Genomic DNA, 41,502 nt, shown 5'->3' with positions numbered 1-41,502 from the left:
TCAGCGACGGCACCACCCCAACCCAGCGCAGCGTCCGCACCACGCTGGCCGACCTGCCGGCCACCCTCGCCGAGCACGCCGTCCGGCCACCCGCCGTCTGGGTCGTCGGCGAGGTCGTCGACCTGGCGACGTGATGGAACGGCCCCCTTCCAGGGACCCGGACCGAGCGGAGCGAGGGCTGGGGAGGAAGGGGTTCTTCTGCTTCAGCGGCTGCGGTACAGCCGGGTGGTCAGCGGCAGGAACACCGCGGCCAGGCCGGCGGCCACCGCGAGCGACACGACGATCGCGACGCCGTCGGGGGTGCCGTCCATCAGCGAGCGGCACGCGGTCGCCAGCACCGAGACCGGGTTGACGTCGACGAACGCCTGCAGCGGGGCGGGCAGGGTCGCCGGGTCGACGAAGACGTTGGACAGGAACGTGAGCGGGAAGATGCCGGTGAAGCCCGCGTTCATGACCGCGTTCGGGCTGCGCAGCAGCAGCCCGAGCACGCAGAACACCCACGACAGGCCGAAGGAGAAGACCACCACCAGAGCCAGCGCCGCGATCGCGCCGGCCACCCCGGCGTCGGGGCGGTACCCCAGCAGCACGCCGACGACGATGATCACCGTGCCGGCGATGACGTACCGGACGCTGTCACCGAGCAGCGAGCCCAGCAACGGCGCCGGCCGCCAGATCGGCAGCGACCGGAACCGGTCGACCACGCCCTTGGTCAGGTCGGTGTTGAGGGAGATCCCGGCGTGCACGGTGGTGAACAGCACCGACATGACCAGCAGCCCGGGCAGCGTGTAGTCCAGGTAGGCGCTGGTCGAGCCGGCGATGGCACCGCCGAAGAGGTACGTGAACATCAGCAGGAACATGACCGGCGTGAGCGTGACGTCCATGAGCTGCTCCGGCACGTGCTTGACCTTGAGCATCCCGCGCCAGCCGAACGCCAGCGCCGTCGCTAGCCGCCCGGGCCGGGGCGGCCGGGCCGTCGAGGCGATCGCCCGGCGGACGGCCGCGGTGTCGGCGGCGTCCGGGGCCGTGGTGGCTGCGCTCATGACGACTGCTCCTCGAGGGTCGCTGCGGGCGGCACCTCGGCGGCATGGCCGGTCAGCGCCAGGAAGACCTCGTCCAGGCTCGGCTGGTCGAGGGAGAACTCCGCGATGCCGATGCCCGTCCGGGCCAGCCCCGCCACCCCGTTCGCCGCTCGTGCCGAGTCCGGGCACTGCGCCGCCAGGCCGGCCGGGTCGGCACCCAGGGTCACCGGTCCCACGGCCCGCTCCAAGACGGTGGCCGCCTCCGGGCGGCGACCCGGATCGAGCAGCCGCACCCGCAGGCCGCCGGTGCCCACCGACGCCTTGAGCTGGGCCGGCGTGCCCTCGGCGATCACCCGCCCACGGTCGATGACGGCGATGCCGTCGGCCAGCTGGTCGGCCTCCTCAAGGTACTGGGTGCAGAGCAGGATCGTCGTCCCCTCCGCCACCAGCGCCCGGGCGATCTCCCACACGTGGTTGCGCGACCGCGGGTCCAGGCCGGTGGTGGGCTCGTCGAGGAACATCAGCCGCGGGGTGACGACGATGCTGGCGGCGATGTCCAGCCGGCGCCGCATGCCGCCGGAGTAGTGCTTGACCAGCTTCCCGGCGGCGGCGGCGATGCCGAACGCGTCGAGCAGCTCGTCGGCCCGCTCGCGGCCGGGCCCCGCCGCAGGCCCAGCAGCCGGCCGAGCAGCACGAGGTTCTCCCGGCCGGTGAGCTCCTCGTCGACCGAGGCGAGCTGCCCGGTCAGGCTGACCTGCGCGCGGACCGCGTCGGCCCCGGTGACCACGTCGTGCCCGAGCACCCGGGCGGTGCCCGCGTTCGGCCGGACGAGCGTCGCCAGCATCCGGATCGTCGTGGTCTTCCCCGCCCCGTTGGGACCCAGGACGCCGTAGACGACGCCGGCCGGGACGGCGAGGTCGATGCCGGCCACCGCCGTCGTGTCCCCGAAGGTCTTCCGCAGGCCCGTCGCTTCGATGGCCAGTGGTGCGTGCAGCGTCATGAGGTCCTCGCCCAGGTCCGGTCGCCGGCGTCTTCTCCCAGTCCGACGGACTCTCCTCGCGGAACTGAGCGGTCGCGAACGACTTTTCCGTCGGCACCCGCGACGGTCGCCGCAGCCGTGCGCCGCGATAGGTTCGGCGCGGCCCGACTCCCGACCCGCCGGAGGCCGCTGGAATGCCCGACGTGCTCCTCGTCCTGCTGATCGTCGTGCTGGTCGCCCTCGCGGTCCTCGCCGCGGTCATCCTGGTCCTGCGCCGCCGCAACCTGGCCCGCGCTGCCCGGCCACAGCCCCGGGTGGACCCGCTCGCCGACGAGCCCGACATCTACGACCCGCACCGGATCGGGGTCGGCGACGTGATCACCTACGCCGGCATCGACCACGTCGTCCGCGGCACGATCGTGCTGGAGGAGGGCGGCATGACGTGGCGTGAGCACCTGCTCGACGGGTCCACCGGCCGCCGCTGGCTCACCGTCGAGGACGACGAGGGCGATCTGGAGATGACCCTCTGGATGCGCCGCGAGGGCACGAACCTGGAACCCGGCGGCGACGTCGTCCTCGACGACCGGGTGCACCGGCAGATCGAGCGCGGCCGGGCCAGCTACACCGCCGAGGGCACCACCGGGACGCCGCCGACGGGCACCGTGGAGTACGCCGACTACGCGACGGCGGACAAGACCGGCCTGATCGCCTTCGAGCGCTGGGCTCCGACCCAGTCGTGGGAGGTCTCCACCGGGCGCGCGGTCAGCCGCGGCGAGCTGACCGTCTACCACCGCACCTCCGAGACGCCGTGAGCCTCCACGTGCTCGACGTGGAACCACGCGACGTCGCCGCGGCCGCCCTGGGCCTGCTGCTCGACCGGCCCGCGCCCGAGCCCCTGGCACGGCTGCGGCTCCCCGACGGGGCCGGCGGCGAGATCGTGCTCGGGGTGCTCGGGGCGTCCCACGTGGTGACCGCGCGCTCGGGGGGCTCCCGGCTCACCGAGGAGATCTCCTGCGACGCCGTCCACGCCGGTGGGCAACCGCTCCCCCGCTCCCACCGGACCGCCGGCTACGAGCTCACGTCGGCCGTCGTCCGCGTCGGCTGCGCCGAGCTGGACGCCACGGCCGACCGGCTGCGCGGCCGCGCCGCCACCGAGCCCGGCTGGCTGCTCGGTGCCTTCCCCGGCTCGGCGGGCGCGCTGACGGCGCTGACCGCGCAGCCCCTCGCCGGTGGCGGCTGGGCCTGGGACACCTGGCACCTCTACCCCGACGGCGACACCGGGGAGATCGTCACGACGAGCAGCAGGTGGATCCCATGAGCGCTTCCCGCCGGCCGGCCGCCCTCGCGCTGGCCGCCGTCGTCCTGCTGACCGGCTGCGGAAGCGGCACGCAGGTCCGCGGCTTCCTCGAGGACACCTACCGGCAGACCAGCTCCGACGGGGACACCGCGACCTACTCCTCCGCCGATCCCGTCGGCACGACGACCGCGGCCATCGCCGACGCCGTGCCGCCCGCCGAGCGGCAGGCCGACGGCGGCAACGAGTACCTCCGCTACAGCGACGACATCGTGATCGTCAGCCCCGCCACCGACGGTGCGACGGTGCGGGTGGAGGACCTCGACGGCCGCTACCGCGGCGGCTTCTTCGCCTTCCTCGGCCCGGGGTTCCGGCCCGGCTCCCCCGCGGGCGCGGGCGGCGACGGCGGCCCCGGCGACGGCAAGTGACCTCCCTCCGGACCTCCCACCCCCACCACCCGAATCCAGGAGAGATCCCGACGTGACGACCACATGGCAGGCGCTCGAGTTCGGCAGCGTCGACGGCGGTGCGCTCGGCGACGGCGTCCTCGCCACCCTGCTCTACTTCGCCATCGGTGCGGCGGTGCTGGCGCTGGGTTTCCTGGCGCTGGACCTGCTCACCCCGGGCAACCTGCGCACCCAGGTCTACACCGACCGCAATCCCAACGCGGCGATCCTGCTGGGTGCCAACCACCTGGCGCTGGCCGTCATCGTGGTCACCGCCATTCTGACCAGCGACGACAACCTGGGCCAGGGGCTGGTCGACTCGGCCGTCTACGGGCTGCTCGGTGTCGTGCTGCAGGCCGTCGCGCTCCGGCTGCTCGACGCCTTCGTGCCCGGCCACCTGCGCGACGTCGTCAACACCCCGCAGATGACCGGCACGGCCTGGGCCATCGGCGCCAGCCTCGTCGCGATCGCCGCGGTGAACGCCGCCGCGCTGTCCTGAGCGGCGTGACTCCCGCTGCGCCGGCGGCGGCGGTCGGGCCGCGTGCCCGGCCGCTGCTGCTCGCCGCCGTGGCGGTGTGCGCGGCCTGCGGGCTGATCTACGAGCTGGTCCTGCTCACCCTCTCGGCCGGCCTGGTCGGCGGCGGGATCACCCAGACCTCGCTGATCGTGGCCGGCTTCGTCGCCGCGCTCGGCGCCGGTGCGCTGCTGGTCAAGCCGTTCCTGCACCGCCCCGCCGCCACCTTCGTCGCGGTGGAGATCCTGCTCGGCGTCGTGGGTGGGCTCAGCGCCGTCACCCTCTACGTGTCGTTCTCCTTCTACGGGACCAGCTCCGCCGTGCTGCTGGTGGCCACCGCGGTCATCGGGGTGCTCGTCGGCGCCGAGGTGCCGCTGCTCATGACCCTGCTGCAGACCGGCCGGCCCGGCATCGACGCCGAGGGGTCGGGCAAGCTGCTGGCCGACCTGAACGCCGCCGACTACGCCGGTGCACTGATCGGCGGGCTGGCCTGGCCGTTCCTGCTGCTGCCGACGGCCGGGCAGATCCGCGGCGCGGCGCTGACCGGCGTGGTCAACCTGCTCGCCGCCGCGGTCGTGGCCGCCCTGCTCCTGCGGCCGCAGCTGGGCACCCGGGCCCTCCGCGCGGCGACCGCCGCCCTGCTCGTCGCGGCGGCCGTCCTGGGCGTCCTGCTGTTCCGGGCCCGCGACATCGAGACCACGACCCGCCAGCGCCTCTACGACGACCCGGTGGTCGCCGCGGAGCGGTCCCGCTACCAGGAGATCGTGCTCACCGACCGGGCCGGCGACGTGCGGCTCTACCTCGACGGCGACCTGCAGTTCTCCAGCCGCGACGAGTACCGCTACACCGAATCGCTGGTGCACCCGGTCCTGGCCCGCGATCCCGCGCGGGTGCTCATCCTCGGTGGCGGCGACGGCCTGGCCGCCCGAGAGGTGCTGCGGCACCCGTCGGTGCGCGAGGTGGTGCAGGTGGAGCTGGACCCGGCGGTGATCGCGCTGGCCCGCACGCGGCTTGCCGCGCTCAACGGCGGCGCGCTGGACGATCCGCGGGTGCAGGTCGTGACCGACGACGCCTTCCGCTGGCTGCGTACGCCGGCGGCCGAGGGCTTCGACGCCGTCGTCGTCGACATGCCCGATCCGGACACCCCGGTGCTGGGGCGCCTGTACTCCGAGGAGTTCTACGGCCTGGTGGCCGCCGCGCTGGCGCCCGGGGGGCTGGTCACCGTCCAGGCCGGCAGCGCCTACTCCACGCCGACCGCCTTCTGGCGCACCGTCTCGACCCTGGACGCGGCCGGTCTGGCGACGACGCCCTACCACGTGCACGTGCCGAGCTTCGGCGACTGGGGCTTCGCCCTGGCCCAGGCGGGCAGCGTGCCACCCGAGCCCGCGCTCTCGCCGTCGGCCCCGGCTCCGCGGTTCCTCGACGACGCCGTGCTCGACGCCTCCGCCGTCTTCCCGGCCGACCGGCCGAGGCAGCGGCTGACCCCCTCGACGCTGGACCGGCCACTGATCGTCGAGGACATGCGTGCCGGGTACTCCGGCTGACGCCTAGTAGCGTTTCCTCCGTGACCGCCGCTCCTTCCCCGACCCGTGAATCCGCCGGGACGGCGGTCGAGGAGGCCGCCCGGCGGCGCACCTTCGCCGTCATCAGCCACCCGGACGCCGGCAAGTCGACCCTCACCGAGGCGCTCGCCCTGCACGCCCGCGTCATCGGCCAGGCCGGTGCCGTGCACGGCAAGGCCGGTCGGCGCGGCACGGTCAGCGACTGGATGGAGATGGAGCGCGACCGCGGCATCTCGATCACCTCGGCCGCCCTGCAGTTCGGCTACCGCGACGCCGTCGTGAACCTGCTCGACACCCCCGGGCACGCCGACTTCTCCGAGGACACCTACCGGGTGCTGACCGCGGTGGACGCCGCGGTGATGCTCGTCGACGCCGCCAAGGGCCTCGAGGCGCAGACCATGAAGCTCTTCGCCGTCTGCAAGCACCGGGGCATCCCGATCCTCACGGTCATCAACAAGTGGGACCGCCCGGGCAAGGACGCCCTCGAGCTGATGGACGAGATCGCCGAGCGCACCGGGCTCACCCCGACCCCGCTGACCTGGCCGGTGGGCATCGCCGGGGACTTCCGCGGCGTGCTCGACCGCCGTACCGGCGACTTCCGCCGCTTCACCCGCACCGCCGGTGGCGCGACCATCGCCCCGGAGGAGCTGCTCACCGCCGAGGAGGCCGCGGCGCAGGAGGGCGACGTCTGGCTGCAGGCCCAGGAGGAGGCCGAGCTCCTGACCGAGTCCGGCCAGAACCACGACCAGGAGTCCTTCCTCGGCGGGGTGAGCACACCGGTCCTGTTCGCCTCGGCGGTGTCGAACTTCGGCGTCGGCGCGCTGCTGGACACCCTGGTCGACCTGGCGCCGGCCCCGACCGGCCGCCCCGACGCCGAGGGCGCGGTCCGCGATCTCGCCGCCCCGTTCAGCGCCTTCGTCTTCAAGGTGCAGTCCGGGATGGACGCCGCGCACCGCGACCGGCTGGCCTACATCCGGATCTGCTCCGGCGTCTTCGAGCGCGGCATGGTGGTCACCCACGGGCGCACCAAGCGCCCGTTCGCCACCAAGTACGCCCAGCAGGTGTTCGGCCGGGAGCGCGAGGTGGTCGACCTCGCCTACCCCGGTGACGTCGTCGGCCTGGTGAACGCCTCCGCGCTCGGTGTGGGCGACAGCCTGTACAGCGAGAAGCCGGTCACCTTCCCGCCGCTGACCACGTTCGCCCCGGAGCACTTCGCCGTCGTGCGGAGCAAGGACACCGCCAAGCACAAGCAGTTCCGCAAGGGTATCGAGCAGCTGGACTCCGAGGGCGTGGTCCAGGTGCTGCGCTCCGAGCGCCGCGGCGACGGCTCCCCCGTCCTCGCCGTCGTCGGGCCCATGCAGTTCGAGGTGGCCACGCACCGCATGGAGCACGAGTTCAACGCCGCGGTGCATCTCGACCGGCTGCCCTACAGCATCGCGATGCGCACCGACGAGGCGTCCGTGCCGCTGGTCACCGCCTCCGGCGGGACCGAGGTCGTGCAGCGCCCCAACGGCGAGCTGCTGGCGCTGTTCACCGACAAGTGGGCGCTGCGGATGCTGCAGCAGCGGCACTCCACCATCACCCTTGAGCCGCTGGTGGCCGCGCAGCTGGGCTGAGGCGTCACTCCAGCAGCGTCCGGTAGATGTCCCGTGCGTGGTCGAAGACGAGGAAGTGCCCCTCACCGGCCATCCAGTGCGCCGCGCAGTCCGGCAGCATCGTGCTGAGCACCTGTCCGAGCACGACGGGGACCTGCCAGTCCTGCGTCCCGTGCCAGACGTGCACCCGCTGCCCCACCGTCGACAGCGGGAACCCCCACGGCCGGAAGAGCAGCGCCCGGTCCTCCGCCAGCGCGGCGGTGCCGTTGCGCAGCCCCTCGGCGAAGGTCGTGGCCAGGACCCGCCGCACCGCCGGGCGGCCGATCACCTTCCGGTCGGCGGCGTTGAGGCGGAACTGCAGGTAGCGCGGGATCAGCTCGGGGCGCAGCCCCAGTGGCGCGAAGATCGGCCGCAGCACCGTGGCCAGCTGCGCGGGCCGGTGCAGGCCGGCCCGCACCCGCGAGGGCACCCAGCGCGGCCACGGCCACGGGACGTCGGGCGGTGGCGCCCCCCCGAGGATGCCGACGGTCCGCACCCGGTCGCCGAAGGTGTGCGCGCAGGCCAGCGCGTAGGCCGCGCCCCCGGAGAGGCTGAGTGTGGCGAAGCGGTCGACGCCCAGGGAGTCGAGCAGCTGCTCGACGTCCCCCGGCCAGTCCATGACCCGGCGGCCGGGATGCGGGTCCGACCGCCCGAACCCCGGCCGATCGGGTACGACGAGCCGCACGCCCCAGCGCCGGTAGTCCTCGGCGTCCTCGACGTGCCGCTCCAGCCGGGAGCTCGGTGAGCCGTGGCAGCCGAGGACCACCGTTCCGTCGGGGTCCCCGTACTCCGCATACGCCAGCGTCCGGCCGTCGGCCAGCCGGATGCTGCCTTCCCGGGGGCCCGGTGCACTCGTCATGCCGGCACCCCTACCCGTCACGGTCGCAACCGGACCCTTCCGGCGGTCCGGACGTGCGCCGCACCGGGGAGGTGGCCCAGACTCCATTCCGGAAGAAGGTCCGCGCATCGTCGGTCCCCGGCCGGTGCGCGACCCCGCCGACCGGCACGTCCGCAGCCACGGGAGCCCAGATGTCGCACGCACCGCAGGACGGTTCGCGGGCTCCTGGCCCCGCCGGCGCCGGACCGGCTGCCGGGAAGATGTCGGCGAGCACGCGGTCGACGTTGCTGGGCGCCATGTTCCTCATGGCGACCTCTGCCATCGGTCCCGGCTTCATCACGCAGACGACGGCCTTCACCGTGCAGCTCGGCGCCGCCTTCGCCTTCGCCATCGCCGCCTCGATCGTCGTCGACATCGCTCTGCAGCTGAACGTGTGGCGCGTCATCGGCGTCTCCGGCCGGCGCGCCCAGGAGCTGGGCAACCTGGTGCTCCCGGGGCTCGGCTGGGTGATGGCCGCGCTGCTGCTGGCCGGCGGGCTGGTCTTCAACGTGGGCAACGTCAGCGGCGCCGGCCTGGGTACCGACGCCATGCTCGGGCTCGATCCGCGCGTCGGCGGGGCCGTCTCCGCCCTCATCGCGATCGGGATCTTCCTGAGCCGGCGGGCCGGCGTGGCGGTGGACCGGATCGTCGTCGCGCTCGGTCTGGTGATGATCGGGCTGACCGCCTACATCGCGATCACCTCCGATCCGCCGGTCGGCCGCGCGCTGCGCAACGTCGTCCTGCCCGAGGAGGTCAGCTTCCTGGCGATCACCACCCTCATCGGCGGGACGATCGGCGGGTACATCGTCTACGCCGGTGCCCACCGCCTGCTCGACTCGGGCATCACCGGACCGGAGCACGTCCGGGACATCACCCGCGGCTCGGTCACCGGCATCGTCCTCACCGGCGTCATGCGCGTCGTGCTGTTCCTGGCCATCCTCGGCGTCGTCACCGGTGGCGCGGCGCTGGATCCGGGGAGCCAGGCGGCGTCGGCCTTCCAGCAGGCGGCCGGCCAGGTGGGCCTGCGGGTCTTCGGCATCGTCCTGTGGGCGGCGGCGATCACGAGCATCATCGGCGCCTCGTACACGACGGTCTCCTTCCTCACCAGCCGGACCGCCACCAGCGACCGGACCGGCACCCTGCTGGTCTGCGGGTTCATCGCCGTCACCGCGCTGGCGTTCGTGCTGGTCGGCACGCCGCCCACGACCCTGCTGGTCTTCGCCGGTGCGTTCAACGGCCTGCTGCTGCCCTTCGGCATCGCGGTGCTGCTCTGGGTGGCCACCCGCCGCACCGACCTCCTGAACGGGTACCGCTATCCCCGGTGGCTGCTGGTCGTCGGATGGCTGGCCTGGTTGCTGACGCTGTACCTGGCCGCCAACTCGGTCCGGCCCGTGATCGAGCTCTTCTCCTGACCCGAGGACTCCGATGACCGACAGCGGCACCACCATCGATCTGAACTCCGACCTCGGCGAGGGGTTCGGCCAGTGGACGCTCGGGGACGACGACGCGCTGCTGGGGATCGTCACGAGCGCCAACGTCGCCTGCGGCTTCCACGCCGGCGACGCCTCGACCATGCGCCGCGTCTGCGCGCGGGCCGCCGCCGCCGGGGTCGCCATCGGGGCACAGGTGGGATACCGCGACCTGCCGGGCTTCGGACGCCGCTTCATCGACATCGAGCCCGACGCCTTGACCCAGGAGGTCATCTACCAGATCGGCGCCCTGGAGGCCTTCGCCCGCGTCGCCGGATCGCGGGTGCGGTACGTGAAGCCGCACGGAGCCCTGTACAACGCCATCGTCTCCCACGAGGAGCAGGCGGCCGCCGTGGTCCGCGCCGTCGTCGACTACGACCGGACGCTGCCGGTGATGGGGCTGCCCGGCTCGGCGTGGCTGCGCCTGGCGCAGGCCGCCGGCCTGACGGTCGTGCACGAGGCGTTCGCCGACCGCGCGTACACGCCCGAGGGCACCCTCGTGTCCCGCCGCCTGCCCGGCGCGGTGCTCCACGACGCGGACGAGATCGCCCGGCGCTGCGTCGCCATGGCCGCCGGGGAACCGATCGCCGACGTGGCGGGCGGCTCGCTGACGCTGCGGCCCGACTCGATCTGCGTCCACGGGGACACGCCCGGAGCGGTGCGGATCGCGCAGGAGGTCCGGGAGGCGCTCACCCGGGCGGGAGCCTCCCTGGCCCCCTTCACGGCGTGATGCGAATCCTGCCGAGCGGCACCACGGCATTGCTGGTGGAGGTCGATTCGCTCGACGAGGTCCTGGCCCTCTACGCCGCGCTCGACGAGGAGACTCCGCAGGGAGTGGTGGACGTCGTCCCGGCCGCCCGGACGGTCCTCGTGGTGACCGACCCGGCCATCTCGTCGCTGTCGGAGGTCGAGGTCGCGGTCCGGCGGGCGAAGCCCCGGCGGGACCGCCGCGCAGCCGGGAACCTGGTGGAGATCCCGGTCCGCTACGACGGCGAGGACCTCGCGGACGTCGCCGCGCTGCTGGAACTCGATCCGGCCGACGTCGTTCGTCGCCACACCGGTGCGGAGTGGACGGTGGCGTTCAGCGGCTTCGCTCCCGGCTTCGGCTACCTCACGTCGGCTTCCGGTGGTTGGGACGTGCCCCGCCGCGCGTCTCCGCGCACCAAGGTGCCGGCCGGGTCGGTCGCCCTGGCCGGGGAGTTCAGCGGCGTCTATCCGCGTGAGTCACCCGGCGGATGGCAGCTCATCGGCCGCACCGACCTCGCCGTGTTCGACCTGGCACGGGAGCCGGCGGCACTGCTGCAACCCGGCGTCCGGGTCCGCTTCGTCGATGTAGGCCGGCCGTGACGCGCGCGGTCACCGTCCTCGCTCCCGGGCCGTCGACGACGGTGCAGGACGAGGGAAGGCCCGGCCAGGCGTCGCTGGGGATCGGACGGTCCGGCGCCTGCGATCGGGCCTCCTACCGCCTCGCCAACCGGCTGGTGGGCAACGCCCCGGGCGCCGCGGCCCTCGAGGTGACGTTCGGCGGCCTGGCGCTGCGCGCGGAGCACGATCTGGTCGTCGTGACCACCGGCGCCCCGTGCCCCGGCTCGCCCGCGCACAACGCCCCGGAGTTGCTGCCGGCCGGGAGCGAGCTCCGCCTGGGCGCGCCGACCAGCGGGCTGCGGACCTACGTCGCGATCCGTGGGGGGTTCCTCGTGCCGCCGGTGCTGGGCTCGCGCTCGACCGACGTGCTCTCCGGGCTCGGACCGCCTCCGCTCTCCTCCGGCGACGTCCTCCCGGTCGGCGCACCGGACGCGTCGCTGCCCGGCGTGGACGTCGCTCCGGTGGCCGATCCCCCGGCCGGCGAACTGGCTGTCCGGGTGCTTCCCGGGCCGCGCCTCGACTGGTTCGCCGACGAAGCCTGGACCACCCTCACCGGGCAGCCCTACACGGTGACCAGCGAGAGCAACCGGGTCGGGGTCCGGTTGGACGGGCTTCCGCTCGACCGGCGACGCACCGACGAGCTGCCGAGCGAGGGCATGGTCCGCGGAGCGCTGCAGATACCGCCCTCCGGCCGCCCCGTGCTCTTCCTCGCCGACCATCCGGTCACCGGCGGCTACCCCGTCGTCGGCTACGTCGCCGACGACGACGTCGACCGCTGCGCGCAGCTACGCCCGGGCCAGGCGCTGCGGTTCAGGACCGGGCAGCCGGGCTGACCGCCCCGCCGCCGGTCATCGCCCGGTTTCCCGGACCGGCGCCGCGCCGACCCGGAGCTCCCCGGGCGAGCTCCCGGCCGCGGGGTCCTTCCGCGACCAGTAGCTGGCCAGCAGCGATCCGGACACGTTGTGCCAGACGGAGAAGATCGCCGCGGGAAGAGCCGCCACGGGGTTGAAGTGCGCGGTGGCCAGCGCCGCGGCCAGGCCCGAGTTCTGCATGCCGACCTCGATGCTGACGGCTCGCCTGCCCGACACGTCCAGGCGGAAGACCCGCGCGATCGCGTACCCGAGGCCGTACCCCAGGCCGTTGTGCAGCACGACCGCCACGACGACCAGCAGCCCGACCGAGAGGATGGTCGCCGAGCTCGCCGCGACGACGACGACCACGACGGCGGCGATACCGACCACGGACACCAGCGGGAGCACCGGCAGCACGCGCTCGACGAGCCGGGGGGCCGACAGACGGAGGACCAGTCCCAGCAGCACGGGCAGGAGGACGATCTGGACGATGGAGAGGAAGAGTCCTCCGGCGTCGACCGGCAGGTACTCCCCCGCGAGCGCCAGGACGAGGACGGGGGTGAGCAGCGGCGCGAGGAGCGTCGACACCGACGTCATGGCCACGGAGAGGGCCGTGTCCCCCTTCGAGAGGTACACCATGACGTTCGACGCCGTGCCGCCCGGCGCGGCGCCGACGAGCACCACGCCGGCCGCCAGCGCCGCGGGAAGGTCCAGTGCCTGAGCCAGGAGCCAGGCCAGCCCGGGCATGACCAGGTACTGGGCGGCGACGCCGAGCAGCAGGGCCCACGGCCGTCGGGCGACGACGGCGAAGTCGCTCAGCCTCAGGGTCATGCCCATGCCGAGCATGATCACCATCAGGAGGTACGGAACGGCGACCGTTCCACCGGCGAAGGCGTCCGGGAACGCCAGGGCGACGCCTCCCGCCACCAGCACGATCAGGGCGAACCAGCGCCCGACGACGTCGCTGATCGCTGTGATGCTCACGCCGCTGCCTTCCCTTCCCGGTGATACCGGTCGTCCACCGTTCCCCAGCGGCACGAACCGGACGGTCGCTCCCAGGATGTGCGACGGGATCGTCCATGCCCCGGGTCGGGCACAGTCTCCCCTCCCCGCGTCCCGGCGTCGCGCTCGATCCGTCGACTCGCGGTTCCGTCGACATGTCACCGCGTCGACATGCCGGGCTGCGCCCCCGCCGGCGGGCACTGTTGCTAGCTTGCGGCCATGGCGATCGATCCCCGCGGCGCGGACCTGAAGCGGTACCTGCAGGAGGACCCGGGCGGTCCCGTGGTCATGCTCAACCTGCTGCGCTACGCCGAGGGCGGGCGGGAGCTGTACGCGCAGTACGCCGAGGCGCTGAGTGCCACCTTCCTGCCGCGGTACGGCGGCGAGGTGCTCTACGCCGGCGACGGCTCGACGTCGCTCGTGGCCGAGCAGGGCCAGGACTGGGACGCCGTCCTGCTGGTCCGCTACCCGTCGCGCGAGGCGTTCAGCCGGATGGTCGCCGATCCGGAGTACCAGCAGGTGACCGAGCTGCGCACCCGCGCCCTGTCCGAGGCGGTGCTGCAGGCCACCACCGCCTGGTGACGCGCGTCCCGGGGTCAGTGGCCCCGGAACGCCTCCTCGAGCCACCACGAGGGTTCGCCCCGGGTGACCTTGGCGTCGACCAGCAGCGGCGCCGTCCGCGGGCCGGCGAGCCACGCGCCGACGCCGGCGAGGTCGGCCGGACCGCGGACGGTCACCGCCTCGAACCCGTAACCGCGGCCGATCGCGGCGAAGTCGGTCTCCGGGAAGCGCACCGTGTCCAGCGCGTGGCCGTCGGGTCCGAAGTGGTGCACCTCGGCGCCGTAGGCGGCGTCGTCGTGGACGACCACCACCATCGGCAGCCCGAGCCGCACCACCGTCTCCAGCTCGGCGGCGCCCATCAGCGCGCCGCCGTCGCCCAGGGCGGCGACCGGCAGCCGGTCGGGCCGGGCCAGCGCGGCACCGATCGCGGTGGCCAGCCCCAGGCCCACGGACTGGAACGCCTGGGTGAAGCAGAACCCGTGCTCGTCGGGGACGTCGAGGTACATGCTCGGGTAGCCCATGAAGTTGCCGGAGTCGACGGCGACGATCCGCTCCGCCGGGAGGAGGTCGTCCAGGCCGATGCCGAGGGTGCGCGGATCGATCAGCCCCGCACCCCCGGCGTCGTCGTAGGGCTCGTCCCGCCAGCGCCCGCGGGCGGCGATCGCGTCGCGGACCTCCGCCGTCCGGTAGCCCTCGACGGTGTCGTCCAGCAGTCCCGTCGCGGCGGCGGCGACGGCCCGCACGTCGCCCACGACCCCGAGCGAGACCTCGCGCTGCGCGCCGATGGCGTCGGCCTCGTCGTCCACCTGCACGACGACGGCGTCAGCCGCGATCAGCCGGCCGTGCCGCATGGTCCACATGTTCAGCTGGCAGCCCCAGCCCACGATCAGGTCCGCGCCCGAGATCAGCTCCGCGGCCAACGGGGTCGCGAACCCGCCGGAGACGTCCAGGTCGCACGGGCTGCCGCGGAACAGCCCCTTCGCCACCGCCGAGGTGGCCAGCAGCGCTCCACAGCGGTCCGCGAGCTGCTCCAGCTCGGCGCGGGCCGCGCGGGCGCCCCGGCCGGCCACGAACACCGGACGCCGAGCCCGGCGCAACGCCTCGGCCAACTCGCCGGCCGGCTCCTCGGCCTCGACGGTGCCGGGCTCGGGCACCGGCGGCAGCGGCTCGGCCGGGAGCCCCTCGGCCGGCTGGGACTGCACGTCCAGGGGCAGGTTCAGCACGACGACCCGCCGCTGCTCGCGGGCGGTGTCGACGGCGACGGCCGTGTAGCGCTCAGCGGTGGCGGCCGACGTCACCCGTACCGACAGGGCGCCCACGGCCTCGGCGAGCGCCGGCTGGTCCACGTGGAAGTTCGACCGCCGGTTCGTCGTCTCCGCGGTGAGCACCACCAGCGGCGTGCGGCTCTTGGCCGCCTCGGTGATGCCGGTGAGCGCGTTGGTGAGCCCGCATCCCTGGTGCAGGCTCACCACCGCCGGCCGGCCGCTGGTGCGGGCGAAGGCGTCGGCCATCGTGGCGGCGCCGCCCTCGTGCCGGGCCGCCACGTACCGGGCACCGGCGGCCACCATCGCGTTGGTGGCCACGAAGTTGCCCGACCCGACGACGCCGAACACCGTGTCGATGCCGCAGCGGACCAGCGCCTCGCCGACCGCCTCGGCGACCGTCCGCGTCGGGCTCATTCCCGCTCGACCAGCGCCAGCACCCGGGACGGCGAGCCCGACCCGCCCACGATGGGCAGCGGCGCGGCCACGACCAGGGCGCCGGTCGCCGGCAGCTGCGCCAGGTTCTGCAGCTGGGTCAGGCCGTACTTGCCGCTGCCCATCAGCGCGGAGTGGCACGGGAACGGCGGGTCGAAGGAGTGCGCCGCGCCGGCGTCGGTGCCCACCGTCTCCACGCCCAGGCCGATGACCGGCGCCTCCTCGGCCAGCCACCGGGCGCACTCGACCGACAGGCCGGGGGTGTGCGGCCCGGACTCGTCGGCGTTCAGGTAGTCGCGCTGGGACTCCGAGCGGACGTCCCACCCCGTGCGGAACAGCAGCCAGCCGCCCTCGGGGAGGGGGCCGTGGGTCGCCTCCCACTCGCGGACGTCCGCCACCTCGAGCAGGAAGTCGGGGTTCTGCGCCGCCCGCTCCGAGAAGTCGAGCACCGCGGCGGGCGCGACCAGCTTCCGGGCGGCCACCGACGCGACGTCCTCACCGTCCTGGCCGGTGACCCAGTGGTTGGGCGCGTCGAAGTGCGTGCCGGTGTGCTCACCGGTCCGGAAGTTGTTCCAGTACCAGGCCGGCCCGCGGTCGTCGTACCGGCTGAGCTCCTCCAGCTGGAAGGTCGCCGTCTGCGCGAACGGCTCGGGGAGCTGGATGACCGGCGTCCCCGAGTGCAGTGGCGCGGTGAGGTCGACGACCTCGATCCGCCCGGTGGCCAGGGCTTCGGCGAAACTCGACAGGATCGACATGCGCGGTCCCCTTCTCAGGCGCTCGGATCGGCCGACAGCCAATCACAGGCTCCGGCGCCCGTCCCGGCTATCCCGGCGCGCACGGGGGTAGGCACCGCGCATGGATGCAGTGACCTTCGGGAAGGCCGGCCTCACGGGCTGGCGCGCACGCGTGGCCGACGCCGTGGCCGGTCCGGTCGCCCGGCGCACCCCGGCCACCGACGACCAGGTGCGAGCAGCGATCGGGGCCCTCTTCCTCCTCCTGTCGACCATGTACGTGGCCAAGGCTGTGAGGGACCTGGCAACCAGCCGCTGAGCCGGCGGGATCAGCCGGTCAGCACCGCCCAGCCGTGCCCGGGCACCCGCACCCGGTTCCCGGCCCGTTCGGCGGCCCCGGCGAGGACCTCCCCGGCGCCGGGCGCGGGGATCTCGGCGGTCACGTCCGCGACGTTCAGCACCACCACCAGACGCTCCCCGTCGGAGGCCACCTCGTAGGCCAGCTGCTCGTTCGCCAGGTGCAGGGTGCGGCTGCGCGCCGTGTGCAGCCACCGGTGCCGACGGCGCAGGCCGATCAACTCCTGGTGCAGCCGGTAGGTCGGCAGCCCGACCGGCGAGAGGTCCCCGGGGCCGGCCGGGAAGGGCGGCCGGACGGCGTCGTCGCCCCCCGCCCGGTCCTCCTTGACGCCCCGGAAGGCGTGCTCGTCGCCGGCGTACACCGCGGGCGTGCCCCCGAGCGTGAACAGCACGACCAGCGCGTGCGCCAGGTGCCGCTCGTCGGTCACCTTGCTGGCGATGCGCGTGACGTCGTGGTTGCCGAGGAACGTGTACGGCGCGAACCGGTCGAGCAGCGCGGCGTGCCGCCCGAGCGCGGCGTCGAGCTCGAAGAAGTTGGCGTCGTTGAGCGAGCTCCAGACCGCCTTCCACAGCTCGTACTGGGTCACCGAGTCGAGGTGCCCGTCGGTGACCGCCCGGGTGTAGTCGCCGTGGATGACCTCACCCATCAGGTAGGCGTCGGGGTGCCGCTGCCGCACGCGGTCGGCCACCCGGGACCAGAAGGCGGGAGGAACGGCGTAGGCGGCGTCGAGCCGCCACCCGTCGGCGCCCCGGTCGAGCCAGTGCGTCATGACCTCGACGACGTGCTCCTCGACCTCGGGCGACGCGTGGTCGAGGGCCACGAGGTGCCCGTGCCCCTCGAAGTCGTCGTACGCGGGCTCGATCCCCGGCGCCCACGGGCCCTCCGGCCATCGCAGCCGGAACCACGACGCGGTCGGCGCCGCGGGCCCCTGCTCCAGCACCGCCCGGAAGGCCGGGTGCTCCCGGCCGACGTGGTTGAAGACGCCGTCGAGCAGGAGCCGGATGCCGCGTCCCCGGCAGGCGGCCACCAGCGCGTCGAAGTCGGCGTCCCCGCCCAGGCGCGGGTCGATGCGCAGGTGGTCGACGGTGTCGTAGCCGTGGGTCTCCGACGCGAACACCGGCCCCAGCGCCAACCCGGAGGCGCCCAGCTCGAGCGCGTGGTCCAGCCAGGCGGTGAGGTGACCGAGCCGGTGGCGCACCGGCTGGGTCGCCTCGCCGCGGGGCTCGGCCCCGACGAACCCCAGCGGGTAGACGTGCCACCAGATCGCGTCCCGCACCCACGCCGGCCCGTCCGTGCGCCCGTCGCTCATGCCGGGAATGCTGCCCTACGCGCGCCTCCCCACCCGCCAGAGGGACTCGCCGTGGACCTCCTCGTGTTCGCGCAGGTCGCAGGGGGTAGAGTCCGTGCCGGTCGCTGTTGCGCCTCTGCTTTCGTTCTTGGACGTCCGCAGTCGTCTCTGCCTGACGTTCCTCTCGGTCCTGCCGGTCGGTGCGGCGGCCCCTCCGCCGGTAGGTACCGGTGGAGGACACCCCCCAGCACGGAAGAAGGACAACATGGCTCAGGGCACTGTGAAGTGGTTCAACGCGGAGAAGGGCTTCGGCTTCATCGCCCAGGACGGCGGCGGCGCCGACGTGTTCTGCCACTACTCCGCCATCGTCAGCGACGGCTACCGCTCCCTCGACGAGGGCCAGCAGGTCGAGTTCGACGTGACGCAGGGCCAGAAGGGCCCCCAGGCGGAGAACGTCCGCCCCCTCTGAACCACGTGAACGACGGGGTCACGGTGCGCTGCGCCGTGGCCCCGTCGTCGTTCCGGCACCATCGTCATCCCGGCACGAGCCCCGAGGAGCACCCATGGCCGAGCACGTCGGACTCTGCGCGGACGCACCGCTGGGCTGCCCCTGCCGGGGCGACGCGACGATCCACGAGGACCGGAGCCGGGCGCTGAGCGAGGCCCGGGCGACCGACGAGGCCGTCGAGTGCCCCGAGTGCGGAGGCCCCGCCACGTCGGTGTCCATCACCTCCTGGGGCAACTGCCGCGCCTGCCGGACCGCGCACTCGCGGTCCACCCACCCGTTGCGCTGGTGAACCGGCCGGGCCGGCGGCCCGGCCCCGGCACCTCTAGCGGTCGGTCGACCGCAGGTGGAGGTCGAAGAAGCGCAGGATGCGCGCCCAGGCGTCCTCGGCCGACGGCTGGTGGTAGCTGAACCCGGTCACCCGCTCGATGACCCCGAACGGCCCGCTCGAGTGCCGGTTGAGGAACGAGTGCCCCGCGTCGGGGTACTCGACGACGTCGTTGGTGACGTCCAGCGAGTCCAGCGCGTCGCGCAGCCGGCCGGCGGCACCGCGCAGCACCGGGTCGCGACGGCCGAAACTCGCCACCACCGGGCAGGCGCCCTCGAGCACGCGCTCGGCGTCCTTCGGCACGAAGCCGTAGTTCGACGCGGCGGCGTCGAACCCCCGCGTCGCCGCCAGCAGCGCGAAACCCCCTCCCATGCAGAAGCCGACGGCGCCGACCCGGCCGGTACAGTCCTGCTGCGCGGCGGCCCACTGCCGTGTCGCCTCGATGTCGCCGAACACCGGCCCGCTGCGGCGCAGCAGCGACCGGAAGGTGCCCTGCAGGCAGCGCAGCGCCCCTCCGGCGGTGAAGAGGTCCGGCGCGACCGCCAGGTATCCGGCGGCGGCCAGGCGGTCGGCCTGCTGGCGGATGTCGTCGGTCAGCCCGAATGCCTCGTGCAGCACGACCACGCCCGGCCACGGCCCCTCGCCGACCGGCGGCCGGCTCAGGTAGGCGCGCAGCTCCGGAGCGCTCGTGGCGCCGGGGATCGAGGTCATGGGCACGGGAGGTCCTTCCGCCGGTGGTCGCGCCGACGCTAACGGGGGTGGCGTCGCCCCGCCCGGTCGGCGGTCACAGGCTCACGGCGACCGTCGCGGCCAGCTCGCGGACCGCCTCCAAATCCGCGGGCGCCGGCGGGCCGGTGAGGTTCAGCGGGGCGGCCACCCGCTTCCAGCCCAGCGCGCCGGTGATGCGTTCGATGCTGGTCAGGGCGCCGGCGGTGTCGTCGTTGCCGTGCACGTACACGCCGTAGGGCAGCCCGGCGGTCGCGTCGAGGCACGGGTAGTAGACGGTGTCGAAGAAGTGCTTGAGGGCTCCCGACATGTACCCGATGTTCGCCGGCGTCCCGAGCAGCACGCCCTCGGCGGCGAGCAGGTCGGCCGGTCCGGCCGAGAGCGCCGGGCGCACCGTCAGCTCGACGTCGTCGACCATCGCCGCGCCCTCCTTCACCGCCTCCAGGACCGCCTGCAGGGCGGGCGAGGGCGTGTGGTGGACGACCAGCAGACGCGGCATCCCGGCATTCTCCCGGACCGGCTCCCCTCCCGGCGGCGGGTGGCACAGTCCTCGGCATGCACCTGGTCCTGGAGTACACGCTGGCCGACGACTACCTGACCCGGCGGGCCGCGCTGCGCGAGGACCACCTCGCCCTCGCCCGCGCGGCCCACGAGCGGGGTGAGCTGCTCCTGGCCGGTGCCCTTCCCGACCCCTACGACCGGGCGCTGCTGGTCTGGACGGCGCCGCGCGAGGTGGTCGAGCGGTTTGCCGCCGAGGACCCCTACGTGCGCGAGGGGCTGGTGACCTCGTGGACGGTCCGCCCGTGGAACGTGGTCATCGGCTGACCGGCCGGAGCCGGCCGTAGACCCGGGCGAGGTCGGGCAGCTGGGCGTGCGCGTTCAGGCCGCTGGGGTTGGGCACCACCCAGGTCACCGCGCCGCCGAGCCGCTCCTCCTGCGGCCCGGCTGCCGCGCGCGGGCGCCCGAACGCCTGCCGCCACGCGGTGATGCCCAGCACCGCCAGCACGCGGGGGCGGTACGCCTCGACGAGCTCGGCCAAGGCCGCGGCACCGTCGGCGAGCTCGTCGGCCGAGAGCTCCGCGGCCGTCCGGGTGGGCCGGTCCACCAGGTTGGTCACCCCCAGGCCGTAGCGCAGCAGCTCCCGGTCCTCCTCCGGGCGCAGCCGCCGAGGCGTGAGGCCGGCCAGGTGCAGCGCGGGCCAGAACCGGTTCCCCGGCCGCGCGAAGTGGTGCCCCCGCTCGGCCGACATCAGCGAGGGGTTGATGCCGCAGAACAGCACGTCCAGGTCCGGGCCGAGGACGTCGGGCAGCGGTTTCGGGCGACGACCCGGCCCGGTCGGCACCGCGTTCACGGGCGGTCGATCTCGGCGGACACGGGGCACCTCACCTCAGGCCGCCTCCTCGGCGATGACCACCGGCGTGCTACCGGTAGCTGAGCAGGTGGCGGCGCGGGCCGGTGACGTGCGCGTGGTCGTTGAACGCGAGGAGCGTGAGGCCGGTGCTCCCGGCCAGCACCGACGTGACGCCGACGTTCACCGCGGCCCGGTTCAGGGCGACGACCGCGTCGGCCGGTGCCCCGAGCAGCGATGCGACCACCGCGGCGATCACACCGCCGGAGCTGACGACGACGGCGTCGCGCCCCTTGTCGAGGTCGGCGGCCAGGTCCTGCACCGCCGCGACCGCGCCCGAGGAGAACGCCGGCCAGCCGTCGGCGTCCCCCGCGGCGATCCAGGACCGCAGGGCGCCGTCCAGGAGCTGCTGGACCTGGCGCGACCCGGACTCCTCCGCGTCGGCCGCACCGGGATAGCGCTCCAGCAGGCCGACGTGGTCGTACTCGTCGAGCCGGGCGTCGGGTGGTCCGGGGGTGGCGAAGCCCGCCGCGTCGGCCAGCAGCGCCGCGGTGTCGCGCTGCCGCAGCAGTGAGCCGGAGACGACGAGCGGGTTCCGCAGCTCGCGCCGGCGCAGCTCCTCCCCCACGCAGCGGGACTGCTCGCGCCCCAGATCGCTGAGGACGTCGTAGTCGTCGGCGCCGAACGAGGCCTGCCCGTGCCGGACCAGGCAGATCAGCGGCATCCGGCCAGCCGCTCGGCGCGCTGGAGCAGGACCGCGGCGGCGATCCCGAAATGGGCGAACCGCGGGTTCGTGGTGGAGCCGGAGCGGAACCGGGCCCAGATCTGCTGGATGATCACCGCGAGCCGGAACAGGCCGAACACCTCGTAGAAGGTCCAGTTCTCGGGGCGCAGCCCGGTGCGGGCCAGGTAGCGCTCGACGATCTGCTCCCGAGTGGGCATCCCGGCCAGGGTGCTCGGCTGGGTGGAGACCAGCCCGAACTCCTCGTCGTCCTCGGCCGTGACCCAGTACGCCAGGGAGGACCCCAGGTCCATCAGCGGGTCGCCGACCGTGGCCATCTCCCAGTCGAGGACGCCGGTGATCCGCGGGGTGCCGGAGAGGTCGAGGACCAGGTTGTCCAGCTTCCAGTCGCCGTGCAGCAGGCTGGCGCCGACGTCGTGCGGCTGGCGCTCGGCGAGCCAGCTCATCAGCTCCTCGACGGGCGGCACGTCGTCGGTGAGCGCGTCGCGGAAGCGGCGCGACCAGCCCTCCACCTGACGGCGGACGTAGCCGGGCCCCCGGCCGAGGTCGCCGAGGCCGGCAGACTCCACGTCGATCGAGTGCAGGTCGGCGAGGGTGTCGTAGGCGGTCTCCCCCAACGCTCGGGCCTGCTCCGGCGACAACTGCACGCCGTCGGGCAGCGTGCGGCCGAGGACGACGCCGCGCAGCCGCTCCATCACGTAGAAGTCGCTGCCGATGATCGAGGGGTCCTCGCAGAACCCGTGGATCAGGGCGACCACGTCCAGGTGTGGACGCAGCCGTTGCTGGACCCGCACCTCCCGACCCATGTCGTGCGCGGAGGCGGCCTTGTGCCCGTGCGGCGGGCGGCGCAGCACCAGGTCCAGGTCGCCGTAGTCCAGCAGGTAGGTCAGGTTGCTGGCTCCACCGGAGAACTGGCGCACCTGTGGCGCGGGGTGTCCGTCGAGAGCCGGCACGCGCGGCTGCAGCCACGCGTGGACGGCGTCGACGTCGAAGGCGTCCTCGGGGCGGACGTCGCGGAGTCGGGTCGCGTTCTCGCTCATCCCGCCCATCCCACCACGAGGTCGGACAGCGCCGCGGAACGGCGTTCGGCCCGGGTGGCATCGCCACCCCGCACGCCGACCGTCGTCGGGCCGTCGCCGAGCGACTCCGCTGGGTTCCGCAACTCCGGTGGCGGAGTCGGAGGGCGCAGCGGGCCGTCGTCGGGGGTCGCTGCACCGGGCGGCTCCGAGTAGCGTCCTGCCAGGTCGAGAACCCGGCCGACGTCACGTGCGGCGTGACCCGACCGGGGCCTCCGGGGAGCCGGCCGAGGGCGGAGACATGCCATGTCAGTACCCGCGAGTGCACCGCTGGAGTTCGATGCCGGTCTCCAGCCGTTCCCCTTCCACATGTTCGTCGACCTGGTCAGCGCGACCGTCGCCGTCGCCGGTGAGCTGGACCGGCAGAACGCCCCCCACGTGCTGGACGGGTTGACGGCGCTGACGTCCACCGGGCACCGGCGGTGGACCGTCGACACCAGCGCCGTGAGCTTCTGCGACGCGGCGGGCCTGCGTGTGCTGGTCACCGGCCACCACCTCGCCCGCCGGCACGGCTGCGAGCTGGTCATCGACCGGCCGAGCCGGTGCGTGCACCGCCTCATGGGTCTGGTCGGTCTGGACCGGGTGCTCGCGGTCCGGAGCGACGAACCGCGCCCGGCACCGGCCGCCGGCGGACAGCGGCCCCTGCCCTCGGCCGGTCCGCTCCGGTCGGCGCGCCGGATCCGGGCCCTGCCGGTCGTCGGTCCGCCGGAGGCCTGACCCGCGCGGCTACTGGACGGGTGCGTCCGGCGGCGGCAGCTGGACGCCGAGCTGCTCGTCGACCGAGACGACGCCGGCGACCGCGGTGAGCGCCCCGGCGGCCCCGGGCGGTACGGACCCGGTGATGATGCCGAGGCCGTCGAGCACCTGGTCCACCTGCATGCCGTGCGCGCGAAGCCCTTGCACGACGCCGTCCAGGGCGGACAGGTGCCCGTCGTCGACCGTGACGCTGACCTGGGTCATGCGCGGCAGGCTACGCGGGCCCGCCTCACTGCGGGGCGATCGCCAGCCCGCTCCCGGCATCGACCGACGGCTGGAGGATGCGCTCGCTCTCCTGCAGCAGCGTCGCCCAGAGCTCCAGCCCCCGCCGGCCGGTGGCCTCCGCCCACAGCGCGGCCAGTCCGGCGACGTGCGGCGTGGCCATGCTCGTGCCGCTGATGGTGTTGTAGCGGGTGGGCATCGGCCAGGCGGAGTACACCTGCCACCCGGGGGCGGCGATGTCGACCTGGCCACCGCGGGCCGGCAGGCTCCGGGCGGAGAAGTACGCCATCTCCAGCGCCTGGTCCAGCGCGCCGACGGCCATGATCTCGACGCTGTTGGCCGGGGCGCCGACGAAGCCGACGTCGCCCGCGCGCCGATCGGCGTTGTTGCCGGCCGCCGCGATGATCAGCGAGCCCTGCTGCAGGGCCCGGCGCCCGGCGGCGGAGTACGGCGGATGGACCTGCACGACGTCGGCGCCCAGGGACATCGAGATCACCGGGCACCCGCTGGTCACGGCCCAGTTGATGCCGGCGAGGATGCCCGCGTCGGTGCCGCTGCCGTCGGTGCCCAGCACCTTTCCCGCATAGATCTCGGCCTCGTGGGCGACTCCGTAGCGCGGGCCGGTGGACGGGCTGCGCGGACCGCACGCGGTGCCGATGCAGTGCGTGCCGTGCCCGTGCCCGTCGTGCGCGTCCTCGCCCGGCACGAACGACCGCGCCGTGACCGAGCGCCCGGTGAAGTCGGGGTGCGCGGCGTCGAACCCGGTGTCGAGCACCGCCACCCGGATGCCCCGGCCCGACCGCGCGGAGACGTCGGCCCGCACGGCCTGCACTCCCCAGGTCGCCTGGGCGGTGTCCTCGAAGCGGGTGGGCGCCGCCGGACGGGCCGCTCCCGGGGCCGCGTCCTCGGACAGCAGGCGGCCGGCGAGATCGGCCACGCCGTCGCGGTAGCCGGCGGTGTAGGAGCGCGACTCGTCGCCGAGCACGTGGTGGACCAGCTCCGGCGAGACCGACAGCACGGGCCGCCCGGCCGCCTCCGCCGATTGCAGCCGGCTCACCTGACCGGGGTCGGCGGTGACGACGGCGATGCCGAGGGCGCTGAAGACCGTGGCCTCGGCGTCCCGCAGCGCCTCGGGAGGCACGTCGCCGTCGGTGAAGTCCCGGGAGTCGGCGACCTGGTGGACGCCCACCCGCCCCCAGTCGACCCGGGCGTCGTCCCCGGTGCCGGCGAGGACGACGACCTGCCGGCCGGTCGTTCGCGGGAGCGGACCCACCGCGCCGCGCCGGACGTCTCCCGGGACGGCCGGGCGCCTCGGATCGATCAACGTTCCCCCTCGGATCGGTGACACCGGCCCAGCCAGCGTCCTCGGGTGCGGGGGTCACCGCCAGCCGGCCCCGCGTGTCGCAGTGTGTCCCTCGCCTACGACGGGACGCAGAGTTCCCGGCGGTTCAGCCCTGCACCGTAGAGGGATCCATCCACATGACCTCCCAGACGTTGCCGTCGGGGTCGGCGAAGCTGGAGCCGTACATGAACCCGTGGTCCTGGGCCGGCATCCACGGCTTCCCGCCGGCGGCGATCGCGGCCGACACCATCTGGTCCACCTCCTCGCGGCTGCCGGCCGACAGGCAGTTGAGCACCGACGTCGCCTGGGCCGGGTCCCCGACCTGGCCGGGAACGAAGTCGGCGAACCGCTCCCGCGTCAGCAGCATCACGAGGATGTTCTCCTCGACGGCGTAGGAGACGGCCAAGGCGTCCGAGAACCGGTCGTTGCGCCGGAAGCCGAGCGCCGCGTAGAAGGCGTCTGTGCGGGCCAGGTCGGTCACGGGCAGGTTGACGAAGATCATGCGCACGGGAGTGCTCCTGGTGCCTCGGGGCGGGCCGCGGGGTGCGGACGGCGGGACATCAGTGCAGACCGCGGGCGTCTCCCGAACTCATCGGCGTCAGCCCCCGGGGTTCGGCGCCGTCTCCCGCGGACGGGCGCGGACGTCGCGCGGACCGGGCACCTCGTGGCCGTCCCCGCAGACCAGGGCGACGCGCACCGGCGCTCCGCAGCCCGCGTGCTCCAGCGCCAGCGGAACCGGGCCGTCGGCCAGGTAGCGGTCGCCCCACTGCATGAGCGCCACGAGCGTCGGATAGAGGTCGCGGCCCTTCTCGGTGAGCCGGTACTCGTGCCGCTGGCGGGCGCCGTCCACGCGGTAGGGCTCCCGGCTCAGCAGCCCCTCCTGCACGAGCGTGGCCAGCCGGTCGGTGAGCACCGCCTTGGGCGCCCCGAGGGCCTGCTGCAGGTCGGCGAAGCGGCGGACGCCGAGGAAGGCCTCCCGCATGACCAGGAGGCTCCACTTCTCCCCTACGACGGCCAGGGTCCCGGCCACCGAGCAGTGGGACCGGTCGTACGAGGCGTCGCTCACAGTGTGATCGTAACCATGCTGGGTTCGCTTGACGAACCTCGCGCGCGAGAGCATGGTTCATGTAGCGAACCCAGAGACGGACGCCCCGCCCGCCCCGCGGCGCTCGCTCCCATCCGCTGCTCCCCGAAGGACCCACCATGTCCCGCCTGCGCACCACCCTCGCTCGCCGGCACGCCGCCCGCACGCACCTCCGCGAGGAGCGGGCCATCGCCCGCGCCCTCGCCTCCGCGCCGACGCTGGAGTCCGCGCACGAGATCGCCGTCCTCGCCGCCCGGCGCTGAACGCGGAGCGACCGCCCTCAGCGCTCCGCGGGAACGGGCCGGAGCCCGGAGAACGTCGTCGCCACCAGGGCATCGGCCAGCGCGCCCGGGGTGAGGTCTCCGTCGGGCCGGTACCACTCGACCAGCGAGTTGACCGTGCCGAACAGCAGCCGGCTGGTCACGGCCGGATCGACGTCGGGCCGCACGTCGCCCTGCGCCAGCGCCTCCCGCACCAGCCCGGTGACCAGCCGGTCGAAGTCCCGGCGCCGTTGCAGCGCAGCCCGCTCGACCTCTGAGTTGCCGCGCAGCCGCAGCAGCAGCCTCACGAACGGCAGCTCGTCCGCGAGCACCCGCACCGAGCGGCGCACCACGTGCTCCAGCCGGTCGATGGCCGGGCCGGTCGTGGCGCCGGCCTCCTCGGTCACCGCGAACAGCGCGTCGAGCGCGCGGTCGAGGGCCAGCCTGAGCAGCTCCACCTTGCTCCGGACGTGGTGGTAGATCGCCGACTTGGTGACGCCGAGCCGCCCGGCCAGCTCCTCCATGCTGGTCGCCTCGTAGCCCCGTTCGTCGAACAGCGCGACGGCGACGGTCAGCAGCGAGTCCAGGGAGTGACCGGGCCGCCCTCGCCGGGCCGGCTCTCCCAGTCCGCCCGACGCGCTCATCGCAGGAACTGTGCCACCCCACCGGCCCTTGTGGTCGTCCGTGTCCTGCGCCACACTATTTCTGACCGCTCGGTCAGTAAAGGTGGCCTGGAGGTGCCCGTGTCCGCGACCGCGCTGGACTCCCCGGACGTCGACGTCGACCCGGGCCTGCAGGAGCAGTTCGACGCGACCATCGCCGCCGAGCGGCGGATCGAACCGCGCGACTGGATGCCCGAGGGCTACCGCCGCACGCTGGTCCGGCAGATCGCCCAGCACGCCCACTCCGAGATCATCGGCATGCAGCCCGAGGGCGACTGGCTGCTCCGCGCGCCGAGCCTGCGCCGCAAGGCCGTCCTGCTGGCCAAGGTCCAGGACGAGGCCGGGCACGGGATGTACCTGTACTCCGCCGCGGAGACGCTGGGCGCCGACCGGGCCGATCTGACCGACCGGCTCATCGACGGCCGGCAGAAGTACAGCTCGATCTTCAACTACCCGACGCTCACCTTCGCCGACGTCGGGGTCATCGGGTGGCTGGTCGACGGCGCGGCGATCTGCAACCAGGTGCCGCTGTGCCGGTCGAGCTACGGGCCCTACGCCCGGGCGATGGTCCGCGTCTGCAAGGAGGAGTCCTTCCACCAGCGACAGGGCTACGAGCTGCTGCTCACGATGATGCGCGGCACCCCGGAGCAGCGGGCGATGGTGCAGGACGCCGTCGACCGCTGGTGGTGGCCCTCGCTGATGATGTTCGGCCCGCCCGACACCGACAGCCCGAACTCGGCGCAGTCGATGGCCTGGGGCATCAAGCGGCACAGCAACGACGAGCTGCGGCAGAGGTTCGTGGACATGACCGTGCCGCAGGCGGCGTTCCTCGGCGTCACGCTGCCCGACCCCGACCTGGCGCTCGACCCGTCGACGGGCCGCTACCGGTTCGGAGCGATCGACTGGGAGGAGCTGAAGCGGGTCATCAGCGGCGCGGGCCCGTGCAACGCCGAGCGGATCGCCCGCCGCCGCGCCGCGCGGGACGACAACGCGTGGGTGACCGAGGCAGCCATCGCGTACGCCCGGAAGCACGAGGCCCGGTCGTGAGCGCACGGGCGGGGTGGCCGCTCTACGAGGTGTTCGTGCGTGGCAAGCGCGGGCTGAACCACGTGCACGTGGGATCGCTGCACGCGCCGGACGACGAGATGGCGGTGCACGCCGCGCGCGACGTCTACACCCGGCGCAACGAGGGCGTGAGCATCTGGGTGGTGCGGGCCGATGCCATCACCGCGTCCAGCCCGGACGAGAAGGACCCGATGTTCGCCCCGAGCGGCGACAAGGTCTACCGGCACCCCACGTTCTACGAGATCCCCGCCGACGTCCCGCACATCTGAAGAAGGACCCCCTCTCCGCCCACGGAGGTTCCCATGCACGAGGAGACCGTGTACGACGCGCTGGACACCACGCACGGCGGCGGTGGGCAGTGGGCATTCGGCACCGGGTTCGACGACCCGCTCGCCGGCGTCGAGCTCACGGTGCCCGACGGCGTGGACCCGGCGGACCTCGGCGCCTACTGCCTGATGCTCGGCGACGACGCCCTGGTGCTCGCGCAGCGGCTGACCGAGTGGATCACCGCGGCGCCCGAGCTCGAGGAGGAGGTGGCGTTCGGCAACACGGCCCTGGACCTGCTCGGCCAGGCCCGGCTGCTGCTGACCCGCGCCGGCTCCGTCGGGGTGCTCGGCCGGTCCCGCTCGACGGCGACCGACTCGATCCCGGACGAGGACGCGCTGGCCTGCTTCCGCGATCCCGACGAGTTCCGCTGCACCGGCCTGGTGGCGGCGGGCAACGGCGACTTCGCGCAGACGATGGTCCGTCTGCTGGCCGCCTCCACCGTCCGGCTGGCGGTGTTCGCGCGCCTGCGCGCCTCCCGCGACCCGGTGCTCGCCGCCGTCGCCGCCAAGGGCGTGCACGAACTCGCCTACCACCGCGACCACGCGGCCCGCTGGGTGCTGCGGCTGGGCGACGGCACGCCGGAGTCGCACCGCCGGGCACAGGCCGGGGTCGACGCCGTCTGGCCGCACCTGGCCGATCTCTTCACCGCCACCGACGTGGAGGCCCGCCTGGCCGCCGCCGGGGTCGCCGTCGATCCGGCCGGCGTGGGCGACGAGGTGCACGACGTGCTGACCACCGTCCTCACCCGCGCGACGCTGCGGGTCCCCGGACGGCCCGCCGACGTCGTCCCCCGCGGCCGGACCGGCGGGCACGGCCCTGAGCTGAGCGCGCTGCTGACCACCCTCCAGGGCCTGGCGCGACGCCACCCGGCGGCGACCTGGTGACCCCGGCGCCGGACCCGAGGGAGGTGGCCGGGACCGTCGTCGACCCCGAGCTGCCCGTGCTGACCCTGGCCGAGCTCGGCGTGCTCCGCGACGTGCGGTTGCACGACGGCACAGTGGTCGTGGACCTCACCCCGACCTACACCGGCTGCCCTGCGATGGGCGTCATGCGCGCGGACCTGCTGAACGCCCTGCACGCGGCCGGCTTCGACGACGTCGAGGTGCGCACCGTCCTCTCCCCCGCCTGGACCAGCGACTGGATCAGCGCCGAGGGCCGCCGCAAGCTCGCCGAAGCGGGCATCGCCCCGCCGGGGCCGGCCCCGGACCGCGCGCCCGGCCCCGTTCCGCTGCGGCTCGGTCCCTCGCGGCGCACCGCTCCCTGCCCGCTGTGCGGCTCGCCCGACACCGAGGAGGTCAGCGAGTTCGGCGCGACGGCGTGCACCGCGCTGCGCCGCTGCCGCAGCTGCCGGGAGCCGTTCGAGCACGTGAAGGAGATCTGATGACCCCGGCTGCCCGGCGGCACCCACGGTTCCACCGGCTGACCGTCGCCGCCGTCGAGCGGCTCACCGACGACGCGGTCGCGGTCACCTTCGCCGTTCCGCCATCACTGGCAGAGGAGTACCGGTTCCGGCCCGGCCAGGCGCTGACGCTGCGGCGGGTCGACGGAGATCGGGACGAACGCCGCTCGTACTCGATCTGCGCCCCGGCGGGCGCGGCACCGCGGGTGGGGGTCCGCGAGGTCCCCGGCGGGCTCTTCTCCTCGTGGCTGGTGCACCAGGTGCGCCCCGGCGACGAGATCGAGGTGCTGCCGCCGTCGGGGACGTTCACCACCGACCTCGACGCGCCGGCCGACCACGTGTTCGTCGTCGCCGGGTCGGGGATCACCCCGGCGCTGTCGCTGGCGGCCACCGTGCTGGGCGACGGCCGGTCCACCGTCACCGTCCTCTACGGCAACCGGCGCACCGACACCGTGATGTTCGCCGACGAGCTGGCCGACCTCAAGGACCGGTACGGGTCGCGCCTGCAGCTGGTGCACGTGCTCTCCCGGGAGCCGCGCGACGCCGAGCTGACCAGCGGGCGGCTGGACGCCGAGCGGCTGCGGGCGCTGGTCGGCGCCCTGGTGGACCCCGCCGGGGTCGACCACTGGTGGCTCTGCGGCCCGCACGGCCTGGTGACCGGCGCACGCGAGGTGCTCGCGGAGCACGGCGTGCCGGCCGAGCGGGTGCACCAGGAACTGTTCTTCGTCGACGACCTCCCACCGCAGCCCGTGCGCGGCGACGACGCGGCCGTCGAGGGGCCGAGCAGCCGGGTCACCGTCGTCCTCGACGGCCGGACGACGACGCTCGCCCTGCCTCGGGACGTCCCGGTGCTGGACGCCGCGCAGCGGGTGCGCGGCGACCTGCCCTTCGCCTGCAGGGGCGGCGTCTGCGGCACCTGCCGGGCCCGGGTCACCGACGGGCGCGTGGAGATGCGCCGCAACTACGCGCTGGAGCCCGAGGAGGTCGCCGCCGGCTACGTCCTCACCTGCCAGGGCCTGCTCGTCACCGACGAGGTGACCGTCGACTTCGACGCGTGACCGGTCAGCCGGGCGTCGGACGGCCGGCTGACGGCTTCGTGTCGATCTCGCGACCAGCGGCATCCTCCGGGACCGGCCGGGCATGCCTCTGGCGATCGAGGCCCAGGACCGACCAGGGGAGGCCGCATGTCCCGCGCCGGCGTCGCGGCCCCGAGAGAGCCGGAGCTCCGCCGATGAGCTCGGTGCCGCTGGTCCCGGAGACGGTGCAGGACGACGGCGGCCCGGTCACCGCCCGCGAGGCGTGGCGCGGGGTGCGCGGCGAAGGCATCGGGACCGTGGCCGGGGAGCTGGCCACGCGTTTCCGGTACGGCGACGGGTTCTCCTCCGCCCGGGCACTGGCCTTCCAGCTCTCCCTCGCCGCGCTCCCGCTGTGCATCGCGGTCATCGGGCTCGCCGGGGCGTGGGAGGCGCTGACCGTCCGGCTGGTGCTGAGCCGCACGATCCTGCAGCTCACCCCGGGTGCCTCCGACGACCTGCTCCGGCGCACCCTGCCCTCCGACGACACCTCCCTGGGCACCGCCGCCCTCGTGCTGGCCGGCACCTCGGCGCTGGTGGCGCTCACCACGGCCATGGCGCAGGTCGAGCGGGGAGCCAACCGCATCTACGGCATCCACCGGGACCGGCCGTCGGCCGCCAAGTACCGCCGGGCCCTCGTCCTGTCGGTCGCCGCGGGGCTCCCGCTCATGGCCGGCTCGCTGCTGATCCTCACCCGCGGCGCGTTCGCCGAGGCCGTGCAGAGCGTCTACGCCGTCGACGACGACGTCGTCGAGGCCTGGACCGGCCCGGCGGCACTGGTGCTGGTGGTGAGTTCGCTGGTCGCCGTGCTGCACCGGGCCCCGGCGCGCACGCAGCCCCACTGGCCGGTGCTGCTCACGGGCAGCCTGCTCGCCATCGGCGCGTGGACCGGGCTCACCCTGCTGCTCGCCGGCTTCCTCGAGCTGTCCACCGGCTTCGGCTCGGTCTACGGCCCGGTGACCGGGGTGATCGCACTGCTGCTCTGGGCGCAGATGTCGGCCACCGCCCTCTTCCTCGGGGTGGCCGTCTCCGCGGAGCTGGAGATGACCGCCCACCGGGCCCGGCGCCGTGCCCGTGACGTCGGCGCCGATCGGACCCCGACCGTGCGAGAGGAGCTCGACATGACCGGCCCGAATCCCACCGTCCTGGCCCGTGACGGGGACCGGACGACGGGCGCCCGCGCTTCGCCGTCCGCGCCGTCCTGGGCCTGACCGCGGTCCTCGCCGGAGCGCTGCCCTTCCTCGTGCTGTGGCTGCTGGTCGGCGGCCGCTGGGACCCGCTCGCCGACCTCGACGGCGACGTCGCGGCCGACCTGAACGCGGCGGTCGCGGACTCCCCCGACTCGGTGTCGGCGTTGCGGCTGGTCACCGATGCCGGCGGAACCGGGACCGCGGTGTGGGTCCTCACGCTGACCGCCGTCGTCCTCGTTCTCCGGGGCCAGCGCCGGCTGGCGTGGTTCGTCGCCGTCACCGGGGCCGGCCTGGCCGTGCTGGTGCCGCTCACCAAGGCCCTCGCCGACCGCGCCCGGCCACTGGTCGCCTACCCCGTCGTGGACACCCCCGGCAACGCCAGCTTTCCCAGTGGCCACGCGATGACCTCGCTGGTCACCTGGGGGGTCCTCGTGCTCCTGACGCTTCCGGCCGTGCCCCGGCGCCGGCGGCCCTGGCTGGTCGTCGGAGCGGCCCTGCTCGTGCTCGCCGTGGGGTTCAGCCGGATTGCGCTCGGCGTGCACTTCGTGTCCGACGTGCTCGCCGGCTACGCCCTCGGCGCGGCCTGGCTGGCGGTCATGACGGCGGCGTTCCGCGGATGGCAGCACGAGACCGTCCCGGTCCCCACCGCACGTCCCTCCGACCCCCTGGAGCTCGGCGCCGCGGGCGCTCCGCGCCTGGCTCCGGAGCCGGAGCCCCGGAGCCGGTCGGCTGCCGGGCTGCGGCTGCTCGCGCTCGCCGGGATCCTGTGGGCCGCCCTCTCCGCCGCGGGTCTCCTGGTGACCGCCACCTTCGGGAACTCCGCCCTCGTCCGGGGCGACCTCGCCGTCGTCCGCTGGTTCGCCGAGCACCGGACGCCGACGTGGACGACGGTCGCCGACCTCGCCGGTGCGCTCGGCGGCACCCGCACGGTCATCGCCGGAGGCGTCTGCCTCGCCGTGCTCGGCGTCGCGGTGGCGCACCGGCGACGGCCCGCGGTGTTCGTCGTCGGGGCCCTGGCCGGTGAGGTGCTGCTCTACCTCGCGATCGCCCAGGTCGTGGAGCGGGCCAGGCCCGGCGTCGCCGACCTCACCGGGGGGCTGCCGGTCGCCGCCAGCTGGCCGTCCGGGCACGTGGCCGCCGCGACCGTCCTCTACGGAGCGCTGGCCGTCCTCGTCCTGCGGCTCGGCCGGCCTCCCTGGCGGTGGCTCGTACTCGCCGTCCCGCTCCTCGCGGTTCCGGCCGTCGCCCTGTCGCGGATCTACGTCGCCGCCCACCACCCCACCGACGTCCTGGCCGGCGTGGTCCTGGGCGTCGCCTGGCTGCTGGCCTGCCGACGCGTGCTGCTCGAGGACCCCGCGAGGGTGGACGGCGAGGCCGCACCCGGGTGATCGACGCACTCCCGGCGGCCCGAGCGCGGGTCGGGAAGGATGCGGGGGTGGGTGTGGAGACCGTGCTGCTGCTCGTGCTGGCCTCCGTCGCGGTGATCGTCACCGTGCACGCCGTCGCGGAGCGGTCGGGCCTCCCGGCCGCCGCGCTGCTCACCCTCGTGGGACTGGGCTACGCCCTGCTCCCGGCGGCCGAGATCGAGCTGGAACCCGAGCTGATCCTCACGCTGGTGCTGCCACCGCTGCTCTACAGCGCGGCGCTGGAGTCCTCGCTGGTGGCGATCCGGCGCAACCTGCGCACCGTCGTCAGCCTCTCGGTGCTGCTGGTGCTCGTCACGGCCCTGGTCATCGGCACCGGCTTCGCGCTGTTCGTGACCGGCGCGACGCTGGCCGCCGGCATCGCGCTGGGCGCCGCCGTCGCACCGCCGGACCCGGTGGCAGCGCTGGCCGTCGGGCGCAAGGTCGGCCTGCCCCCTCGGCTCATCACGCTCATCCAGGGCGAGGGGCTGCTCAACGACGCGACCGCGCTGACGATCCTCACGGTGGCGGTGGCCGCCGCCCAGGGCGACGGCTTCTCCACCCCGGCGGCCGTCGGCCAGTTCCTGGTGGCCGCGGTCGGCGGCGTCCTGGCCGGCCTGGCCGTCGCCCTCGGCGTGCGGCCGTTGCGCCGACTGCGCCGCGACCCGCTCACCTCGAACGCCATCAGCCTGGCCACGCCCTTTCTCGCCTACCTGCTGGGCGAGTCCGTGCACGTCTCCGGGGTCCTCGCCGTCGTCGTGGCCGGGCTGGTGATCGGGCACCACAACCCCAGCTGGGCGTCGGGGGCCAGCCGGCTGCAGACCAACGCCGTGTGGCGGCTGGTGAACTTCCTGCTCGAGGGATTCGTCTTCCTGCTGATCGGTCAGCAGCTGCCGGCCGTCGTCGCCGGCCTGGACGAGTACGACACCGGCACGGTGGTGACCGCGTCGCTGATCACCGTCGGCGGCATGCTGCTGGTACGACCGCTCTGGCTGCTGCTCACCGAGTCGCTGCCGCAGTCGCTGCACACCCGGCTCGGCAGCTCGGGCGAGGCCGGTGACCCCGCCCGACCGGTCCGCCGGCTGAGCGGCCGCGAGATCGTCGTGCTCAGCTGGGCCGGGACCCGGGGCGTGATCAGCCTGGCGGCGATCTTCACGCTGCCCGAGGTGACCGCCGACGGCGAGCCGTTCCCCGACCGCTCCCTGCTGCTCTTCTGCGCCTTCCTCGCCGTCCTGGTGACCCTGGTGGGTCAGGGCGTCACCTTCGCCCCGCTGGTGCGGGCGCTGGGCCTGCGCGCCGACCAGGCCGACCAGGCGCGGCTGCGCAACCACGCCCGCATCGCCTCGGTCGAGGCGGCACTGGCCCGGCTGGACGACCTCGCCACGGAGGAGACCGACGCCGTCGACGGCGAGGCGCTCGACGTGCTCCGCTCCCAGCTGCGCACCCGGCTGGAGGGCTACCGCAAGCGGATGGACATGCTGGCCGGCGCCGAGCCGGGCGCCGTGCCGCTGTCCCCGCAGTACGAGGCGGCCCTGCGGTTCCGCCGGGCCGCGCTGGACGCCCAGCGCGAGGAGTTGCTCCGCTGGCGGGACGCCGGCCGGCTCCCCGACGAGGGGCTGCGCTCCCTCACCCGCGAGCTCGACCACGAGGAGGGCCGGCTGCCCGCGCGGGCCTTCCGATGAATCAGGCGCGCTCGGCCGGCTCCGCGGCCGCCGCCGCGGGCGAGCTGTCCGGCCGGTCGCGCAGGAACAGGTACCAGTAGGACGTCGCCACGAAGACGACGGCGCCGACGAGGTTGCCCGCACCGGCCAGCAGCCAGTTCATCAACGTCTCGCTCCAGCCGATGTCCGGCACCCCGGCGAAGATCGCGGCCGGCAGGAAGAACATGTTGGCGACGACGTGGTCGAAGCCCATCGCGACGAAGGCCATGATCGGGAAGAAGATCGCCAGCACCTTGCCGGAGACGTCCTTGGCGGCCAGCGACATCCAGACCCCGAGGCAGACCAGCCAGTTGCAGCCGACGCCGCGCAGGAAGGTCTGCCACGGCGACTCCCCCAGCGCCTTGCCCTCGGCGATGCCCGCCAGGCGCTCATGGGTCAGGGCGGCGCTGCCGCTCGCGTCCGCGTCGCCGATGACGCCGGTCTGCACCGCCAGGAAGAACGCCACGAACAGCGCGCCCAGCAGATTGCCGATAAGCACCAACGTGAGGTTGCGGGCGACGTCGCCGACGCTCAGCTTGCCGTGCATGGCGCCCAGCGGGACCAGCATCATGTTGCCGGTGGCGAGGTCCGAGCCCGCGATCAGCACCAGGACGAGGCCGAGGGTGAACGCCGCCCCCATGAACAGCGTGGGCAGGGTGCCCCAGGTCGCGGGGTCCAGCCCCGAGGACACGGTGATCGCGACCAGGCCGCCGAAGGCGATGTAGGCCCCGGCCAGGAAGGCGCTCACCAGCACCCGGTCCCAGGTGCGGTGGACCTTCTTCGCCCCTGTCTCGGCCGCTACCTCGGCCATCTCCTGCGGTTCGCGTGCCGACATCGTGGCCTCCCTTGTGGTGCGGTCTGCTCTGCAGCCTCCCGCCGGGCCGGCCCGGCGGCAAACCGGGTCCGACCGCGTAGCCCCGGCGTGCTCGGGTAGGGCCCACCCGGTGGCATGGGCGCCGGTGAGCGGTGTCTACCCGCCGGACATGACCAGCTATCCGATCGGCGCGGCGATGAACCCTCACCGTGAAGATGGGCAACTGCAACCACCGCCGGTACATCCCGCACCTGGTGGACCTGGTGCGCACCGGCGCGATCGACCCCTCGACGGTCCTGACCCAGGTCGAGGACATGCCCTCGGTGCTCGACGCCTACGAGACCTTCGACCGGCGGGAGAGCGGCTGGACCAAGGCCGTGATCGCGCCGGCGTGAGCCGTTCCTGGCCGACGACGCGGCCGGCGACCGCGTCGTCGGTCTCGCCCGGGTATCAGCCGCGGGAAGGCACCCCGTACCGCGGATCGTCCGTACCGGTCCCGCGTTGGGCGGGGCGGTCGTGGCCCAGCCGGTGGCGGCAGTGGCGGCCTCCCCGCGAACCCGTGGGCCACGGTGATGCGGGCGGCATACCGACCTCCAGGCCCGTCTGCGGTGCCCGGACGCGACCCTGACCGGGGCGGCGACGGATCAGCCGGCGCTGCCGTCCGTGGCCCCGTCCTCCGTCGGTTCGGTCGCCGTGCCGGCGTCCGGGTCCGGCTCCGTCGGCGGCGTGCTCGGCTCGGTGCTCTCGCCGCTCGGCTCGGTGCTCTCGCCGCTCGGCGCGGTCGTGCCGTCGCTCGGCGGCGTCGTCGGGGACGTCGTCGGGGACGTCGTGCCGGCCTCCTCCTCGCCGCCGGTGGCCGGCGGTGTGGTCTCCTCCGGCACCGTGCTCTGCGACGGAGGCGTCGTGCCGGGAGCGCTGGACGGCGGAACGGATGACGCGGATGCGGATCCTCCGGCGGCCCGGGTCGGCCCGGGCCCGTCAGCCGGTTCCCCGGCGGACGTGCGGGTCCCTGTCCGCGACGCGTCCCCGGCTCCGCGCCCGGCCTGCGTCGGCGCCGCCGGGTCGTCGGTGACGGCGCGACCGGAGTGCGACGGTGCGGTAGGCGGCACGGCGACGTCGAGCCGCACCCGGTCGCCCACCGACAACGGCGTCCCCGCCGGGTCGAGCGTGACGACGGTGCCAGCCGGCTGGTCGGCGGTGACCACGTCCCGGCGCTCGACGTCGAGCCCGAGCCCGGTCAGTTCGGCGGCGACGTCGTCGGCCGGCCGCCCGACGTGGTCGTCCGCGGCCAGGACGATCGCCCCTTCCGCGGGTGGCGCCGACGCGACCGGGTCCGCGGACGCATCGTTCCCGCCCGGACGACCGACCGTCGCCGCGACCACGCCCGCGCCGAGGAGCAGGGCCAGCAGCGGCGCCAGGATCAGCCAGCGACGGCGCCGATCACGTCGCCGGTGGGCCCGTCGCCCGGCCGGAGTCCCGGTCGTCCGCGCAGCGCCGGACCGTCCCGCCGCCGTGGTGGGGACCACCGCGGCGACCGGGAAGGTGCTGCTGGGCGAGGGGTCCTGGTCCTCACCCAGCAGGGTGGCGTCGATGGCGGCGAGAAAGGCGTCGGCGTCGGGGAACCGGGCGTCGGGGTCCTTGGTCAGTGCACCGTCGATGAGCGTGCGCACCTCCTCCGGAACCTCCGCCGGCAGCGGCTCCGGCTCCTCCTGCACCTGCTTGAGGGCGAGGGCGACCGGGTTGTCACCCTCGAATGCGGCGTGACCGGTCAGCGATTCGTACCCGACCAACCCGAGGGCGTAGACGTCGCTCGCCGGGCGCGGCGACTCGCCCACCGCCTGCTCCGGCGACATGTACTGGGGGGTGCCGATCACCTGGCCGGTCTGCGTCAGCGGCACGCTGGCCGCGGACCAGGCGATGCCGAAGTCGGTGAGCTTCACCTGCCCCGCGCTGTCGATGAGGATGTTGGCCGGCTTCACGTCCCGGTGGACGACGCCGGCGCGGTGCGCCTCCGCCAGGGCCGCGGCGGACTGCCGCAGCACCGACAGCGCGGTGGTGGTGTCCATCGGCCCGTCGTCGCCGAAGCGGGTGGAGAGCGGGGCCCCGTCGACCAGCTCCATCACCAGGTAGGCAATCCGCTCGCCGGTCGCCTCCACCTCGGTCTCCCCGTAGTCGTGGACCGCGGCGATGTTCGGATGGCTGAGGGCCGCGGCATGCGTGGCCTCGGCGCGGAACCGGGCGACGAAACCGGGGTCGTCCGCGTACTCGCTGCGCAAGACCTTGACGGCGACGGGCCGGTTCAGCCGGACGTCCCGCCCGCGCCAGACCTCACCCATGCCGCCGGTGGCGATCAGCTGATCGAGCGCATAGCGGCCGTCCAGGAGCTCGTGTCCGACGCTGGTCACTCCTGGCTCCGTCCCCCGGCGGCGCCGCACCCGGTGGCGCGGCGTTCGATCCACTCCCGGAAGTGCCCGTCGGTCGCCGCGCCTACACCCGGCCACGGCAGCCGGAGCGGCGGGCCGCGCTGGAGCGGCCGGATCCGCCCCGCGGAGTTAGCGTCGGTGCATGACGACACCCGACCCGCCGCAGCCGCCCGCCCCGGACCCCTCGCCGGCCGACCCGGACACGCCCGGCGCTCCCGATCCCTCAGGTCTCCCCGACCCGATCGGTCCGGTCGCTCCGCCGCCGGACGGTGGCCCGGCGCCGATCGTCTGAGCGGCCCACGGGACGCCCCCGTCCGGGCGTCCCGTGCGCGTCAGTCGGGGGTCGGCTCCCCGGCGGTCCGGCGCGCGCCCGCTTCTCCCGCCGACGCCCGCGGCGGCTCTCCAGGGCGGTGTAGAGCACCGGCACCAGCAGCAGGGTGAGCAGCGTGGAGCTGATCAGCCCGCCGATCACCACCAGCGCCAGGGGCTGGGAGATGAAGACCCCGCCGCCGGCGGCCCGAACGCCGTCGCACACCCACCGTCGGTGCGCCCCCCGCCCCGGAGGTCCGGGGCGGGGGGCGCCGATCAGACCTGCCGCTGGAGCACGAAGTCGTACCGCGACTCCAGCCACGGCACGTCGCTGGAACCGCCGTCCGGCGTCCGCCCCGGCTCGCGCTCCTCGAAGGCGGTGACCAGCTCCTGCTTCGTCCCGAAGACGACGTCGCTGTCCAGGTGGTCCGCCCCCTCCCTGGAACAGATGGGTGATCAGCGGCTCGTAGCCGGGCACGTCGATCAGGAAGTGGACGTGCGCTGGCCGGAAGTGGCTGATCCCGGTGCGGCTGATCAGGTCGCCGACGGGGCCGTCCATCGGGATGGCGTAGCCCAGGGGCGCGATGGTGCGGACGCAGTAGGTGCCGTCCTCGCGTGTCGTGTACTTCGCCCGCAGCCGCGCCTCGTCGATGTCGGGGATCTGGGATTCGTAGGCCCCCTCGGTGTCGGCCTGCCAGACGTCGAGCACCGCGTTGGGCACCGGGTTGCCCTCGAGGTCGCGCAGCGTCCTCGGTGACCGGCTGCACGGAGCGTCCTCCAGGTGGTTGCCGTGTCGCCCCCCGGCGCCGCGCGTCGGTTCAGGGTGCCAGGACCACGCGTGCCCCGGTGCCGCCGGCCGCCTCGCCCGCCCACGCGTCCGCCGCCTCCGCCAGCGGCCGCACCCGGTGCGCCACCGACAGCCGCCCCGCGGCCGCGTGCTCGCCCACGGTGCGGATCGCCTCGTTGCGTTGCGCCTGGGTGAGGGCGTTGTTCGTGTAGCCCAGCACGGCGATCGAGCGGCTGCGCACCAGTGCCGAGGAGAATTCGGCGGCGTCACCGGCCGAACCTCCCAGGTTCACCAGGCGGCCCTGCTCCGACAACGCCCGGACGGCTGCGGTCGCCGGGACGCCGAACACCGGGTCGACGACGACGTCGAGCCGACCGCCGGTCGCCTCGGCGAGACGGGCCGCCAGCTCGTCGACGTTCCCGGTCAGCGGGACGACGGCGTCGGCCCCGGCCGCGCGGGCGCGTTCCTGCGCCGCCGCCGACCGACAGGCGGCGACCACCCGGCCGGCGCCGAGCAGCCGGGCGGCCCCGACCGCCGACTGGCCGACCGCGCCACCGCCACCGAGCACGAGCACGTGCTCACCGGGCTGCAGGCCTGCCCGCCAGGTCAACGCCATCCAGGCGGCGACCGCCGACAGCCCGAGCGCTGCCATGTCGTGGTCCTCCACCCCAACGGGGAGCGGGACGACGTCGGGGTCGGGGACCGCGCACAGCTCGGCCAGGCTCCCGTTCCCCGGCGCCATGCCGGCCGCGGTGGCGAACCAGACCCGGGTGCCTTCGGCGAAGCGGCCCGACCGTTCGACGACCCCGACACCCTGCACGCCCGGCACGTACGGCACGGCCGGCCGCCCGAAGTAGGAGGTGCCGGTCGCGCACAACAGGTCCAGCGGGACGATCGGCGCGGCGGTGACCCGCACCAGGGTCCCTTCCGCGGCGGGGACCGGGTCGGGGTGCGTCGTGTACGCCGGGGACAGCCCCGGCTCCGTCAGGACGGCGGCGTGCACGTCAGGTCGCGATGTCGGGGTACGGGAGTCCGATGCCGGCGTCGGCCATCACCCGGCCGTAGGCCTGCTGGTACTCCAGCGGCCCGTGGTCGCGCTCGAACATCGCGATGAACAACGTGAGCGTGAGGAACGGGTGCGCACCCATCCGGAACAGGGTCACGTGATCGTGCTCGCGCAGCGCCCGCCGCTCCTCCTCGGTGAAGGCCAGCCAGGTGCTGCGCTCCGCATCGGTGCAGTTGAGCAGCTTGTTGGCCATCTCCCGCTCCCACCACTCGACCGTGCCGGCGGGGTCGTCGCGGTAGCGCTCCACCAGGCTCGGGTCGCGGTCGACGGTGAACAGGAACTTGTCGAGCAGGTACTTGCTCATGCCGGTGCTCCGTTCGGGTACCAGGTGAAGTAGGCCTCCATCGTGTGGAACAGGTCGAGGGTGTCGACGTGCGCAGCCTTCTGCCCCTCGCCCGCCACGCCCATCATCAGCATGAAGTCCATGAAGCCGTGCGTGGCATTACCCGGCGCGTGCAGGCTCTCGAGGCTGACTTCGCGCAGGCAACCCTCGATGTCGCCGGAGGCGATCCAGTCGACGGCCTTCCGGTCGAACTCCGGGTCGGGGCCGTGCTCGCCGAACTGGCGCGGCCCGCCGAGCTCGAGCGACAGGTGCCCGGTGCCGATGATCGCCACCCGCTTGTCGCTCTCCCAGGACTCCACCATCTCGCGCAGCGCCCTTCCCAGCTGCACGAAGCGCTTCGGCTGGGGCAGCGGCGGCGCGAAGATGTTGGTGTAGACCGGCACGATCGGCAGGTCGGCCTCGGGCCGCAGCGCGATGATCGGGCAGGTGATGCTGTGGTCGATCCGCAGCTCGTTGCTGAACGCCAGGTCGAAGTCGCGGTCCAGGCCGTCGCGCAGCAGGTGCGCAGCGAGGTTCTCCTCGCCCCGCAGCGTCATCCTCGGCAGGCCGAACTCGCGCTCCTCGTTGTACCAGTTGGCGTCGAAGAAGGGCGCCTTGCCGATCAGGAACTGGGGCATGTTGTCCAGCCACAGCTGGTGGAAGTGGTCGCTGCCGACCATCACCAGCACGTCGGGTTCGGTCCGGTTCAGCGTCTCGGCGAAGGCCGCCTGCTTGGCGACCCACTCGTCGGCGAACGGCGGGCGGTCGGCCCCCGTGGACGTCTTCGCCTTGTAGAAGAACGGGTGGTGGGTGGACGCGACGACCGCGACCAGTTCAGCCATGACGACCTCCAGCGGGATCGGGGTCCGGGCGGCTGCCCGGCAGTGGCTCGGGGGTGTAGGGGTCCTTCTTATAAACCTCTCACA

50 protein-coding genes are annotated in these 41,502 nt (G+C 74.1%); 26 read left to right on the top strand and 24 right to left on the bottom strand.

The window, feature by feature from the left end; all coding sequences use genetic code 11:
• Nucleotides 1-203: 203 nt before the first annotated feature.
• The 3 genes from C5508_RS08320 to C5508_RS20585 are packed head-to-tail and all read right to left on the bottom strand — an operon-like array spanning nucleotide 204 to nucleotide 2,019.
• Entirely contained in the window at nucleotides 204-1,040 is an 837-nt protein-coding gene (locus C5508_RS08320) for an ABC transporter permease (RefSeq protein ID WP_104524472.1), read from the bottom strand.
• On the bottom strand, nucleotides 1,037-1,615 hold the full coding sequence (locus C5508_RS20590; RefSeq protein ID WP_332872184.1) for an ATP-binding cassette domain-containing protein: 579 nt from the start codon (nucleotides 1,613-1,615) through the stop codon (nucleotides 1,037-1,039). Before C5508_RS20590 ends, C5508_RS08320 begins: the two co-directional genes overlap by 4 nt.
• Nucleotides 1,540-2,019, bottom strand: coding sequence for an ATP-binding cassette domain-containing protein (locus tag C5508_RS20585; RefSeq protein WP_332872183.1), 480 nt, complete (start codon nucleotides 2,017-2,019; stop codon nucleotides 1,540-1,542). The genes C5508_RS20590 and C5508_RS20585 overlap by 76 nt, the downstream gene beginning before the upstream one ends.
• Nucleotides 2,020-2,192: 173 nt before the next feature.
• Here C5508_RS20585 and C5508_RS08310 point away from each other — a divergent pair, with 173 nt between their 5' ends.
• From C5508_RS08310 to C5508_RS08285, 6 genes are read left to right on the top strand one after another with little or no spacing between them, the layout of a single operon-like run.
• Nucleotides 2,193-2,810 (top strand): DUF4178 domain-containing protein, encoded by a 618-nt coding sequence (locus C5508_RS08310; protein ID WP_104524471.1) that lies wholly within the window; start codon nucleotides 2,193-2,195, stop codon nucleotides 2,808-2,810.
• Nucleotides 2,807-3,316 carry a DUF2617 family protein gene (locus tag C5508_RS08305; RefSeq protein WP_104524470.1) on the top strand — a complete coding sequence of 170 codons (510 nt, stop codon included), beginning with the start codon at nucleotides 2,807-2,809 and terminating at the stop codon, nucleotides 3,314-3,316. The genes C5508_RS08310 and C5508_RS08305 overlap by 4 nt, the downstream gene beginning before the upstream one ends.
• Nucleotides 3,313-3,720, top strand: coding sequence for a DUF4247 domain-containing protein (locus tag C5508_RS08300; protein WP_104524469.1), 408 nt, complete (start codon nucleotides 3,313-3,315; stop codon nucleotides 3,718-3,720). Before C5508_RS08305 ends, C5508_RS08300 begins: the two co-directional genes overlap by 4 nt.
• A gap of 52 nt (nucleotides 3,721-3,772) precedes the next feature.
• Nucleotides 3,773-4,237: a DUF350 domain-containing protein gene (locus C5508_RS08295; RefSeq protein ID WP_104524480.1), complete on the top strand. Its 465-nt coding sequence runs from the start codon at nucleotides 3,773-3,775 to the stop codon at nucleotides 4,235-4,237.
• A gap of 5 nt (nucleotides 4,238-4,242) precedes the next feature.
• Nucleotides 4,243-5,796, top strand: coding sequence for a polyamine aminopropyltransferase (locus tag C5508_RS08290; protein WP_232797001.1), 1,554 nt, complete (start codon nucleotides 4,243-4,245; stop codon nucleotides 5,794-5,796).
• 20 nt (nucleotides 5,797-5,816) lie between these two features.
• Nucleotides 5,817-7,430, top strand: a complete 1,614-nt coding sequence (locus tag C5508_RS08285; RefSeq protein WP_198597964.1) for a peptide chain release factor 3 — start codon at nucleotides 5,817-5,819, stop codon at nucleotides 7,428-7,430.
• Nucleotides 7,431-7,434: 4 nt separating this feature from the next.
• Here C5508_RS08285 and C5508_RS08280 read toward each other — a convergent pair whose 3' ends face one another.
• On the bottom strand, nucleotides 7,435-8,307 hold the full coding sequence (locus C5508_RS08280; RefSeq protein WP_104524468.1) for an alpha/beta fold hydrolase: 873 nt from the start codon (nucleotides 8,305-8,307) through the stop codon (nucleotides 7,435-7,437).
• A 170-nt stretch (nucleotides 8,308-8,477) separates the two neighbouring features.
• On the opposite strand from C5508_RS08280, the gene C5508_RS08275 reads away from it, so the two are divergent.
• Genes C5508_RS08275 through C5508_RS08260 form a run of 4 tightly spaced genes read left to right on the top strand, consistent with a single transcriptional unit; the run spans nucleotide 8,478 to nucleotide 11,992 of the window.
• The gene (locus C5508_RS08275; RefSeq protein ID WP_104524467.1) at nucleotides 8,478-9,737 is read left to right on the top strand and encodes an NRAMP family divalent metal transporter; all 1,260 of its coding nucleotides are present in this window, start codon (nucleotides 8,478-8,480) and stop codon (nucleotides 9,735-9,737) included.
• Between the two features lie 13 nt (nucleotides 9,738-9,750).
• On the top strand, nucleotides 9,751-10,524 hold the full coding sequence (locus C5508_RS08270; RefSeq protein ID WP_104524466.1) for a LamB/YcsF family protein: 774 nt from the start codon (nucleotides 9,751-9,753) through the stop codon (nucleotides 10,522-10,524).
• Entirely contained in the window at nucleotides 10,524-11,141 is a 618-nt protein-coding gene (pxpB, locus tag C5508_RS08265; RefSeq protein WP_104524465.1) for a 5-oxoprolinase subunit PxpB, read from the top strand. The genes C5508_RS08270 and pxpB overlap by 1 nt, the downstream gene beginning before the upstream one ends.
• The gene (locus C5508_RS08260; protein WP_232797000.1) at nucleotides 11,138-11,992 is read left to right on the top strand and encodes a 5-oxoprolinase subunit C family protein; all 855 of its coding nucleotides are present in this window, start codon (nucleotides 11,138-11,140) and stop codon (nucleotides 11,990-11,992) included. The genes pxpB and C5508_RS08260 overlap by 4 nt, the downstream gene beginning before the upstream one ends.
• Nucleotides 11,993-12,007: 15 nt before the next feature.
• Here C5508_RS08260 and C5508_RS08255 read toward each other — a convergent pair whose 3' ends face one another.
• A complete protein-coding gene (locus tag C5508_RS08255) occupies nucleotides 12,008-12,994 on the bottom strand; it encodes a bile acid:sodium symporter family protein (protein WP_104524463.1) in 987 nt (328 codons plus the stop codon).
• Between the two features lie 237 nt (nucleotides 12,995-13,231).
• On the opposite strand from C5508_RS08255, the gene C5508_RS08250 reads away from it, so the two are divergent.
• A complete protein-coding gene (locus C5508_RS08250; RefSeq protein WP_104524462.1) occupies nucleotides 13,232-13,594 on the top strand; it encodes a DUF1330 domain-containing protein in 363 nt (120 codons plus the stop codon).
• A 14-nt stretch (nucleotides 13,595-13,608) separates the two neighbouring features.
• Here the strand turns inward: C5508_RS08250 and C5508_RS08245 are convergent, their stop codons facing one another.
• Together C5508_RS08245 and C5508_RS08240 are read right to left on the bottom strand one after the other, a co-directional pair.
• Entirely contained in the window at nucleotides 13,609-15,252 is a 1,644-nt protein-coding gene (locus C5508_RS08245; protein WP_104524461.1) for a thiamine pyrophosphate-binding protein, read from the bottom strand.
• Entirely contained in the window at nucleotides 15,249-16,025 is a 777-nt protein-coding gene (locus tag C5508_RS08240) for a cyclase family protein (RefSeq protein WP_104524460.1), read from the bottom strand. The genes C5508_RS08245 and C5508_RS08240 overlap by 4 nt, the downstream gene beginning before the upstream one ends.
• 100 nt (nucleotides 16,026-16,125) lie before the next feature.
• On the opposite strand from C5508_RS08240, the gene C5508_RS08235 reads away from it, so the two are divergent.
• Nucleotides 16,126-16,320 carry a hypothetical protein gene (locus tag C5508_RS08235; RefSeq protein ID WP_104524459.1) on the top strand — a complete coding sequence of 65 codons (195 nt, stop codon included), beginning with the start codon at nucleotides 16,126-16,128 and terminating at the stop codon, nucleotides 16,318-16,320.
• A 10-nt stretch (nucleotides 16,321-16,330) separates the two neighbouring features.
• On the opposite strand, the gene C5508_RS08230 is transcribed toward C5508_RS08235, so the two are convergent.
• The gene (locus C5508_RS08230) at nucleotides 16,331-17,668 is read right to left on the bottom strand and encodes an alpha-amylase family glycosyl hydrolase (protein ID WP_104524458.1); all 1,338 of its coding nucleotides are present in this window, start codon (nucleotides 17,666-17,668) and stop codon (nucleotides 16,331-16,333) included.
• Nucleotides 17,669-17,912: 244 nt separating this feature from the next.
• Between C5508_RS08230 and C5508_RS08225 the strand changes: the two genes are divergently transcribed.
• Both C5508_RS08225 and C5508_RS08220 read left to right on the top strand, forming a co-directional pair.
• Nucleotides 17,913-18,116 (top strand): cold-shock protein, encoded by a 204-nt coding sequence (locus C5508_RS08225; RefSeq protein WP_104524457.1) that lies wholly within the window; start codon nucleotides 17,913-17,915, stop codon nucleotides 18,114-18,116.
• A 94-nt stretch (nucleotides 18,117-18,210) separates the two neighbouring features.
• Nucleotides 18,211-18,444, top strand: a complete 234-nt coding sequence (locus C5508_RS08220; protein WP_104524456.1) for a hypothetical protein — start codon at nucleotides 18,211-18,213, stop codon at nucleotides 18,442-18,444.
• Nucleotides 18,445-18,477: 33 nt separating this feature from the next.
• Here C5508_RS08220 and C5508_RS08215 read toward each other — a convergent pair whose 3' ends face one another.
• The gene (locus C5508_RS08215; RefSeq protein ID WP_104524455.1) at nucleotides 18,478-19,191 is read right to left on the bottom strand and encodes a dienelactone hydrolase family protein; all 714 of its coding nucleotides are present in this window, start codon (nucleotides 19,189-19,191) and stop codon (nucleotides 18,478-18,480) included.
• Nucleotides 19,192-19,264: 73 nt separating this feature from the next.
• The gene (locus tag C5508_RS08210) at nucleotides 19,265-19,705 is read right to left on the bottom strand and encodes a flavodoxin family protein (RefSeq protein WP_104524454.1); all 441 of its coding nucleotides are present in this window, start codon (nucleotides 19,703-19,705) and stop codon (nucleotides 19,265-19,267) included.
• 56 nt (nucleotides 19,706-19,761) lie between these two features.
• Here C5508_RS08210 and C5508_RS08205 point away from each other — a divergent pair, with 56 nt between their 5' ends.
• On the top strand, nucleotides 19,762-20,031 hold the full coding sequence (locus C5508_RS08205) for a YciI-like protein (RefSeq protein WP_104524453.1): 270 nt from the start codon (nucleotides 19,762-19,764) through the stop codon (nucleotides 20,029-20,031).
• Here C5508_RS08205 and mug read toward each other — a convergent pair.
• From mug to C5508_RS08190, 3 genes are all read right to left on the bottom strand, one after another.
• Entirely contained in the window at nucleotides 20,021-20,557 is a 537-nt protein-coding gene (mug, locus tag C5508_RS08200) for a G/U mismatch-specific DNA glycosylase (RefSeq protein WP_104524452.1), read from the bottom strand. The genes C5508_RS08205 and mug overlap by 11 nt on opposite strands.
• A 70-nt stretch (nucleotides 20,558-20,627) precedes the next feature.
• Entirely contained in the window at nucleotides 20,628-21,278 is a 651-nt protein-coding gene (locus C5508_RS08195) for a histidine phosphatase family protein (RefSeq protein ID WP_104524451.1), read from the bottom strand.
• On the bottom strand, nucleotides 21,269-22,336 hold the full coding sequence (locus tag C5508_RS08190) for a phosphotransferase family protein (RefSeq protein WP_104524477.1): 1,068 nt from the start codon (nucleotides 22,334-22,336) through the stop codon (nucleotides 21,269-21,271). The genes C5508_RS08195 and C5508_RS08190 overlap by 10 nt, the downstream gene beginning before the upstream one ends.
• A gap of 282 nt (nucleotides 22,337-22,618) precedes the next feature.
• On the opposite strand from C5508_RS08190, the gene C5508_RS08185 reads away from it, so the two are divergent.
• Complete coding sequence (locus tag C5508_RS08185; RefSeq protein ID WP_104524450.1) at nucleotides 22,619-23,089, top strand: STAS domain-containing protein; 471 nt, start codon at nucleotides 22,619-22,621, stop codon at nucleotides 23,087-23,089.
• Between the two features lie 9 nt (nucleotides 23,090-23,098).
• Here C5508_RS08185 and C5508_RS08180 read toward each other — a convergent pair whose 3' ends face one another.
• The 4 genes from C5508_RS08180 to C5508_RS08165 all read right to left on the bottom strand — a co-directional run bounded on the left by C5508_RS08180 (nucleotide 23,099) and on the right by C5508_RS08165 (nucleotide 25,758).
• Nucleotides 23,099-23,332 carry a hypothetical protein gene (locus tag C5508_RS08180; protein WP_104524449.1) on the bottom strand — a complete coding sequence of 78 codons (234 nt, stop codon included), beginning with the start codon at nucleotides 23,330-23,332 and terminating at the stop codon, nucleotides 23,099-23,101.
• A gap of 25 nt (nucleotides 23,333-23,357) precedes the next feature.
• Nucleotides 23,358-24,674: a S8 family serine peptidase gene (locus C5508_RS08175; protein WP_104524476.1), complete on the bottom strand. Its 1,317-nt coding sequence runs from the start codon at nucleotides 24,672-24,674 to the stop codon at nucleotides 23,358-23,360.
• Between the two features lie 124 nt (nucleotides 24,675-24,798).
• Complete coding sequence (locus C5508_RS08170) at nucleotides 24,799-25,194, bottom strand: VOC family protein (protein ID WP_232797002.1); 396 nt, start codon at nucleotides 25,192-25,194, stop codon at nucleotides 24,799-24,801.
• A 96-nt stretch (nucleotides 25,195-25,290) separates the two neighbouring features.
• Entirely contained in the window at nucleotides 25,291-25,758 is a 468-nt protein-coding gene (locus tag C5508_RS08165; RefSeq protein ID WP_104524447.1) for a winged helix-turn-helix transcriptional regulator, read from the bottom strand.
• Nucleotides 25,759-25,895: 137 nt separating this feature from the next.
• Between C5508_RS08165 and C5508_RS19500 the strand changes: the two genes are divergently transcribed.
• Nucleotides 25,896-26,039 carry a hypothetical protein gene (locus tag C5508_RS19500; RefSeq protein WP_157944029.1) on the top strand — a complete coding sequence of 48 codons (144 nt, stop codon included), beginning with the start codon at nucleotides 25,896-25,898 and terminating at the stop codon, nucleotides 26,037-26,039.
• Between the two features lie 17 nt (nucleotides 26,040-26,056).
• On the opposite strand, the gene C5508_RS08160 is transcribed toward C5508_RS19500, so the two are convergent.
• Complete coding sequence (locus C5508_RS08160; RefSeq protein ID WP_198597962.1) at nucleotides 26,057-26,680, bottom strand: TetR/AcrR family transcriptional regulator; 624 nt, start codon at nucleotides 26,678-26,680, stop codon at nucleotides 26,057-26,059.
• Between the two features lie 93 nt (nucleotides 26,681-26,773).
• Between C5508_RS08160 and paaA the strand changes: the two genes are divergently transcribed.
• From paaA to C5508_RS08120, 8 genes are all read left to right on the top strand, one after another.
• The gene (paaA, locus tag C5508_RS08155; RefSeq protein WP_198597961.1) at nucleotides 26,774-27,745 is read left to right on the top strand and encodes a 1,2-phenylacetyl-CoA epoxidase subunit PaaA; all 972 of its coding nucleotides are present in this window, start codon (nucleotides 26,774-26,776) and stop codon (nucleotides 27,743-27,745) included.
• On the top strand, nucleotides 27,742-28,032 hold the full coding sequence (gene paaB / locus C5508_RS08150) for a 1,2-phenylacetyl-CoA epoxidase subunit PaaB (protein WP_104524446.1): 291 nt from the start codon (nucleotides 27,742-27,744) through the stop codon (nucleotides 28,030-28,032). Before paaA ends, paaB begins: the two co-directional genes overlap by 4 nt.
• A gap of 33 nt (nucleotides 28,033-28,065) precedes the next feature.
• Nucleotides 28,066-28,974: a 1,2-phenylacetyl-CoA epoxidase subunit PaaC gene (gene paaC / locus C5508_RS08145; protein ID WP_104524445.1), complete on the top strand. Its 909-nt coding sequence runs from the start codon at nucleotides 28,066-28,068 to the stop codon at nucleotides 28,972-28,974.
• 23 nt (nucleotides 28,975-28,997) lie between these two features.
• Nucleotides 28,998-29,471 carry a 1,2-phenylacetyl-CoA epoxidase subunit PaaD gene (gene paaD / locus C5508_RS08140; RefSeq protein WP_232796999.1) on the top strand — a complete coding sequence of 158 codons (474 nt, stop codon included), beginning with the start codon at nucleotides 28,998-29,000 and terminating at the stop codon, nucleotides 29,469-29,471.
• Entirely contained in the window at nucleotides 29,471-30,547 is a 1,077-nt protein-coding gene (gene paaE, locus C5508_RS08135; RefSeq protein ID WP_104524443.1) for a 1,2-phenylacetyl-CoA epoxidase subunit PaaE, read from the top strand. Before paaD ends, paaE begins: the two co-directional genes overlap by 1 nt.
• Nucleotides 30,548-30,720: 173 nt before the next feature.
• Nucleotides 30,721-31,773: a YihY/virulence factor BrkB family protein gene (locus C5508_RS08130; protein ID WP_104524442.1), complete on the top strand. Its 1,053-nt coding sequence runs from the start codon at nucleotides 30,721-30,723 to the stop codon at nucleotides 31,771-31,773.
• 32 nt (nucleotides 31,774-31,805) lie between these two features.
• Nucleotides 31,806-33,140: a phosphatase PAP2 family protein gene (locus C5508_RS08125; protein ID WP_104524441.1), complete on the top strand. Its 1,335-nt coding sequence runs from the start codon at nucleotides 31,806-31,808 to the stop codon at nucleotides 33,138-33,140.
• A 47-nt stretch (nucleotides 33,141-33,187) separates the two neighbouring features.
• A complete protein-coding gene (locus tag C5508_RS08120; RefSeq protein ID WP_104524473.1) occupies nucleotides 33,188-34,837 on the top strand; it encodes a Na+/H+ antiporter in 1,650 nt (549 codons plus the stop codon).
• A 1-nt stretch (nucleotide 34,838) separates the two neighbouring features.
• Here C5508_RS08120 and C5508_RS08115 read toward each other — a convergent pair whose 3' ends face one another.
• On the bottom strand, nucleotides 34,839-35,690 hold the full coding sequence (locus C5508_RS08115; protein ID WP_104524440.1) for a formate/nitrite transporter family protein: 852 nt from the start codon (nucleotides 35,688-35,690) through the stop codon (nucleotides 34,839-34,841).
• A 188-nt stretch (nucleotides 35,691-35,878) separates the two neighbouring features.
• On the opposite strand from C5508_RS08115, the gene C5508_RS08110 reads away from it, so the two are divergent.
• Nucleotides 35,879-36,064, top strand: coding sequence for a hypothetical protein (locus C5508_RS08110; RefSeq protein WP_104524439.1), 186 nt, complete (start codon nucleotides 35,879-35,881; stop codon nucleotides 36,062-36,064).
• A gap of 249 nt (nucleotides 36,065-36,313) precedes the next feature.
• On the opposite strand, the gene C5508_RS08105 is transcribed toward C5508_RS08110, so the two are convergent.
• The 5 genes from C5508_RS08105 to C5508_RS08085 form a co-directional block, all read right to left on the bottom strand.
• Nucleotides 36,314-38,074 (bottom strand): serine/threonine-protein kinase, encoded by a 1,761-nt coding sequence (locus C5508_RS08105; RefSeq protein WP_104524438.1) that lies wholly within the window; start codon nucleotides 38,072-38,074, stop codon nucleotides 36,314-36,316.
• 241 nt (nucleotides 38,075-38,315) lie between these two features.
• Nucleotides 38,316-39,122 carry an efflux RND transporter permease subunit gene (locus C5508_RS19875; protein ID WP_198597960.1) on the bottom strand — a complete coding sequence of 269 codons (807 nt, stop codon included), beginning with the start codon at nucleotides 39,120-39,122 and terminating at the stop codon, nucleotides 38,316-38,318.
• A gap of 97 nt (nucleotides 39,123-39,219) precedes the next feature.
• Nucleotides 39,220-40,191, bottom strand: a complete 972-nt coding sequence (locus tag C5508_RS08095) for a quinone oxidoreductase family protein (protein WP_104524437.1) — start codon at nucleotides 40,189-40,191, stop codon at nucleotides 39,220-39,222.
• A 1-nt stretch (nucleotide 40,192) separates the two neighbouring features.
• On the bottom strand, nucleotides 40,193-40,558 hold the full coding sequence (locus C5508_RS08090) for a hypothetical protein (RefSeq protein WP_104524436.1): 366 nt from the start codon (nucleotides 40,556-40,558) through the stop codon (nucleotides 40,193-40,195).
• Nucleotides 40,555-41,418, bottom strand: coding sequence for a DODA-type extradiol aromatic ring-opening family dioxygenase (locus C5508_RS08085; protein ID WP_104524435.1), 864 nt, complete (start codon nucleotides 41,416-41,418; stop codon nucleotides 40,555-40,557). Before C5508_RS08085 ends, C5508_RS08090 begins: the two co-directional genes overlap by 4 nt.
• Nucleotides 41,419-41,502 lie beyond the last annotated feature (84 nt).

It is taken from the genome of Blastococcus atacamensis, assembly GCF_002938425.1.
GTDB classification, from domain to species: Bacteria; Actinomycetota; Actinomycetes; order Mycobacteriales; family Geodermatophilaceae; genus Blastococcus; species Blastococcus atacamensis.
Note: the sequence above shows the minus strand (reverse complement) of the source record. Positions and strands in the feature narration are given on the sequence as shown.

What these genes read in the sequence shown, in the direction of transcription:
- C5508_RS08320 (WP_104524472.1), bottom strand. Translation starts at nt 1,040, where the DNA reads ATGAGCGCAGCCACCACGGCCCCGGACGCCGCCGACACCGCGGCCGTC.
- C5508_RS20585 (WP_332872183.1), bottom strand. Translation starts at nt 2,019, where the DNA reads ATGACGCTGCACGCACCACTGGCCATCGAAGCGACGGGCCTGCGGAAG.
- C5508_RS08310 (WP_104524471.1), top strand. Translation starts at nt 2,193, where the DNA reads ATGCCCGACGTGCTCCTCGTCCTGCTGATCGTCGTGCTGGTCGCCCTC.
- C5508_RS08300 (WP_104524469.1), top strand. Translation starts at nt 3,313, where the DNA reads ATGAGCGCTTCCCGCCGGCCGGCCGCCCTCGCGCTGGCCGCCGTCGTC.
- C5508_RS08280 (WP_104524468.1), bottom strand. Translation starts at nt 8,307, where the DNA reads ATGACGAGTGCACCGGGCCCCCGGGAAGGCAGCATCCGGCTGGCCGAC.
- C5508_RS08275 (WP_104524467.1), top strand. Translation starts at nt 8,478, where the DNA reads ATGTCGCACGCACCGCAGGACGGTTCGCGGGCTCCTGGCCCCGCCGGC.
- C5508_RS08270 (WP_104524466.1), top strand. Translation starts at nt 9,751, where the DNA reads ATGACCGACAGCGGCACCACCATCGATCTGAACTCCGACCTCGGCGAG.
- pxpB (WP_104524465.1), top strand. Translation starts at nt 10,524, where the DNA reads ATGCGAATCCTGCCGAGCGGCACCACGGCATTGCTGGTGGAGGTCGAT.
- C5508_RS08250 (WP_104524462.1), top strand. Translation starts at nt 13,232, where the DNA reads ATGGCGATCGATCCCCGCGGCGCGGACCTGAAGCGGTACCTGCAGGAG.
- C5508_RS08245 (WP_104524461.1), bottom strand. Translation starts at nt 15,252, where the DNA reads ATGAGCCCGACGCGGACGGTCGCCGAGGCGGTCGGCGAGGCGCTGGTC.
- C5508_RS08240 (WP_104524460.1), bottom strand. Translation starts at nt 16,025, where the DNA reads ATGTCGATCCTGTCGAGTTTCGCCGAAGCCCTGGCCACCGGGCGGATC.
- C5508_RS08235 (WP_104524459.1), top strand. Translation starts at nt 16,126, where the DNA reads ATGGATGCAGTGACCTTCGGGAAGGCCGGCCTCACGGGCTGGCGCGCA.
- C5508_RS08230 (WP_104524458.1), bottom strand. Translation starts at nt 17,668, where the DNA reads ATGAGCGACGGGCGCACGGACGGGCCGGCGTGGGTGCGGGACGCGATC.
- C5508_RS08225 (WP_104524457.1), top strand. Translation starts at nt 17,913, where the DNA reads ATGGCTCAGGGCACTGTGAAGTGGTTCAACGCGGAGAAGGGCTTCGGC.
- C5508_RS08220 (WP_104524456.1), top strand. Translation starts at nt 18,211, where the DNA reads ATGGCCGAGCACGTCGGACTCTGCGCGGACGCACCGCTGGGCTGCCCC.
- C5508_RS08215 (WP_104524455.1), bottom strand. Translation starts at nt 19,191, where the DNA reads ATGACCTCGATCCCCGGCGCCACGAGCGCTCCGGAGCTGCGCGCCTAC.
- C5508_RS08210 (WP_104524454.1), bottom strand. Translation starts at nt 19,705, where the DNA reads ATGCCGCGTCTGCTGGTCGTCCACCACACGCCCTCGCCCGCCCTGCAG.
- C5508_RS08205 (WP_104524453.1), top strand. Translation starts at nt 19,762, where the DNA reads ATGCACCTGGTCCTGGAGTACACGCTGGCCGACGACTACCTGACCCGG.
- C5508_RS08195 (WP_104524451.1), bottom strand. Translation starts at nt 21,278, where the DNA reads ATGCCGCTGATCTGCCTGGTCCGGCACGGGCAGGCCTCGTTCGGCGCC.
- C5508_RS08190 (WP_104524477.1), bottom strand. Translation starts at nt 22,336, where the DNA reads ATGAGCGAGAACGCGACCCGACTCCGCGACGTCCGCCCCGAGGACGCC.
- C5508_RS08185 (WP_104524450.1), top strand. Translation starts at nt 22,619, where the DNA reads ATGTCAGTACCCGCGAGTGCACCGCTGGAGTTCGATGCCGGTCTCCAG.
- C5508_RS08180 (WP_104524449.1), bottom strand. Translation starts at nt 23,332, where the DNA reads ATGACCCAGGTCAGCGTCACGGTCGACGACGGGCACCTGTCCGCCCTG.
- C5508_RS08170 (WP_232797002.1), bottom strand. Translation starts at nt 25,194, where the DNA reads ATGATCTTCGTCAACCTGCCCGTGACCGACCTGGCCCGCACAGACGCC.
- C5508_RS19500 (WP_157944029.1), top strand. Translation starts at nt 25,896, where the DNA reads ATGTCCCGCCTGCGCACCACCCTCGCTCGCCGGCACGCCGCCCGCACG.
- C5508_RS08160 (WP_198597962.1), bottom strand. Translation starts at nt 26,680, where the DNA reads ATGAGCGCGTCGGGCGGACTGGGAGAGCCGGCCCGGCGAGGGCGGCCC.
- paaC (WP_104524445.1), top strand. Translation starts at nt 28,066, where the DNA reads ATGCACGAGGAGACCGTGTACGACGCGCTGGACACCACGCACGGCGGC.
- paaE (WP_104524443.1), top strand. Translation starts at nt 29,471, where the DNA reads ATGACCCCGGCTGCCCGGCGGCACCCACGGTTCCACCGGCTGACCGTC.
- C5508_RS08130 (WP_104524442.1), top strand. Translation starts at nt 30,721, where the DNA reads ATGAGCTCGGTGCCGCTGGTCCCGGAGACGGTGCAGGACGACGGCGGC.
- C5508_RS08115 (WP_104524440.1), bottom strand. Translation starts at nt 35,690, where the DNA reads ATGTCGGCACGCGAACCGCAGGAGATGGCCGAGGTAGCGGCCGAGACA.
- C5508_RS08090 (WP_104524436.1), bottom strand. Translation starts at nt 40,558, where the DNA reads ATGAGCAAGTACCTGCTCGACAAGTTCCTGTTCACCGTCGACCGCGAC.
- C5508_RS08085 (WP_104524435.1), bottom strand. Translation starts at nt 41,418, where the DNA reads ATGGCTGAACTGGTCGCGGTCGTCGCGTCCACCCACCACCCGTTCTTC.